Below are 57,287 nucleotides of genomic sequence, written 5' to 3'. Positions count from 1 at the left end.
GGTCGGCCACCAGCTCCACGCCCCATAGCAGCCCCATGCCGCGCACGTCTCCCACCCAGGGGAAGCGAGCTTGGAGTGCCTTGAGGCCAGCCTCCAGCTCCCGGCCGCGTGCGGCAACGTTGCTGAGCACGCCTTCGCGTTGCATGGCCTCCACCACCGCCAGACCGGTAGCGCAGGCCAGCGGGTTGCCGGCATAGGTGTGGCCGTGCTGGAAGCCGCCCGAGGCCATCACCGTCTCTACGATGTCGGCGCGGGCGAGAAGCGCTCCCACCGGATAGTAGCCGGCGCCGAGCCCTTTGGCGGTGGCCAGCAGATCGGGTGTGACGCCGTAGTGCTGGTAGGCGAACCAGGCGCCGGTGCGCCCGATACCGGTAAGCACTTCATCGAGGATCAGCAGGCAGCCGTACTCATCGCACAGCGCCCGGATACCCTCGAGGTAGGCTCGGTCGAGCATGCGCGCACCGGTGCTGGCACCGCCCACCGGCTCCAGCACGAAGGCGGCGATGGTGTCGGGGCCGGCGGCCTCGATGGCGGTACGGGTGTCGGCAAGCACCCGAGCCACGTGTCGCGTGTCGTCAGCGTCGGTATGGCGATAGAAATCGGGGCCGGCGACCTTGAGGGAGCCGATGGTGATATCGGTGAAGGGGGCTTCCAGAGGGTGATAGCCGGTAACGCCCAAGGCGCCCAGGGTGCTGCCGTGATAGGAAGGGCGCAGCGAAACGAAGCGCCGCCGCTGTGGCTCGCCCCTGGCAACGAAGTACTGGCGGGCCAGCTTCAGCGCCGATTCCACCGCCTCTGAGCCGCTGGAGACGAAGAAGACTTTCTCCAGTTGTCCGTGAGTGAGGCCGACCAGGGCCTTGGCCAAGGCCACCGCGGGGGCGTTTTCGAACTGGGTGCGATAGGTGAAGGCCACGCGGTCGAGCTGGGCAAGCATGGCATCGCGGATGTCGTCACGGCCGTGGCCGAGGTTGCAGGAAATGGCACCGGAGCAGCCGTCGAGGTACTGCCTGCCAGTGTCGTCCCAGAGATAGACGCCTTGAGCGTGGCTGATTTCGGGCAGGGCGGGGCCCGCCTGATAGAAGAGGGGTGATGGGTCCATTGAGACGCTCGATTATCGTTACTTGTTTGTGAACGGTTGTCAGCAGTCTATGTAGCGAACGGCAAGTATTTCAATATATGATCTTTTTATCGAATTCTATGAGTTAAAGTCATGGCTGATGTCAATATCCACTCCCTCAAGGCGCTGGCGATCTTCAAGACGCTGTTCGAAGCGGGTACCGCCTCCCAGGCGGCACGCACCCTGGGTATCACCCAGTCGGGAGTGAGCCGCTCCCTGGCGCAGCTGGAGGAGAACTTGGGTATCCAGCTGTTCCTGAGGGAGAAGAACCGGCTGTTGGCCACGCCTGAGGCACGTGAGCTCTACGAGGAAATCCTGCGCCTGATGGGCAATATCGAGGAGTTGCGCCACAGCGTGCTGGCGCTCAAGGAGTTCGGCACCTCGCGACTGCGCATTGCCGCGGTACCGGGGCTGTCATTCGGCTTCGTGCCACGGCTGGTGGCGGCACTATTGGAGGAGAATCGGCAATTCAGCGTCAGCCTCGACATGATGTCGAGCCATGAGGTCCAGCTTGCGGTGGAGTCGAGTCATGCCGACATCGGCTTCGTCACCCTGCCCATCACATCGCGGGTGCTGCGGGTAGATCCATGGTTCACTACCGAGGCCGTCTGCCTGGTACCGGCGAGACATTCGCTGGCGGTGCAGGAGCGCATCGACGTGCAGGACCTGAGTGGCCAGCATCTGGTGATCAGCAATCAGCCGAGCATCAGTACCAACCCGCTGCTGGAGTTGACCAGTCAGCACCGGGTGCAGATCGCCGGCAAGACCGAGGCCAATATCGGCACCATCACCGCTCTGGTAGCCAACCATGTCGGTATCACGGTGATAAATCCGATTACCGCCCAGGATCAGCTCACTCACCGCGACGGTGTGGTGATGCGGCCGTTCTCGCCGTCCATGGCATTCAGTTTCGGGTTGGTCTATCGGGAAAACTGGAAGCAGGCCAGGGTGCTCGATTTCCTGCGCGAACGGGGCAGGGCGCTGCTGGGAGGCTATCCTGCCGTGACGCTTGACGAGCCTCTGAGCGAGAGATGAGCTACAGCCGTCTCGTCAGCAGGTCGCCCAGCTCGGCGTCGGTGAGTTCCAGCGGGTTGGTCTTCATGCTGCCGCCCCGGGCACCGGCGACCACCCGTTCGATATCGCTGTGGCCAATGCCGTAGGCGCCCAGTCTCGGCATCTCCAGCCGTTGAGTCCATTCGCGCAGCGTCGCGACCAGTGCATCGCAGGCGTCGCTGTCGCTCAGTTCGGGCGCACCGCTGACCAGGCGGCCAACCTCGCCGAACTTGGTTAGCGCCACACCGCCAGCGTTTCGCTGACGCAGCGCCGCAACGTTGATCGACGTGGCCTCGGCGACCAGGGTGCCGCATACCGTGCCGTGGGGAATCGGGAAGAAGGCGCCCAGCGGAGAAGCCAGGCCGTGTACCGAACCCAGGCCCGCCTGGGCCAGGGTAATCCCGGACATCAACGAGGCGTAGGCCAGCTGGCCGTAGCCGCGGTCAGCCGCGGCGTGATCCGCCTCCCAGGCCGCCCAGAAACCACAGCAGAACGCCCGCATGCCGGACCAAGCCAAGGCGTCGGTGGCGGGGCTGGCATTCAGCGAGACATAGGATTCCAGCAGCTGTGTGAAGGCGTCCATACCGTTGGCGGCGATCTGCGCCTTGGGGCAGCGTGTCAGCAGTTCGGGATCGACCAGCGCCACGGCGGCGACCAGCCGCTCGTCGCGAAACGACTTCTTGAAACCGTCTGCCCCCTGCACGCTGAGTACGGCGTTCTTGGTCGCCTCGCTGCCGGTGCCGGCGGTTGTCGGCACGGCGATCAGCGGCACCGCCGGGCCGCGGTAGGGCAGGCCGTGACCTGCGCCTTCGAGGTGGTCCATCACCGAGTTGCCGGGGCGCAGCAGCCCTGCCACCGCCTTGGCGGCATCCAGCACGCTGCCGCCGCCGATGGCGACCACCACATCGATGTCCCGGTCGCTATGCTCACTGACAATGGCGTCCACTCGCTGCGGCGAGGGCTCACCCTCGATGGTGACGTGATGCCAGGTCGCACCCTGCGCCTCGAGGGCCGCCACCAACTCGCTCCAGTGCTGCGATTCGACGAAGGAGCGCTTGCCGGTGACCACCATCACGCGTTTGCCGTGGTCGGCGATCAGCGTCGGCAGGAGATGGATGCTGCCGTCACCGAAGCGGATATCGGGCAGGCGGGCGATGCGAAAGGCATCGATGCGGTCAAGGGCGGTAGATGCCATGGTGGGGCTCTCGCAGTTCTCGGTATCGGGGCGAAGCCCCACTATAGGCATCGGAGTCGCGAATTGGCCAACCTGGCGTAGCGAGAGGGCCCACCGTCGGCACTTCTACCATGGCCTGGCGCCAGCGCTTTGCGCCCCAGGCCTCAGCCGGTAGAATGGTGGTTTGCTTTCGTGGTCGGCACGTCCGGGGCGGTACTCGCGACGGAGCAGGCACTTCCAGACCGGCTGTCAGCCAGCCCAGCTGCAAGGATTCCGCGCTGCATGAGCTATCAGGTTCTGGCCCGCAAGTGGCGGCCTCGCACGTTCCATGAATTGGTTGGACAGGAGCATGTCCAGCGAGCGCTGGTCAATGCGCTCGATCAGGGGCGCCTGCACCACGCCTATCTTTTCACCGGCACCCGCGGGGTCGGCAAGACGACGCTGGCAAGGATACTTGCCAAGTGTCTCAATTGTACGGCAAAGGGTCATGGTGACGAGGGCGTGACCTCCACGCCCTGTGGCGAGTGCGACAGCTGCCGGGCCATCGACGAGGGACGCTTCGTCGACCTGATCGAGGTCGATGCCGCCTCGCGCACCAAGGTGGAGGATACCCGCGAACTGCTCGACAATGTGCAGTACGCGCCAACACAGGGGCGTTACAAGGTGTATCTCATCGACGAGGTGCACATGCTCTCCACCAGCAGCTTCAACGCCCTGCTCAAGACCCTTGAAGAGCCGCCTCCCCACGTCAAGTTCCTGCTCGCCACCACCGACCCGCAGAAGCTGCCGCCGACGGTACTGTCGCGCTGCCTCCAGTTCACGCTCAAGAACATGCCGCCTGAGCGCATCGTCGAGCACCTGGGCAAGGTGCTCGAGGCGGAGCAGGTCGGCTTCGAGGAGAGCGCCCTGTGGCTGCTGGGCAAGGCGGCCGATGGCTCCATGCGCGATGCCATGAGCCTGACCGACCAGGCCATTGCCTTTGGCCAGGGACAGATTTGCCACGTCGATGTGGCCGCCATGCTTGGCACCCTGGACCACCGCCATGTGGTGGCGCTGGTCGAGGCGCTGGCGGAGGTCGATGCGGCGCGTGTATTGAATGAGGTGTCCCAGCTGGCGGAACAGGGGCCGGATTTCGCTGCGGTGCTCGACGATGTCACCGGTGTCCTGCACCGCCTGGCGGTTGCCCAGATGGTGCCCGGGGCGCTGGACAACAGCCATGGCGACCGCGACCTGCTGCTGGGGTTGGCTGCACGCTTCACGCCCGAGGACATACAGCTCTACTATCAGATCGGCATCCAGGGGCGCGGCGACATGGCTCATGCTCCCGACCTGCGTACCGCCCTGGAGATGACGCTGCTGCGCATGCTGGCCTTCCGTCCCCAGGGTGTGCCTCAGCCGGCGAAGACACCACTGCCCCTGCGGGGGGAGCCCGGCCCAGCCACGCCATCGGTTTCCGGAGACGGCGTGCCAGGCGGCTCTCATCCTGCCGGGGATACGCCCGTCGCCGCAGGGCCGGACACCGCTTCGCCTGGCATCGCTTCGCCTGACACCGCTTCGTCTCACACCTATGGCCTGCCGGAATCGGAACCGATGGGTGAGCCGCCCAGGGCACAGGGCCGGGCCGAAGCACCGCCTCCCTGGGAGGCGGTGCCGGACACGTCACCGAACGCACCGTCGGCACCGCCGCCGGTGGCTGAAACCGAGAACTTTGGCCTAGGGGAGGAGGCGAACGAGGTGGCCGTTGCCCCCCCTCCGGCGCCGCATGCCGGGGAAACTGTGGTTGCTGCCCATCAATCGGCGGCTCCCAGACCGGCTAATGTCCTTGAAACGGCTCCCGAGACAACTCCCGAGCCGACTGCGGTCGTGGAAGCGGCTGTTGTGGAAGCGGCTGTTGTAGAAGCGAATGTGGCAGCGGAGACGCCATATTCCGTCCCCGCCGAGACACCGACAAGTGGGGAGGTATCCGACGACGACTCTGCACTTTTCGACCATTCGGCCTGGTTGGAACGTTTCGATTCCCTGGGCTTGGGAGGCTTGACACGCAACCTGGCAGCACATTGTGTGGTCGAATCCGACAATGGTACCCGTCTGCTGTTGCGCTTGGACCCGAGCCAGGACGCCATGAATGCCGAGATCCATGTCCGGCGAGTGCAGGACGCCCTGGCTGGCATCGGCGTGACGCGTCAGGTGATCATCGAGGCGGGGCCATTGCCGGAGGCGGTGGAGACCCCTCGACAGCGTGCCGATCGCATTGCCGCGGAGCGACATGCCGTGGCGGTCGAGGCCCTCGAGAAAGATCCGCACGTGCGCCAGTTGCAGGAGGCGTTCGGCGCACGCTTGATCACCTCCAGCGTCAAGCCGGCCGAGGCATCGCCGCGGGCCTGACACCGACCAGTCGCTTTTAGCCAAACGAGAGGAACGACCATGATGAAAGGTGGAATGGGCAACCTGATGAAGCAGGCCCAGGAGATGCAGGAAAAGATGCAGCGCGTCCAGGAGGAGGTCGCCAAGGCCGAAGTGACCGGCGAAGCCGGGGCCGGCATGATCAAGGTGACCATGAACGGTCGTCATGATGTGAGCAAGGTCGATATCGACCAGAGTGTCATGGAGGAGGACAAGGAGCTGCTCGAAGATCTGCTGGCCGCCGCGGTGAACGATGCCGTACGCAAGGTGGAAGCCAGCTCCCGTGAGAAGATGGAGGAGGCGACGGCGGGGCTTAACCTGCCGCCGGGCTTCAAGATGCCCTTCTAAGCGATGAGCTTTTCTCCCCTTGTCGAGAGACTGATGGAGTCGCTGCGCGTCTTGCCCGGCGTCGGCCCCAAGACCGCGCAGCGCATGGCCATGCATCTGCTCGAGCGTGACCGCGACGGCGGCCGTCGCCTGGCCGCGGTGCTGGAACAGGCACTGGAAGAGGTTGGCTATTGCCGTCGCTGCCGTACGCTGACTGAAGAAGATATCTGCACTATCTGTTCCAGCGGGCGACGTGATGATGCGCTGCTCTGTGTGGTGGAGTCGCCGGCCGACCAGTTGGCCATCGAAGAGGCCGGCGGCTACAAGGGGCGCTATTTCGTGCTCCATGGGCATCTGTCGCCACTCGATGGCATCGGCCCGGAAGATATCGGCCTGGAACAGCTCGAAGCGCGCGTGGCCGAAGGCGGGGTGACGGAGGTCATCCTGGCGACCAACCCCACCGTGGAGGGCGAGGCGACGGCCCACTATATTGCCGCTCAACTGGCCGAGCGATATGGGGTATCGCTGTCACGGCTCGCCTATGGTGTGCCCATGGGTGGCGAGCTGGAATATGTCGACGGTGGCACGCTCAGCCGCGCGTTCAATGGTCGCCTGCCGTTTCGCGGCGACTGATTCACTTTTCCTATTGCCGGATGACCGCATGTCCCTGACCCCCGAGATTCGCTGGATCGATACGCCCGATGCCCTAGACGCTGCCTGTGCCGAAGTGGCGGATGCCTCGGTCATCGCCCTGGACACCGAATTCTTTCGCGAGAAGACTTTCCATCCGGTGCCGGCGCTCATCCAGTTCTCCGCCGGCGGGCCGGCCTGGCTGATCGATCCCCTGGCCGTGGACTGCACCGATGCCTTCCGACGCTTGCTGGGAGAAGGGCCGCTCAAGCTGTTGCATGCCAGCAGCGAGGATCTGGAGGTGCTCGCTCACTGGGCGGGCGGGGCGGTGGCGCCACTGGTCGATACCCAGATCGCCCAGTCCCTGCTGGGGGAGGATGCGGCCATGGGCTATCAGCGCCTGGTCGAGCACTGGACCGGCGAAGTGCTGCCCAAGGACGAGACGCGCTCCGATTGGCTGGTGCGCCCGCTGAGCGAATCCCAGTGCCTCTATGCGGCCCTGGACGTTGTCTTTCTGCTCAAGGTCTGGGAGCACCAGCGCGAGTCCCTGGAGAAGTTGGGTCGCATGAGCTGGTTGGAAGCGGATTGCAGCGAGCTGGTGGCCCAGGCTCTACGCAGTGAGGGAGCGGACGGGCAGTGGTATCTGCGTCACCGCCAGCTGTGGCGGCTCTCCCCGCGTCAGATGGAAGCCTACCGGCTGTTGACGATATGGCGGGAAGGCGAGGCGCGGCGACGCAACCTGCCACGGGGGTGGCTGGTGAATGATCGGGTCCTCTATGGCATCGCCGAACGCATGCCGGAGAATCGGTATCAGCTTGCCGAGGTCGACGACATCAAGCCGGGGCTCATCAAGCGCGACGGCGACACGCTGCTGGCACTGGTGAAGGAGGCCAGGGGCGCCGAGGACGAGGCCTTGCCCCCTGCGCTACCTTCCCCCATGGACCCGGCTTTCAAGCGACGTCTCAAGGCACTCAAGCGAGTGGTCAACGGAGAGGCCGAGCGACTGGGCCTGGCACCGGAGGTGTTGCTGCGCCGCCGTGAGCTCGAGTCCATGGTAACCGCCGACCTGAAGGGCGAGGAGCTGCCCCTGCCGGGTGGATGGCGGGGCGAGTGCCTTGCCGAGGCTCTCGATAGCGCGCTTACCGAGGTGAATGAATCATGACTGACGACCGCATGAAAGGCGACAAGCTGCTGTGCGAGATCTTCAAGAGTTCGCGCAAGGAAGAGATGTACCTCTACGTGGATAAGCGCCAGGGCTTGAAGGACGTGCCCGAAGCATTGCTCGAACGCTTCGGCAAGCCGGTCTCGACCATGACGCTAATCCTGACGGCGGACAAGCCGATGGCACGCGCCAAGGCGAGCGATGTCATGGCGGGAATTCGAGACAAGGGATACTACTTTCAGATGCCCCCCGCCAAGGAGGAGTATCTGATGGATCTCTACCGGACCCCCACCGAGGCGCGCTACTGAGCATGCTGCCGCCAACCGGGAGGCTCGGTGATGCGTGAACGATTCTGGGAGCAGTACCCGCTCGAGGAGCTCACCGCGCAAGAGTGGGAGGCCCTGTGCGACGGCTGCGGCCAGTGCTGCTTGCTCAAGTTCCAGGACGACGACACCGGTGACCTGGCCGTCCTGGGCGTGGCCTGTGAGCTGCTCGATATCCATAGTTGCCGCTGCAGCGACTACGCCAACCGTCAAGCCCGGGTGCCGGATTGTACGCGGCTGACGCCCGAGCGCATCGACGAATTTCGCTGGTTGCCCAGATCCTGCGCCTATCGTCGTGTGGCCGAGGGGCGCAAGCTCGCGGCCTGGCATCCGCTCATCTCGGGGGACCCGGAGCGCGTCCACCGCAAGGGGGTCAGCGTGCGCAGCTTTGCCGTCTCTCATCGGGATGTGCCGGATGAGCAACTGGAAGACTATATCATTGCGATACTGCCGATTGATGGCTGATCGCCTGTCGTGTCATCTCAGAGAGCCAGCGGGCCCGGCGTCAAGCCGGGCCTGCCGTGTTTCACCCCGCTGTGCCGCTGGACGCGAGCCCCAGCGCCCACAGGGTAAAGGCGTCCTGGCGGGCGTTATCGTGCCAGGCCTTGAACCTGCCCGAAGCGCCGCCATGGCCGGCATCCATGTCGGTGCGCATCAGGACTGGCCCGCGGGCCGAGCCGAGTTCAGTGACGCGGGCGTATAGCTTGGCAGGCTCCCAGTAGGGCACCCGGGAGTCGTGCCAGCTGCCCTGAAGGAAGAGAGCCGGATAGGGCAGGGCCGAGAGGTTGTCGAGGGGGGAGTAGCTGCGAATGTGCCGGCGCATGTCCGGGGTATCGGGGTTGCCCCACTCCGTATACTCGGCCGTGGTCAGTGGCAGGTCAGGGTTCTCCATGGTGCGCAGGACATCGACGAAAGGGACGTCGAGGACGGCCGCGCAGAATGCCTCAGGGGCCAGGTTGAGGCTGGCGCCGACCAGCAGGCCGCCTGCGCTGGCGCCGTAGGCTGCAATGCGCTCACCATCGCTGAAGCCCTGATCGACCAGGGCGTTGCGTGCCGCCAGGAAGTCCCGGAAGCTGTTCTCCTTGTACTCCATCTTGCCGGCGAGATACCAGGGCTCGCCGCGGTCGCCACCACCGCGAACATGGGCAACGGCGAAGGCCATGCCGCGACTGAGCAACTCGAGACGGGCCACCGAGAACCAGGGATCGAGCACCTCTCCGTAGGCGCCGTAGCCATAGAGCAGGGTGGGAAGGGGATGACCGACAAGGTCGGCACGCATCACCACCGAGACGGGAATGCGCTCGCCATCGTGGGCCGTGGCCCAGATCCGCTGGCAGGAGAGAGCGTCGGGCTGCAGGTCGCCATGGATCGTCTGGGTCTTCACTACCTGGCGTTCGCCGCTATCCAGGTCGTGCTCCAGCCAGCGCACCGGCATGACGAAGGACTCCTCACGCAAGCGCAGGCGTCGGCTGGCGAAGTGCGGCATGTCTCCCAGCATCAGGCTACACGGCGATTCGGGCAGAGGCAGGCGGACATCGAGGGTGACCGTATGGTGGGGGTCAAGTTCGATGACGCGCACGTGAACCTGCGCTTCGTGATGGTCACGCTCGGTCAATACCAGGCCCCAGGCGAAGGCATCGACACCCTCCAGCGTTGCCTCCTCGCGATGTTCAACCAGCGGCTGCCAGACGCCATCGGGCTGAGCTTCGTCCACCCTGTCCAGGCGGAAGTGCGGCGCCTCGCGATTATGCAGGACGTAGAAGTGGCCGGGGCGATGCTCAACGCCGTACTCCACCCCTTTTTCCCGGGGGCGGAAGCAGCGAGGGACGGTAGCGGGCTCCCGGGCGGGGACCAGAAAGCATTCACTGGTGTCCTTGGAGGCGCTATCCAGTACCAGCCATTCGCGTGAGCGTGTCTTGCCCAGGCCGACCCAGAACTCGGGGTCCGACTCCTGCAGCATGCATATTGGCTCTTCCGCCCGGGGAGTGGCGCCGGCTTCCAGGCTGAGAGGTAGCCGCCAGATGCTGTCCGGACGCTGGGTCGCGTCGAACCGGGTGAAAAGCAGCGTGCGATTATCCTCGGCCCAGCTCAGCTCCGAGGCGATATCATCGAGCAATGCAATCGGTTCGCCGTAGGGCAGGTGCTTGATATAGAGTGTGTAGCGCTCATCGCCGCTGATATCCTCGGTCCAGGCAAGCCAGTGCTCGTCCGGTGACAATGCCATGTCGCCGAGCTCGAGGAATCGCTGCCGTTCGGCCCTGGCATGCAAGTCGAGAAAGGCGGTGGCTTCCTGCTCGCGGCCATTGGGATGTCGCCACCAGACCGGATAGTCGGCATCGGCCGCCGTCTCGCTCCAGTAGGTGTGGTGGTCCAGTGCCGTTTTCAGGCCATGAACCGCAAGCTCCCGGCGTGCCAGATGGCCGTGGTAAAGCCGTTCCACCAGGCCGTCGAGGGGCATCATCCAGGCGCGGGATTCCTGGTTGGCCGCCTCGAGAAAGGCGCTGACGTCCGGGTCGTCACGATTCTCGAGCCAGTGCCACTCGGGCTCTTCGGCGCGGCGAAAGCGGGTGACGGGGGAAAAGGGGGGCTCGTCGGTTGACGTCGTTTCGCTGGTGTTACGGGGTGGCTGTGCTTTCATTGGGTCGCGTGTACCATACTCAATAACGAATTCCATCCTGTGCGGTCCGACTCTCGGCCGACCGTAGCGCTGATAAAGAGGTATCGATGCTGACGACCGATTCGATGTCCCTACTATGGCTGACCTATCTGGGTTTGTCGCTGGTGATACTCGTCACCGGCTATCTGGGACTGGCTTTCCTGCCGCGCCTGTTGCGGTTACCTCTTACCTGGGCGGTGGCGGGGATACTCTGGGTGCCCACGCGTTTCCGCTTGCCACTGGTGGAGGAAGACGAATTCTATACCGGGATGGCACCGGCCGTGGTAGTGGCAACCGTGGCCTTTCTCGAGCGCAATGCGACTGCGATGATGTCTTCCGCTCTGCTGGTGGTGGCCGGCGCCGGGCTGGGAATCGCCGTTGGGCTGCTGCAATGGTGGATGCTGCGACCGACCGATGACGAAATGCACATCGACGATGACGATAACAATGGGCGTGATGGCCGCGACGGTGGACAATCCCGTGAGCCGCGCGAGCGCCGTGAGCCGATGATCGGCTAGGGAGCCCCGATGGGGAGGGTGTTGCATAAGAGTTGGCTTTGGCTGGCAGTGCTGCTGGTTCCAGCGTTGCTGTCGGGTAGCCTTCCTGCGGCCCCTCTGGAGGAGCGGCCGGACGTCAGGGTGATCATCGACGTTTCCGGCAGCATGCGCCATAACGATCCGGAGCAGCTGGCCGCGGAGGCGCTGGAGCTGCTGGTGGCCTTGCTGCCCAGCGGGGCGAGAGCCGGCGTCTGGACCTTCGGTGAGCGCGTCGAGAATCCGCTGCCCCAGGGGCCGGTGACTTCCGCCTGGCGAGAACAGGCGATGTCGCTGGCGCCCCGGCTGGTGGAGTATCAGCAGTTCACCGACATCGAGTCCGCCATTCGTGACGCGGCGGCTCCCGAAACCGATGGCCATCGCCATCTGGTGCTGCTGACCGATGGAGTGATCGACCTGTCCCCGAGGCTCGGTGCCAAGCCGGGCGTCGACGATGTCTCCCGCCGGACATTGCTGGAGTCACTCGGCCCCCGCCTGGCCGCCGGGGACGTCGCGATTCATGCCATTGCGTTCTCTGACGAGGCCGACCTGGACCTGGTGGAGCGCCTGTCCCAGCAGACCGGCGGCCTGTCGGCCCCGGTCGAGAGCCCGGACGCCCTGCTGGGCGCGTTCCTCAATATCTTCGATCGCATCTTCCCCAGCGATCGCCTGCCTCTGACCGACGATCAATTTCTCGTCGAGCCTGGCCTCGATGGCTTCACTGCCCTGCTGTTTCACGACGGGAAGGATGAGTCTGACGATCGCGAAGGGTCGCCTCCGGTTCTGATCGGTCCGGATGGCAGTCGATTCACGGCGGAATCTCCACCCGCGGGCGCCACCTGGCGAAGCGAGTCGCGCTATGATCTGGTGCAGGTCCCGAACCCCATGCCTGGGCAGTGGCGGCTCGAAGGGGGAGTGGACAAGGATAGCCGGATCACCATCGCCTCACCGCTGAGCCTGCAGACCAGTGGCATTCCCGGCTCGCTCTACCTGGGTTTCGACGTGCCACTCGAAGCCTGGCTGACCCATGAAGGGGAGACTGTCAACCAGGATGCGCTGCCAGCGCATCTGGAGATGACCGTCTCATTGCATGACGACACGGGTTCGACCCAGTCGGCGGTGGTGCTCGAGCAGGCGGAGGAGCGCTTCACCGGTACCTTGCCGGCACCTGCGCTGACGGGAACGGCCCAACTGGTGATTCGAGCCGAGGGACAGGGCTTCCGGCGCCAGCGGATTCAAGCGGTCAACGTCCTGCCGGCCATCGCGGCGCGTCACGAGGAGGAGGCCGAACGCGTCGTGTTGACGGCCGAACATCCGTTGCTGGATCACGACAATACGCGTCTGCATGGGCAGCTGCAGGGGGCTCGATTGGACGCCGAGCCGCTGGTGTCACGGCGCTGGATGATCGAGCTGCCGGCGCTGGATCCCGGGCTAAGTCAGCCATTGCTGTTGCGAGCAGAGGTCACGCTCGACGGTGAAACACGTGAGCTGCGCCTGCCCAGGCTGTTGCTTTTCCCCCAGGGCGAGACCGCGATCGACCAGGCTGAAGGCCCTGCAGTGCTGGGTATCGAGCGCTTCCATGAAGAGCTGGATCCAGTGCGTGAAGCGCGCGCTCCCGTCTCGCAACCCGGCAGCATGGATCGGCTCCTCACCCTCGTGGAGCGACTCCCGCGTCTGGCCCAGAGCCAATGGGACGACTGGCGGCCCATGCTGGACCGACAGCTCGAGGCCGGCAGGCAGGATCCACGTATCTGGGGGCTGGTATTGCTGGTCGCTGTGGTGCTGTTGTTGCTGGGTCTGATCTGGCGGCGCCAGCAGCGGCGCGGGCGTCGACGCTTCACGACGACGCAACGGGAGGAGCCGCATGTGTGAGTTGTTGGGTATGAGTGCCAACGTGCCCACGGATATCTGTTTCAGCTTTACCGGCTTTCTGCACCGTGGCGGCGGCACTGGACCGCATCGGGATGGCTGGGGTATCGCGTTCTACGAAGCGGGAGGTTATCGCGACTTTCGCGATCCGCACCCCTCGATTCGCTCGCCGATCGCTCGGCTGATCACCGATTACCCGATCAAGTCTCACATCGCCATCAGCCATATTCGCCAGGCAAACGTGGGAGAAGTGCGCCTGGCCAATACCCACCCCTTCACGCGGGAAATGTGGGGACGTACCTGGTGCTATGCTCATAACGGTCAGCTCGAGGGCTGGCAGGCTCTGCCGCTCAGTTTCTACCGTCCGGTGGGCGATACCGACAGTGAGCATGCCTTCTGCTGGCTGTTGGCTGAACTGCGCCACCGTTTCCCCGACGCCCCGCCGCATGGCGAGTCTATAGCGCTCTGGCAATGGCTGCATGCGCTCTGTGAGCGGCTGCGCAGCCTGGGCGTGTTCAACTTGCTGTTGGCAGACGGTGAGTATCTTTACACCTACTGCTCCACCAAGCTTGCCCATATCACTCGGCGTGCACCCTTCGGCAAGGCCGAGCTTTCCGATGCCGAACTGACGGTGAACTTTGCCGAACACACCACCATTGCAGACGTCGTATCGGTGGTGGCCACCGAGCCACTGACCTGTAATGAGGAGTGGGTGCGAATGCAGCCGGGTGAGCTTCTGGTCTGGCGTCATGGCAAGATCGAGGCCCGCTTCGGCCCCTGGTGAGGTGGTCGACTGACGGCAGGGTCGGGGGCTAGCGTGGAAGCCCCTATTTGCCTTTTTGGCGGTTTTTGCCCAGCTTTGGAGACAGCAGCTTGCCAAAGGGACGGATGGCCTGGACTTGAACGTCTGTTTCAATCGACTGTTTTACAGTGGTGTGGCGCCTGGTATATCTTAGCCGCCTGGCCACAATAAAAACGGTCGATGCTCGATGGTGAGCGACCGACGTCGACGATGCTGCGGAGATAATGTTGATGAGTGAGCACGCCAATGCCCAGATTCTGACTGGACCCGAGCTGAAGGGGATGGAAAATTACCGGTCGCTCATGGATGTCTTCCATGAGGCGGTGAAACGCTTCGCCGATAACCCCGCCTTCACCTGCATGGGGCAGACCCTCACCTTCGCCGAACTGGACAAGCTCTCCGGACACTTTGCCGCCTGGCTACAGCATGAAACCGGGCTGCAGCCGGGAGACCGCATCGCCATCCAGCTGCCTAATGTGCTGCAATTCCCGGTGGCGGTATTCGGCGCCATGCGTGCCGGTCTGGTGGTGGTCAATACCAACCCGCTCTATACCGAGCGCGAGATGGCCCACCAGTTCAAGGATTCCGGTGCCAAGGCAATCCTCATTCTCGCCAACATGGCGGACAAGCTCGAGAAGGTGCTCGACCGCACCGATATCGAGCATGTGCTGGTCACCGAGCTTGGCGACCTGCACGGTTTCCCCAAGCGCTTCCTGATCAATGCCGTGGTCAAGTATGTCAAGAAGATGGTGCCGTCCTACTCATTGCCCATGGCGGTGCCGTTCCGCAAGGCGCTGAAGGACGGTGCTTCGCGCAATCATCGCGAAGTCGAGCGCGAACTGGACGATATCGCGGCGCTGCAATACACCGGCGGTACCACCGGCATGCCCAAGGGCACCATGCTGACCCACTGCAACCTGGTGGCCAACATGCTGCAGGCGGAAGCGGCCATAGGCCCAGGCCTGGACGAGGGCAAGGAGGTGGTGATCGCGCCGCTGCCGGTCTACCACATCTATACCTTTACCGTGAATTGCCTGTTCCTGATGAAAACCGGCAACCACTCGATCCTGATCACCAATCCTCGCGATCTGGACAACTTCGTCAAGGAACTGAAGAGCATCAAGTTCACGGCCTTCATTGGGCTGAACACGCTGTTCAATGCCCTGTGCAACCGTGATGACTTTCGCAGTCTCGACTTCTCGCGCCTGCACCTGACCATTTCCGGTGGCATGGCGCTGACCAAGGCTTCGGCTCAGCGCTGGAAGGAGGTCACGGGTTGCGATATCGCCGAAGGGTACGGGCTCACAGAGACCTCTCCGGTTGTCAGCTTCAACCCGGTCGACGACATTCAGCTCGGCACCATCGGCAAGCCGGTGGCCGGTACCTCGGTCAAGGTCGTGGATGTCGACGGCAACGACCTGCCGCTCGGAGAACCGGGTGAACTGTGCGTCAAGGGTCCGCAGGTGATGAAGGGGTATTGGAACCTCGACGAGGAGACCGCCAAGGTGCTGAGCGACGATGGCTGGTTTTCCACCGGTGACATCGCCGTGTTGCAGGAAGATGGCTTCATCAAGATCGTCGACCGCAAGAAGGACATGATCCTGGTGTCGGGTTTCAACGTCTATCCCAACGAGATCGAGGATGTTGTGGCGACACACCCCGGCATCGTCGAGTCGGCAGCCGTCGGCGTGCCTGACGAGAGCAGCGGCGAGGCGGTCAAGCTGTTCGTGGTCGCCAGGGACGAGAGCCTCGACGAGCAGAGCCTGCGCGACTGGTGCAAGAAGGAGCTGGCGGCTTACAAGGTGCCCAGGTTCGTGGAATTCCGCGATGAGCTGCCGAAGACCAACGTCGGCAAGGTGCTGCGTCGCCAGCTGCGCGACGAAGAGCAGGGAGAACAGAAGGCCTGACCCACCCGGGTCGCCGCCAGGTGCCATTAGGCGCGACCCGCCGCTGAGCGTTACAATGACCTGCCCGTTCCGGCCTCTCCGGAGCGGGCAGGTTTTTTCCATTTGCGCGAGGATGCCGTGACCACCGCAACCCGTCCAGGTTCTGCCGCCACTGCCCCGGAACACAACGAACTCGACCGCCTCTATCGGGCGCTCGATGCTGTCATGCTGCGTGACCGTGCCGGGCTCGGACGTCGGCTCGACGGGCTGGGTCGGCGCCTGAAAGAGGGCAAGCCGGCCGACCGGGGGGTCGCCGAGGCCGGTCGAGCCGTCGAGCGTTCGTCCGCGCTGGTTGCACAGCGTGCGGCAATGCCGGTGACGCTGGCCTATCCCGAATCCCTGCCGGTGGTCGAGCGTCGCGACGACATTCTTGCCGCCTTGCGCGAACACCAGGTGGTGGTGGTGGCAGGGGAGACGGGGTCCGGCAAGACCACCCAGCTGCCCAAACTCTGCCTGGAGCTGGGCCTGGGGCGTCGCGGCCTGGTCGGCCATACCCAGCCGCGTCGGCTGGCGGCACGCTCCGTGGCGACGCGGCTCGCCGAGGAAATGGCCGTGCCCCTGGGCGGACAGGTGGGGTACCAGGTGCGCTTCACCGACGAAACCAGCGACGACACCCTGATCAAGCTGATGACCGACGGTATCCTGCTGGCCGAAACGCGCCATGACCCGGATCTCACCCGCTACGAAGCGATCATCATCGACGAGGCTCACGAGCGCAGCCTCAATATCGACTTCCTGCTCGGCTATCTGAAACGGCTGCTGTCACGTCGTCGCGATCTCAAGGTGATCATCACCTCGGCGACCATCGATGTGGAGCGTTTCGCCGCGCATTTCTCCCTGCCCGGTGAGGATGGCGAGCCAAGGCCGGCACCGGTGGTGGAGGTTTCGGGCCGCACCTATCCGGTGGAGGTGCGCTATCGGCCCCTGGTGCGTGACGCCGAAGACGAGGCCGACCGAACGCTGCAGGAGGGCATCCTCCATGCGGTGGAAGAGATCGAGTCGGTCGAACGCGAGAAGCGCTGGTTCCATGGTCCCCGGGATATCCTGATCTTCCTGCCCGGGGAGCGTGAAATCCGTGAGGCGGCGGATACCCTGCGGCGCGCCGACTTCAAGGGCACCGAGATACTGCCGCTCTATGCGCGGCTCTCCAACGCCGAGCAGAACCGGGTCTTCGCGCCTCATGCCGGACGTCGCATCGTGCTCGCCACCAATGTTGCCGAGACCTCGCTCACGGTGCCGGGCATACGCTATGTCATCGATCCCGGGCTGGTGCGTATCAGCCGCTACAGCTACAAGTCCAAGATTCAGCGCCTGCCGGTGGAGCCGATCAGCCAGGCCAGTGCCGATCAGCGCAAGGGGCGCTGTGGCCGGGTGGCGGAAGGTGTCTGTATTCGCCTCTATGACGAGGAGGACTTCCTCTCTCGCCCGGGCTTCACCGACCCCGAGATCCGGCGCACCAACCTGGCCTCGGTGATCCTGTCCATGCTGTCGCTGAAGCTGGGTGACATCGAGGATTTCCCCTTCGTCGACCCGCCGGATGCCCGTTTCATCAAGGATGGCTTCCGCCTCCTGTTCGAGCTGGGCGCCGTGGACCAGGCCAACCGGCTGACGCCGCTGGGCCGCAAGCTGAGCCGGCTGCCGATCGACCCCCGCCTGGCCCGAATGGTGCTGGCCGGCGCGGAGCAGGGTGGGCTGCGCGAGGTGCTGGTCGTGGTCTCGGCACTGGCGGTGCAGGATCCTCGCGACCGGCCGGCGGACAAGCGCGAGGCCGCCGATCAGGCCCATCGACGCTGGCAGGATCCGGACTCCGATTTCGTCGCGCTGCTCAACCTCTGGCATGGCTTCGAGGCGGCGCGTGACGAGTTTTCCGGCAACCGGCTGCGGCGCTGGTGCAAGGAGCACTACCTGAATTACCTGCGCCTTCGCGAATGGCATGACACCTTTCGCCAGCTGCGCCAGCTGCTGCGCGAGATGGAGATCGAGGTGCCTCCTCCCACGCGGACGACGCATGAGGTCGAGGACGAGCAGGCCAGGGAACGGGCACATCGCGAGAGCGCCGTGCAGCTTCACAAGGCGCTGCTTCCCGGGCTGCTGTCCCACCTGGGCCTGCTCACCGAGAACCGCGAATACCTGGGGGCGCGCAACCGTAAGTTCTTCATCCACCCCGGGTCGGGGCTGGCCAGGAAGTCACCCAAGTGGTTGATGGCCTTCGAGCTGGTGGAGACGTCGAAGCTGTTCGCCCGCACGGTCGCCAGGATCGAGCCGCAGTGGATAGAGCCTCTGGCCGACCACCTGGTGAAGCGCACCCATAGCGACCCCCACTGGGAAATGAAGCGTGCCCAGGTGGTGGCCAATGAGCAGGTGACCCTGTTCGGGCTGCCCATCGTCTCGGGTCGCAAGGTTCACTATGGCCCCATTGCCCCCGGTGAGGCGCGTGAGCTGTTCCTGCGTCGCGCCCTGGTGGAAGGCGAATTCCGCACTCGGGGAGACTTCTTCGACCACAACCGCGCATTGGTCGAAGAGGTCGAGGGGCTAGAGGATCGGGTGCGAAAGCGTGATATTCTGGTCGATGAAGAAACGCTGTTCGCTTTCTACGACGCCCGAATTCCCGCCGACATTCACAACGGCAAGGGATTTGAGCATTGGCGGCGCCAAGCCGAGCGCGACGACCCCGACATTCTCAAGTTCGACCGTGAGGCACTGCTCGCTCGTGAAGCCGAAGAGATCACCCAGGAACAATACCCGGATGAACTGATGCTGAATGGAGTACGCTACCCATTGAGCTATCGTTTCGAGCCTGGTGCGCCCGACGACGGCGTGACCCTGACAGTGCCGGCTGCCATGTTGCCCCAGCTGCCACTGGCACGCCTGGAGTGGCTGGTGCCGGGCCTGTTGCGTGACAAGTGCATCGCACTGCTGAAGTCGCTGCCCAAGTCGCTGCGACGCCAGGTGGTGCCGATTCCGGACTGGGTGGATGCTGCCCTCGAGGCGATGGTGCCCGACGACATCCCCCTGACCGAGGCCTTGGGCGAGTTCCTGCGCCGCAAGACCGGTGCGCGGGTTCATCCAGACGATTGGCGCACGGAGCAGGTCGAGCCGCACCTGATCATGAACCTGAAGGTGGTCGATCACGAGGGGAAGACGCTGGGCGAGGGGCGCGATGCCCGGGCCCTGGAGCGCCGTTTTGAGGCCGCCGCCGGCGAAGGCGCCAGGGCCCTGGCCGCGGAAGCCAGTGCCGCTGAGGCGGTCACGGACCTGCCCGTAGAGGCGCTGCCGCCGTCCCGAGTGACCACGCAGGCCGGCATACGGGTCGAAGCCTTTCCGGCGCTCGTGCCCGATGGCGAGATCTTTCGGGTCGAACTCTTCGATCATCCTGGCAAGGCCGAGCAGGCGCATCGCACCGGTGTGGCGAGGCTGGCCATGGCGAGGCTGCCGGAGCAGGTCAAGGCCATCGAGCGGCTCTCCGGCCTCCATACCTGTGCACTGCTGTTTGCCAAGGTCGGCAGCAAACGGCAGCTCAATGAGGACGTGGTAGAAGCCGTGTTCACCCAGGTGCTGGCAACGTCACCCCTGCCGCGTTCCCGGGAGGAGCTGGAGACCCGCCTCAGCCGTTGTGCCGCAGGGCTTCTGCCGCATGCCGAAACCCTGGTCGCTACACTGCAGGCCTCACTCGAAGGGCACCTGGCAGTGACCAAGGCGTTGAAGGGCAATCTCAGCCTGGCACTGGCGCTGGTTTACAGTGACATCAAGGCCCAGATGCAGCGTCTGGTACACCCTGGCTTCGTGGGGGAGGCCGGTGAATGGCTCTTCGAATACCCACGCTACATGGAAGCCGCGCTGCTTCGTCTGGAGAAGGCACCGCGGGAGCGCATGCGCGACCAGATGCACATGCAGATGGTGCAGGACCTGGAGGCACGTCTGGCGGCCCGGCGCGAGAGCCAGCGGCGTGGTGGGCACGAGGACCCGGAACTAGTCGAGTTCGGTTGGTGGATCGAGGAACTGCGTGTGTCGCTGTTCGCTCAGCAGCTCGGCACCCGAATGCCGGTATCCACCAAGCGCCTGGAGCGACGCTGGGCCGAATTGACAGGGGCAAGGCCGGCCGGCGGTTAACGACAGCAGCAGGTGGGGGCAGGCGGGACGTGGCCCAGGATATTGGGACATCGGAGAGGCCGGTGTCCGGTACAGAACAGGCGGCCAGGTGGCCGCACGAGCAGGAGAACACCATGACAGACGTCGTGATCACCGGCACGGGGCTCTTTACGCCGGCGCACGCCATCGATAACGATGCCCTGGTGGCGTCGTTCAACCGCTGGGTCGATGCGGAAAACAGCCGCAATGCGGCTGCCATCGAGTCCGGTGAGGCAGTACCGCTGGCCCATTCCAGCAGTGAGTTCATCGTCAAGGCATCGGGTATCCACAGCCGATACGTGATGGATGCCGAGGGGATTCTCGATATCGAACGCATGCGTCCGCACCTGCCCCAGCGCGCCAACGACGAACCATCGATCCAATGTGAGATGGGCCTGTCGGCGGCCCGGCAGGCACTGGCGGCCGCGGGTGTCGAGGCCGGTGACATCGGGTTGGTCATCGTCGCCTGTTCCAACCTGGAGCGTCCCTACCCGGCGGTGGCGGTGGAACTCCAGGCGGCACTGGGCGCTACCGGCTGTGCCTTCGACATGAACGTGGCCTGCTCGTCGGCCACCTTCGCCATTGAAATGGCTACCAGTGCCATTCGCTCAGGTAACGTCAAGCGCGCATTGGTGGTCAGCCCGGAGATCTGTTCGGCGCACCTCAATTTCCGTGACCGTGACAGCCATTTCATCTTCGGTGATGCCTGTACCGCCGTGGTGCTGGAAGATGCGGAGCTGGCTACCGCCGAGGTGCGCTTCGAGGTCCTCGGCACACGCCTGGTGACGCGCTTCTCGAATGCCATCCGTAACAACGCCGGCTTCCTCAACCGAGTCACCGACAGCGATCCGCAGGCGGTCGACAAGCTTTTCGTGCAGGAAGGTCGGCGCGTATTCAAGGAGGTCTGCCCCATGGTGGCGGCCTTGATCAGCGATCACCTGGCCAGCCTCGAGCTCTCCGGCGATGACCTTTCCCGCCTGTGGCTGCATCAGGCCAACCGCCACATGAACGACATGATCGCGCGGCGGGTACTGGGTCACGATCCCGATGCCATCCAGGCGCCGATCATCCTCGACCGCTATGCCAATACCAGCTCAGCAGGTTCCATCATTGCCTTCCATTTGCACCATGCCGACCTGTCGCCGGGTGCGCTGGGGGTGGTCTGCTCCTTTGGGGCCGGTTACAGTGCCGGCTGCGTTGTGGTGCGTCGCCAATGAAGCTGCCACTCCGGTTATCCATGAAGGGAGACACTCACGATGGCCAATAAGCGGATCGGCTCCGTCACACGGCCCCTGGTCGCCCTGATGACGATGGTCATGCTGGCCGGCTGTGCCAGCAGCGTACCGATCGAGGATCGCCATCCGGATGATCCCTGGGAGGGATTCAATCGTCAGGTGTTCGTCTTCAATGACGCGTTGGATCGTGCGGTTCTCAAGCCGGTTTCACGCGGCTACCGCACTGTCACGCCCCAGCCGGTGCAGACCGGGGTGGGGAATTTCTTCTCCAACCTCGGGGAGATCCGCACGGCGCTGAACAGCCTGCTCCAGGGCAAGCCCGGCAATGCCGGCATCGCCACCTCGCGCTTCCTGATCAATACCACCGTAGGGATCGGCGGCCTCTGGGATTTTGCGACCCATATGGAGATCACAGGGCGCGACGAGGATTTCGGCCAGACGCTTGGGGTCTGGGGTGTCGGCGAAGGTCCCTATGTGATGCTGCCTATCCTGGGGCCGAGCACCGTGCGGGACACTGCCGGACTGCCACTTGACTCCTATACTTATCCTCTCACTTATGTAGAAGATGACAAGGTGCGCTACGGTCTGACCGCTCTGCGGGTCGTAGACATGCGCGCAGGGCTTCTCGATCAGGAAGAGTTGATGCGCGGCGACCGCTACGTCTTCATACGAGATGCCTACCTGCAGCGACGGCGTTTCGAAGTCAGCGACGGGGAATTGGGAGACGATCCCTTTGCCAGCGATGACTATGATTTCGAATTTGACGATGCGGACTTTGATGATACGGACTTCGACGATTCTGATTTCGCCGATTGAGGCCTGATCCATGGATGCACCCAAGCCGTTGATTGGCGTACTCGACGAACCGGGCGATTACCGTGATGCTCTGGCCGACACCATTGCCCGCGATGGCTTGGCGGTACTTGCCGCCGAGAGGCTTGAGGATCTCCCTGCCGAGACGTCGCTGGTCGTCGCCCACGCACGGGCGGTACCGAGTCTTGCGTGGGCGAGCCTGACCGAGCGCCTGCCGACGGTGGTGGTGAGCGATTCCCGGCTGGATGCCGATCTGCTGACGGCAGTGGACGTGGGGTTGGTGGACTATGTCGTCGAGCCCATGCGTCATGGTCAACTCCTGCGACGCATGATTCGCAAGGCCATCGAATTGCACCACCTCGAGGACGAGCAACGTCGCGATCGAACACGCTTGGCTCAACTGAACGAGCACCTGGAAGAGCTCAACGAGAGCCTCGAGACCCATCTGGCTCTGCTGCGCCTGGACCAGCAGGCGGGTGGGCAGATTCAGCGCAAGCTGTTGCCACCGCACCCGCAGACCCTGGGAGGGGTCACCTGCGATTACTGGCTGGTGCCGTCGCTCTACCTGTCGGGCGATTTCCTCGATTTCCAGCGCTTCGATGATCGCTACACACTGTTCTATTTCGCCGATGTGTCGGGGCATGGCGCCTCCTCGGCATTCGTTACGGTCCTGCTCAAGTATCTGTGCAACCGCTGGCTGAATGAGTGGGACGGCAAGCAGCCGGATCACCTGCCTGCGCACTGGTTGACGGCCTTGAACCGGGAACTGCTCGATACCGGGATCGGCAAGCACGCGACCCTCTTCGTCGGCGTGATAGACCATGTCGATCATTGCCTCTACTACTCGCTGGGCGCCCAGCTCCCAAAGCCACTTCTGGTGGCCGATGGCAAGGTGATCGAATTGCCTGGCGAAGGCATGCCGGTGGGGCTGTTTCCCAACGTGGAGTATCCACGTTTGAGGTATAGGCTGCCGGCGAACTTCACGTTATGGTTGTGCTCAGATGGGATTCTGGAGTGCCTGCCGGGCGAGACGCTCGACACGAGGCTCAGGGAGCTGGAGCAACGTGTTCTAACCTGTACTACGTTGGAACGACTTCGAGACAGCCTGGCCCTGAACGCTTCCGGTGACATTGATGCCGAAGGGAGACACAGTGGCGAAGAGCTGCCCGATGACCTGACGATCATGATGTTGAGCGGATTTGGCGATGATCACTAATGAGGGCCGCATAAAGGCGGCGTTCGACTCTGGCGTCTTCGTTCTCAAGCTTTGCGGCGACGTGCGACTGACGCTTTGTGCCACGCTGGACAGCCAAGCTCACCAGCTTGCGGAGACGCCTGGCCTGCAGACGCTGATCATCGATCTGCGTGAGGCAACCAATGTGGATTCCACCGCCCTGGGATTCCTGGCCAAGGTGGCCATGGCGGTCAAGGACCGCATCTCCTACAAGCCCACCATCGTGGTAAACAACCCCGATGTGCGGCGCATGCTCGAGGTCATGGGTTTTTCGCAGTTCTTCACCATGGTGGAGACGCCCATCACCGAATCCTGCGCGCTGTGCGAACTTCCCGAGGTACCGTCCGACATGGAGGAAACCCGGCAGCGTATTCTCGAGGCACACCGTATCCTGATGCGCATGAACGAGCACAATCGCGAGGAATTCCAGCCGCTCGTCGAGATGCTGGAAGCCCAGGAAGTCGATTCGAAACAGCCCTGAGCGTAAAAACAGCCCAGGTCCTGCGATGTCTTACTCACCTCTCTTGCTCAACTATGTCTTTCTCAATTCTGCCAGCAGTGTCTCCAGCTTGCGCTGGTCGGCGGTGAACTTGCGAATGCCTTCGGCCAACTTCTCCGTGGCCATGGCGTCCTCATTGAGTGACCAGCGGAATTCGGCTTCATCCTGGGGTTCCGGGGCCGAGGTTTCGGCACCTATCGGTACCAGGCGACGCTCCAGGCGACCATCGGTCTCAGCCAGCTCCCCAAGCAGGGCAGGGGAAATGGTAAGGCGGTCGCAGCCTGCCAGCGCCTGAATCTCGCCCATGTTGCGAAAGCTCGCGCCCATGACGATGGTGCGGTAACCATGCCCCTTGTAGTGTTCGTAGATCCGCCTGACCGACTTGACGCCCGGGTCGTTGTCACCGCTGAAGTCGGCATCCGGCCACTCCGCCTTGTGCCAGTCCAGGATGCGGCCGACGAAAGGGGAGACCAGCGTGACACCGGCGTCGGCACAGGCGAGTGCCTGGGTGAAGCTGAAGAGCAGGGTCAGGTTGGTGCGAATGCCTTCCCGTTCCAGTTGGCGCGCGGCGCGGATGCCTTCCCAGGTTGCGGCAACCTTGATCAGGATGCGTTCGGCAGGGATGCCGTGGCGATCATAGCGTTCGATCAGGGAGCGGGCGCGTGTCAGGGTCGCGTCGGTATCGAAGGAGAGTCTGGCGCTGACCTCGGTCGAGACATAGCCGGGTACCAGGGCACTGATCTCACTGCCGATCTCGACGGCCACGGCATCCAGAGCGTCGTCGATATCGGTGCTGTGGCGGGCGATCTCCGCCAGGCGGGCACGCCGATTGTCCTGCTGTGCTGCCTGAAGGATCAGTGAAGGATTGGTCGTGGCATCCTGTGGGGTGAAACGGCGGATGGTGTCGATATCCCCGGTATCGGCAACCACTGTACTCATCTGTTTGAGTTGTGAAAGCAGGTCCTCTGCCATTGTCTGAAGCTCCTGGGGTGAGTATTCGACCACTTTAGCAAGCGGCCGGTAGCGGTAACAGGGGATCCGCGACAAGTCGAGCCGACCTGGTCTATCATTAGCAGCCTAGCAATATACCGGACATCAACCGACTCGGAACCGAATTGACTCTCAATCCTCGACGCGTGGCATTGCTGGTGGCGGCCAATACGGCGCTGGCACCTTTCGCCATAGATGCCTATCTGCCCGCCATGTCAGCGCTTGCTGACAGTATAGGGTCCAGCATTCATCATACGGAACTGTCGATCAGCGTCTTCCTGGGCGGCTTTGCCATCGGCCAGCTGCTCTTCGGGCCCCTTTCCGACAGGGTGGGGCGCAAGCCTGTCCTGCTGGGCGGGCTGGTGGTCTTCCTGATGGCCAGCCTGGCCATCACCACCATCGGTACGCTGCCTGAGCTGCTTGCATGGCGTTTCCTCCAGGCGCTGGGAGGCGGTGCCTGCGTGGTCAATTCGGCGGCGATCGTCCGTGACTGCTTCAGCGGCCGAGAGGCGGCGAGCGTGATGTCCACCATGGTGATGATCATGATGCTGGCGCCGCTGGTGGCGCCGGTAGTGGGGAGTGGGCTGCTCTATCTCGCCGACTGGTGGCTGATTTTCGTCTTCCTGGCCGTTTATGCCGCTTTCCTGCTGTGGCTCATGGGCACTCGGCTGCCCGAGACTCGCGATCCCGGCCAGCCCGTGGCATCGCTGCGCCAGGTGCTGTTCAACTACGCCAGTGTCCTGCGTCATCGCGAGGCAATGGGCTACATCTGCGCCGTGGCTGCCTCCTTCGGCGGCCTGTTTGCCTTCATCACGGCATCGCCCTATATCTACCTGGAGCATTTCGGCCTCTCGCCGGCCATGTACCCGGTGGTCTTCGGCGCCAATGTGCTGGTGATTGCCCTCTCCAATCGGGTGAACATCCATCTGCTGGCTAGCCGCACGCCGCAACAGAACCTGCATATCGGCCTCAGCATCCAACTGGTTGCCGCCGTTGCTCTGGCACTGGCGGCGGCCGTGGGCCTTGCGTCGCTTCCCGTGGTGGTCCTGCTGGTCATGGTCTATGCCGGCATGATCGGGCTGATCACACCCAATGCCATGTCGGCACTGCTCGATCACTTTGGTCATATGAGTGCGACGGCGACGGCAATGATGGGCGGGATCAAGTTCGGCTCCGCGGCTCTGGCGGGCGTCATGGTTGGTGCCTTCGAGATCGAGAGCCTGTGGCCCATGGTGCTGACCATGCTGTTGGCGTCGTTGGCCGGCAATGTAGCGCTGCGGCGTCTGACCGCATAGCGCGAAATCTCACTCACTGTCATGAAGATGTCATCTGCCTGCGGCAAGGTATGCCGTGCGCAGGACGATATCTCTTACTGACAGGAGTGACCCGCATGAATCGCATCCTCAAGAACCGTACATTGAAGGCCACGGCCATTGCCGCTGCAGTGATCGGCGTTGTCGGTGTCGCCCAGGCCCGGGACCAGGTCCGCATCGTCGGTTCCAGTACCGTGTACCCGTTCTCCAGTTATGTGGCCGAAGAGTTTGGTGCGACCACCGACTATCCAACGCCGGTCATCGAGTCCACCGGCTCCGGTGGTGGTCTGCGCCTGTTCTGCAACGGTGTGGGTGAGGGCACTCCGGACATCACCAACGCCTCACGCCGCATGAAGGTCTCCGAGTTCGAGCGCTGCGTCGAGAACGGCGTCACTGATATCACCGAGGCTTTCATCGGCTATGACGGCATCGCCTTCGCTCAGTCGATCGAAAACGACCCCATGCCGGTGACCCGCGAGCAGATATTCCTGGCGGTGGCTGCCATGGTGCCGCAGGACGGTGAGCTGGTGGAGAACCCCTATACCCACTGGAATCAGATCGACGACAGCCTGCCGGATCGCGAGATCGTGATCGTGGGCCCGCCCACCACCTCCGGCACCCGCGACGCCTTCGAGGAGCTGGTACTCGAGGCTGCCTCCGAGAGCTTCTCCGAGGCATACGGCGGTGAGGCGTATTCCGACGTGCGCACCGATGGCGGCTGGGTCGATGGGGGCGAGAACGACAATCTTATCGTGCAGCGTCTGACCCAGGACACCACTGCCTTCGGCGTCTTTGGCTACTCCTTCCTCGAGGAGAACAGCAACGTGCTGATTGGCTCCACCATCGATGGTGTCGAGGCCGGTCCGGAGGCCATCGCCAGCGGTGAGTATCCGGTGGCACGCTCCATGTTCTTCTACCTGAAGAACCAGCACGGCGACGACGTGCCGGCCATGTATGAGTACGCCGACATGTTCATGAGCGAGCAGATGATCGGTGACCTGGGCTATCTGAAGGGCATCGGCCTGATCCCTGCCGACGAACAGGCCCGCGCCGAGGCTCGCGAGCAGGTCGCCAACAAGGTCACGCTCGAGAAGTCCGATCTGGAGTGATGGCCCGCACAAGCTGACGACGAGGCCGGCAGCATACGCTGCCGGCCTGGTGTCATGATGGGTACCCGATAATCGGGTGTATTCCTCTCGAGAGATAGCTGATGCAGACCAACCAGATCTTCATGCTGTTCTGCGGCATCCTGCTGCTGATGGGGCTGGTGGCCTACTTCGCGGGACGCGCCAGGGCGACAGGGGTTCGCGCTAGCGGTACGGCGATGTACGCCCAGCCTGATCAGTACGCCTGGTTCGCGGTGCTGGCCACCGCCGGGCCGGCACTGCTTGTCAGTGCCCTGGGTGCCTTCATCATGCTGCTGCTGGGGGCGACGATTCCCGTGCCCTACTTGCTGGCAGCCAGCCTGGCCGTGGCCGCTGCAGGCCTGTTGGTGGGTATCGTCCAGGTGCGCCCGGACTTCCATGCCCGCCAGGCCATCGAACGGGCTATTCGCTGGGTCCTGGTCAGTGCGGCCATGATCTCGATCTTCACCACCTTCGGGATCCTCTTCTCGATCGTCTTCGAGGCGCTGCGCTTTTTCCAGATGCACAGCTTCTGGGAGTTTATCACCGGCACCGTCTGGGCCCCCGGCAACAGCTTCCTGGCCGCGGCCGGCCGAGCCGACGATGCCGCCAGCGCCGCCCGGTTCGGCTCGGTGCCGCTGTTCGCCGGTACCTTCTTGATTACCGCCATCGCCATGCTGGTGGCGATTCCGGTGGGCTTGCTCTCGGCCATCTACATGGCGGAGTTTGCCCCAAGGCGTGTGCGGACCCTGGCGAAGCCCACCCTCGAGGTGCTGGCCGGCATCCCTACCGTGGTCTATGGCTTCTTCGCTGCCATTACGGTGGCGCCGATCATCGTCAATGTTGCCGGCGCACTGGGCCTGGATGCCTCTTTCAATAACGCACTGGCGCCGGGGATCGTGATGGGCATCATGATCATCCCCTTCATCTCCTCGCTTTCCGACGATGTCATCAATGCGGTACCCGACAGCATGCGTCAGGGCTCGCTGGCGCTGGGCATGACCAAAGGGGAAACGATTCGCGATGTGGTCATTCCTGCGGCGCTACCGGGGATCATCTCCGCCTCGCTGCTGGCCGTCTCCCGGGCGCTGGGCGAAACCATGATCGTAGTGATGGCGGCCGGCATGCGCCCCAACCTGACGGCCAATCCGCTGGAGGAGATGACCACTGTAACGGTGCGCATCGTCGCTGCGTTGACCGGTGACCTGGAATTCGAGAGTGCCGAGACCCTCTCCGCCTTCGCCCTGGGCCTGGTGCTGTTTGCCGTCACCCTGAGCCTGAATCTGGTATCGGTGCTCATGATCCGTCGCTTCCGCGAGAAGTATCGCGTCAACAACCTGTAACGCCGAGGAACCGCCGAGATGAGTCAATCTTTCGACGACATCAGCGCCCAGCTGCGCAAGCGCCACCGCAAGTCGGCACGACTGAAGTGGTTCTCCATGGGTGCCCTGGGGCTGGCCGGTCTGTTCCTGGTGCTGTTCTTCACTGACATGCTCAACAAGGGCCTGCCGGCCTTCCAGCAGGCACAGATTCAGGTACAGGTCGACTACAGCGAGCAGGCGAGCCAGATTCCCCTGGCCGCCGTGGAGGAGGAAGTACGCGACCTGGTCAGCAGGGGCTTTCTCCGCACCATTCCCCTGCGGATGAAGAACGATCCCGAGCTGCTGGGAGTCCAGCGCAGCGAGTGGGTGCTGGCCGATGGCCAAGTCGATCAGTATTTGAAGGGGCATGCCAATAAACTGCGAGACGACGCCAGGGAGCGGGTCGACCGGTTGGCCGCCGAAGGGCGCGTGGCGCTCAAGTTCAACACTACCTTCTTTACCCGCGGCGACTCCAAGATGCCGGAGTTGGCCGGTATCATGTCCGCTGCCGTGGGCACCGTCATGACCATGCTGGTGACCCTGGCCATCGCCTTCCCCATCGGGGTGATGACGGCGCTCTACCTGGAGGAGTTTGCCCCCGACAACCGCCTGACCCAGATCATCGAGATCAACATCAACAATTTGGCGGCGATTCCCTCGATCCTGTTCGGCCTGTTGGGCCTGGCGATCTTCATCAACTTCTTCGGCGTTCCACGTTCAACACCGCTGGTGGGCGGCATGACCCTGGCGCTGATGACACTGCCAGTGATCATCATCTCCACCCGCACGGCGCTGCGCAGCGTGCCGGATTCGATTCGTCATGCCGCTTTCGGGGTGGGCTGCTCGCGCTGGCAGGTCGTGCGTGACCACGTGTTGCCACTGGCCATGCCCGGCATCATGACTGGCTCGATCATCGGCCTGGCCCAGGCCATGGGCGAGACAGCCCCGCTGATCATCGTCGGCATGGTGGCTTTCATTCCCGATGTGGGGGCGTCCTTCACTCAAGCGGCCACGGTGCTGCCGGCCCAGGTCTTCACCTGGTCCGGCGAGCCGGACCGGGCATTCATCGAGAAGACCGCAGGGGGTATCCTGGTACTGCTGACGATCCTGATCTTCCTGAATGCCACCGCCGTTATCCTGCGCAAGAAATTCGAGCGTCGCTGGTAGGCCCGGCACGCCACAGAGGAATCCGTCATGAATATTCAAGCCGCTAGCCGACATACTCCGCAGCCAGCGCCGGAGGTAGGACAGCCAGTCACGCGCAACGCCAATGCCCACCACGAGCTGAGTATTCGCGTGCGCGATCTCAGCCTCTGGTACGGTGAGACCCAGGCGCTGAACAAACTCAATATCGATATCTACCAGAAGAACGTCACCGCGCTGATCGGTCCTTCGGGATGCGGCAAGTCGACCTTCCTGCGCTGCCTGAACCGCATGAATGACCTGATCCCCGGTGTGTCGATCCGCGGGCTGGTGGAAATGGACGGCCGCGACGTCAACGCCGTTAAGATGGACGAGGTAGCTCTGCGCCGCCGGGTGGGCATGGTGTTTCAGAAGCCCAATCCTTTCCCCAAGTCGATCTACGAGAACGTTGCCTACGCGCCGCGCATGCACGACCTGGTCAGCCGCAAGTCCGAACAGGACGAGCTGGTGGAGCATGCCCTGCGTGAGGCCGGCCTCTGGAATGAGGTCAAGGACAAGCTGCACCAGCCGGGCACCTCGCTTTCCGGTGGTCAGCAGCAGCGCCTATGCATCGCGCGTGCGATCGCCGTGCAGCCCGATGTCATTCTGATGGATGAGCCTACCTCGGCCCTGGACCCTATCTCCACGGCCACCATCGAAGACCTGATGGACAAGCTCAAGAAGCAGTTCACCATTATTACGGTGACCCACAACATGCAGCAGGCGGCGCGGGTGGCCGACTACACTGCGTTTTTCCACCTGGGGGAGATCATCGAATACAACGATACTCAGATGATGTTCTCGAGCCCAGCGACCAAGAAGGCAGAGGACTACATCACAGGCCGCTACGGATAGTGACACCGTCACCGGCAGGTGTTAACGATGGGGAGGCTTCGGCCTCCCCATCGTCGTGACGCCGTCACGTGATTGACATCCTGTCGCGATATATATGAGTTTCCATATGTTGCCAGGAGCCAATTCCATGGCGAAACAGCGCGTGCTCTTTCTATGCAATGCCAACTCCGCCCGTTCGCTGATGGGCGAGGCCCTGCTGCGCCATTTGGCCGGCGAGCGCTTCGAGGCCTTCAGTGCGGGCAGTGAGCCTGATAAGCCCGCTGCGCTAGCCCTCGATGCATTGAAGAAGCAGGGAATTTCCACCGAGGGGCTTGCCAGCAAGTCGCTGGACGACTTCGCCGGCGAACACTTCACAGCGGTAATCGTGCTCTGTGACAAGGTCCAGCAGACCTGCCGTGACTGGCAGGGCACCAGCGATGAGCACGTCCAATGGGATATTCGCGACCCGCGCCTGATCGGTCGTGTCGATGCCTACGAACAGGCCCTGCAAGAGATCCGCCAGCGCCTCTCACTGTGGCTGCAGATCAAGGCGCGTGACGACAACTCGACGCGCGCCTGGGGCTCAACCGCACCATGAATGTCGGGCTTGGCTTGCAGGTCATCGATTTGGCCATGCTGATGGTGCCTGCCGCGGCACTTACTGTGCCTTGGGTGATGGCGGCCCAGGCGCTCTCGGGCATCGCCAAGGATCTCAACAAGATGAGCGCCAAGGTGACCGCGCCTTACCGGCCTGGTCAAGGATGGGGCGCGCGGCATCACGGTGCTCTGGGCCCTGGCATTGTCTGGCCTGCCGGCGCTGCTGCCGCTAGCTGAGGTGTGCCGGCCGCGGCCTTGGGGTAGAATGTTGTGTCATCAATGTCGACTAGGGTGGAGAATCTTTTGCTGTCACTGGATGCCGTTCGCGTCTTCAAGTGCCTGGGCGATGAAACACGCCTGCTGCTAATGCTGCTGATCCGGCACGAGAGGGAGCTGTGCGTATGCGAGATGACCCATACCCTGGACGATTCACAGCCCAAGGTCTCACGTCATCTTGCGCAGCTGCGCAATTGCGGGCTACTCAATGATCGGCGTGACGGCCAATGGGTCTACTATGGGCTCGCCCCGACGCTTCCTGAGTGGGTAATTGCCATCTTGGATGCCGCGACCGTGGCCGAGGCGGCGCGCCTTGCCGCCCTGCAAGAGCGCCTGACGGCCATGGGAAACAGGCCCGAGCGACAGCTCGAGATGTGTTGAGCGATCACGCGTAATCGCTGTGTCGCCGGGCGGCAGTTCGCCTGTCTTCGCTACTCGACTTCCAATATCCAGCGGATTGGCTGGTAGTCGAGCTCGCCTTGCATCGGCTTGTGCCCTGCTTTCACCTCCAGCACCTTGATGTGCCAAGTCACCGTCCTGCCCGCCAGCGGATGGTTGCCGTCCAGTATGGCGCCGCGTTCGGTAAGGCCCACTACCTTCAGCGAGAACTTGCCCCGTTGGCCGCCCGGCGCCAGCGTCATGTCGATGCGGATCTCCTGGCCTGGCGGTAGGTTCTCGCGAACCGCCTCGAAGACCAGTTCCGGCCGGTGGGGGCCGTAGGCCTGCTCCGGCGTCAGCGTCACGCTGAGTTCGTCGCCGGCTCGGCGGCCCTCCAGCGCGGCCTCCAGCGCCGGCAGCATCTGGCCTGTGCCGTGCACGTAGCGCAGCGGTGTCTCGGGCGTCGAGGCCGCCAGGCGTTCGCCATCCTCGTCGGTCAGCACGTACTCGGCGGTGATCTCGCACAGTGCGGCGATTCGCGTCATGGGAGACTCCTCTCGGGTGATCACTGCCACGCCTTCATGCCCGCGCCTGGTGGCCGCATGGCGGATGAGTCGTCGCGGCAGCACCGGCATACCGCCAGATGGTCGGCGCTGACACCGGCTGCGGTAAGGCGCTGGCGTATTTCCGCCAGCACCGGGTCGCTCTCGAAGGACTCGCCACAGGAGTGGCAGGTCAGCCTCTCTCGCGGGGCCTCGCTCGTCTCGAAGGTCGCCATGGCACCGGCGTTGGGCCGATCCGGGGGGCGGATCGCCTGGGGGGCGAGGGAGGGCAGTGCGGCCTCCAGGCGAGCCAGGTCGTGGGTCAGCTGTTCATGGATCAGTTCGACCAGCAGTCGCCAGGGCAGGGTGGTCTCGTCCTTTGCCGCCTGCGTCACCTTGCGGCGAACCCCCGCCAGGGCGGGCAGGGTGAAGTCGTGCAGCATGATCGCGGCGTCCGTCAGCGCGGGGGTGGTGTCTTTCTCGGCCTCGCGGGCCTCCATGGCCTCGCTGTAGACCCAGGCCAGCCACTGCAAGTGGAGCGACAGGTGGTCGGGCAGGTCGCGGAATGCCCGGTCACGCTCCAGGCCATGACGTCGATAGAGAGCTTCCATGGAGGGCACGCTGCGGGCCATCAGGCCACCGTCGAGATAGGCGCCCAGATTGAGCGGTGCAGGGGCCGGTGGCGTCAGAAACAGGCGGCTGTAGCCAAGGATCAGCTGCTGGGTATCGGTCAGGGCCACAAGCGCTTTGGAGAGGCCGTCGAGGCGCTCGGTCTCGAGCGACGGCAGCGACTCGACCAGGCTGCGCAGGTCGTCGAGCAGCGGGCCCTGAACCTCCGCCAGGGTTACGCCCGTCTGGGGGGCGAGGAAGGCTCGGGAGAGGCAGAGGCTGAGCTCGGCGGCCGGCAGCAGATCGGGGAATTTCGGATATTGTGTCATCTTGCTGACGGGGCGACCTGTCGACTGGGAGGCCGCCCCTTCTCCTTCAGGATGCGACTGGGAGGGTGGTTCAGGCGGTGTTCGCCCGGGCGCCGACCGGAGCCTCGGCCATATATCGCGGCATGTCTCCCAGGTTGAGGAACTTCTCGCCGAGCAGGTAGAGCACGAAGCATAGAGACACGCCGATCAGGGTCAGCGACCACTCGGTGGCGGAGGGGCTGTAGCTGATCAGGTTGGGCTGCCAGGTGCCCTTGAATAGCGGCACTACCTGCCCGCCGACCACGAAGTAGAAGCGCTCGGCGAACAGCCCCAGGAACACCAGGCAGGCAACTAGCACCTGCACGCCCACGCGGTTGCGCAGCGAGGCGCTGAGCATCACCACGAAGGGCAGAAGCAGGCCCAGTAGCATGGCGGCAATATAGAGCGGCGAGGCGAACAGGTAGTCGGTCCACACCAGATTGATCTCGGGGTTGTTGCTGTAGAGCCCGGTGATGGCGCGCACGGCGATGAACAGCAGGGTTCCGCCGATCAGTGCGGCGAACAGCTTGGGCAATGCCCCTGTGAGCAGTGCCTGTAGTGCGGGCGGCATGCGTTCGCGCTGGAAGCCATGGGCCAGGTAGGTAAAGAACACCAGTGCGGCCACGCCGCTGGTGACGCCGGTGAAGTAGAAATAGATCGGCATCAGGGCATCGAACCAGAACGGTCGCATGCTCATCATGCCGAAGATCAGTGCCAGGTTGCCGCTGGCCAGCAGCACGCCAATGAACGAGGCGATACCTACTTGCTTGGCGGTCTTGCTGTCCCATTCGCCGCCCTGCAGCTTGCTGAACTTCCACAGTAGGAACAGCAGGTCGAGTGCATAGAACACTCCCATCCAGAACATCGCCGACTGCACCTGCAGGTTCAGTGGGATGGCCCACAGCATGCGGAAGACGTTACCAAGCTCCAGGGCCAGCACGCACATCCCGGAGATCAGCACGATGAAGGCCAGGAAGATGCAGCGTTTTGCCACCGGATAGTACTGCTTGAAGCCGAACACCAGTGGCAACGAGGCGATCAGTCCCAATCCCGACGATGCCAGGGCGAAGTAGAGATAAGTGGCGATGGGTTGTCCCCAGGGCAGGGTCGAGCTGGTATTGAACGAGGTATGGCCATTGACCATGAGCTGGATAAGGGCGAAGGCCAGACTGGCCAGCAGCACGACGCCTGCAACCACCAGCAGCCCCCAGCCCAGCGGACCCTGCAGGACAGTTTCTTGAGTGGTTCTCATGTCTTTCATGGATATGTTCATGCGTCATGCTCCCTGTCGGCAGGAGTAAAGGCAGGCACGCCAGCGCCGGCGCCGAGGTAGTACACTTGGGGCCTGTTGCCGGTGTGATCCTTGAGGCGCACCCCGTGCTTGTCGCCGATCAGCTGGTTGACCTGGCTCTCCGGATTGTCCAGGTCGCCGAAGTAGCGGGCCTTGGGTGCACAGGTGCGCACGCAGGCCGGGACATACTCCTTGACCTCGGGATTGTCCTCATCGAGGTCGGCCACGCCCTCCGGTGCAAGGCGAACCTTGTGGTAGCAAAAGGTGCACTTGGAAACCACTCCGGGCGGCTGGATGCCGATGCCACGACGCCAGTCCTCCTCGGGGTTCTGGTAGGGCGGGCTCCAAAGCTGGCCGTTGTCACTGGGGAAGGTCTCGCGAATGTCGGGCTCGATCAGCGGCTTCTCGTCGGCATAGAAGCGCACGCCGTAGGGGCAGGCGATCATGCAGTACTTGCAGCCGATGCACTTGTTCCAGTCGACAAAGACGATGCCGCCGGCGTCCGGATCCTTGTAGGTAGCCCGGGTCGGGCAGACGTGCACGCAGGAGGGGTTCTCGCACTGCATGCAGGGGCGCGGCAGCCACTTCATCTGTGCGCTCGGGTACTCCCCTGCGTTGTAGAAGAGCACGTCCTGCCAGCTCTCCCCGGGCAGGGTGTTGTTTTCCATCGAGCAGGCGGTGGTGCAGGCCTGGCAGCCGGTGCACTTGTCCAGGTCGATGACCATTCCCCACTTAGCCATAGTCGTTGTCCTCAAAGCCTTGTTTGGTCAGGGATTCAGAATCAGGCGCGTTCCAGCCTGACCTTGCCGGTGTAGTAGCTGGCGAGCCCGGAGATCGGATCCGACACGTTGGCGGTGATCTCGCTGGAGTTGCCCGGACCACGGTCCTTTGCCCAGCGTCCCTGGGCCCAGTGGCCGTATTCGAAGGGCAGAACCAGGGTGTCGGCACGGTGCGAGGCTACGTAGCGGCACTCAGCCTCGATGCTGCCCAGATCAGAGGTGATGCGTACCCTGTCGCCGTTGCGTATGCCGCGCTCCTTGGCCGTCTGCGGATGGACCTCCAGGTAGACGGTATTGCGGCCGCCGACTATGGGTTGGTGGATGGCGATGTTGTGCGGGATATTCGCCCCGCGGCCCTCGGCGTGCAGCGGCGTCTTGGGGGTCACGAAGTGGAGGTCGCCGTCGCCGCCGGTGTGCACCGGTTCGACCCACTGCACCAACCCGGCCCGGGCACGGGGAATGCCCATCTCGCGCTCGATGTAGTCGGCGTGCTCCTCCAGGTAGCCGGAGCGGAACTCGAACTTGCCGGAGGGCGTCTTGAGCAGCTGCTGCTGGACCTCTTCCTCGCTCATCTGGCGAGCATAGCGCTGGCCATCCCACTCGTAGAATTCACCGCGGATCTGTCGCCACTGATAGGGTTTCTTGTACCAGACGCCCTTCTCCCTCCAGGTTTCGAAGTCGTTGACACCGTTATCGCCCGGGTCATCGGCGAATCCTGCTGCCAGGTGGCGCACCACGTTTTCGATGTTGTCCAGCTCCCGGTAGTAGTCGGCGGTGGGGCCCTCGATGCGCTTGCCGAGTTCGATGATCACGTCGCCGTACATCTTGGTGTCGTGGATAGGCTCGACGGCAGGGACGCGCAGCGCCGCCATGGGCCAGCCCTCGAAGGGGTAGGTGGGGATGTCCTGCAGGCGCTCAAGGTAGGTGCTGTCGGGCAGCACGATGTCGGCGTACATGGCCGTCTCGCCGGGGAAGGGCGAGGTGTCGATGACGAAGACGTCCTTGAGCGCCTCCTCCCAGACCTGGGGGTTGGGTGCTGACCAGATCGGGTTGGTATAGAAGAACATGGCGGTGTCGAGCTTGTAGGGGTCGCCGGCCAGGTGGTTGGGGGCACACTCCTGCATCATGTTGCCTACCATGGGCCACCGCTCGGTGCCCTTCATATCGATGCGGGGCTGCTCGCGCCAGGCGCCGTTGCGGGCGTAGTCGTCGAGATAGTCATCGGCGTCGGCTGGCAGGGAGCCGTAGGAGGGTCCCATCTGATAGCCCAGCCCACCTTCAGCGAACAGTGAACCCACGAGAGCGTTGAGGCTGTGGATTGCCATGCCGTTGTAGGTGCCGTTCGAGTGTCCGGTGGCGCCGCGTTCGAACAGCGCGACGGCAGGACGCGTGCTGCCGAATTCCACTGCGGTGCGGCGGATGTCGGCGGCCTTGATGCTGGTGACGGACTCCGCCCATTCCGGTGTGCGGTCCTTGACTTCCTCGTTCCACCAATCGGCCAGGCCATGGACCCACTTCTCATTGAAGACACTGGGCGAGACACGCCGCCCCGCCACGAACTGCAGGTTAGGGTTGGTGAAGTCGCCGACAAAGTCGCGGTCCCATAGCCCCTCGGTGAGAATCACGTGGGCAATTGCCAGGGCAAAGGCGCCGTCGGTGCCCGGCTTGATATAGAGCGCCCGGTCGGAGGCCGCCATGGTGGGATTCATGCGCACATCGACGGTGGTTACCCGTGTCTTGGGGCTCTTGCTGCGCATGTGCCCCCACATCTGCATCACGTTGTTGTAGGGGCGGAAGGCCTCGAGGAAGCTGGCACCGATGATCAGCAGGTAGTTGGTGTTGCGGTAGTCGTAGGAGTTGTAGGAGTTGTTGCCGTCGGTGGCGTGCTTGGCCTTCTTGGAGCCGTCGGCACACATCGACGAGTGGCCGATGGCGGCGTTGGGGGTGCCGTAGAGCTGGCCGAAGGTGCCCTGCATCCCGGCATCGGAGGCCCCCCAGCCGCGGCCGTAGAACATCGAGAAGCGGTGTGACTCACCGCGGCGGCGCAGGTCGTTCAAACGCTCGGCGACCGTGTCCAGCGCCTCGTCCCAGGAGATCGGCACGAAGCCGGGGTCTTCGTCGCGGCCCTTGTTGGGGTTGGTACGCTTCATCGGACCCTTGAAGCGATCCGGATCGTAGAGGAAATAGCTGCCGAGGTGCCCCTTGGGGCACAGCTTGCCGTTGGCGATGGGGTTTCCGGTGTCGCCGTAGATGGCGTGGACGCTCCCGTCGGTGGTATAGACGTCGATGCCGCAGCGCGCCGGGCACTGAGCGCAGACGTTCTTGGTCACCACCGTCTCGCCCCTCGGGGTCTGGGCGCGAGCCTGTTCGACGAGAGTAAGCCCGGTCAGGCCGGTAATGCCTGCCGTCACGGCACCGGCCGAAGCGCCGACAGCAGCCGACGATTGCAGGAATCGGCGGCGGTTGAGCAGTGTCTGGAACAGTTTCATCGGTTCTCCCTCGAGGTGCTCGTCTTGTCGTCTTGTGTCGAAGGGGGTCATGCTTCGACGGTTAACAGCCGGCCCATGGCGACGGATCGGGGTCAGCCGAAAAGATCATGAAAACTCTCCTGCAGCAGCGCTCTTTCGCGCCGACAGGCAGGGCAGGCGGGTGCTGCCTCTTCTGCACCACCGCTGACCTTTGACTTGAAGGGCCGCGCGCACTCGAAGCAGTCGAGTACCCTTGTTTCGCGCAGCGTGAGGGGGGTGGCCCCGTGAGATTCGGCACGCTGCAGAGCGCCTTCCGGGCAGATCGCCAGACAGTGGCCGCAATCAAGGCAATCCAGGGCGTTGAAAATCAGCTCGCCGTAGGGCGTTTCCTGCAGGGCCTCGGTGGGGCAGACCCGGGCGCAGACGCCGTGGACCCGGCAGGCGTCGGTGTTAAGGCTCAGCCCCGGCAGCGCGGGCGGCGCCTGCGTATCGGCCAGCGCCTCGACGGCGATCAGCTTGCGCTGCAGCCGCCGTGCCTTTGGAGCCGCGTCATTGGGGGCAATGGCCGGCAGTCGCGGGGCCGGGCGGCCCCGCAGCAGGTCGCGACGGCTCACCAAGCGTCGGGTAGCGTGGAAATCGTTGCGGGCTGGGGTGTCGGTGACCGTGGCAAACGCCTCGACGTCGCATTTCCAGGCGTCCCTGGCTCCCTCAGGCGCGGCTGGGCAGTTGCGGCAGCCGTCGGGCAGGTACAGCGTCATCGGCTCGGGAGCCGCCCGTGCCGACAGCCAGGCCAGCAGATCGGTGCCAAGGGCGCGCAGGCAATGCAGGCGACTCAGGTCGTCTTCATCCTTTACGCGATGGCAGCCCAGCCGTAGCGGCTCGCCCTCTGCCCGATCCGCCATCAGTGCGTCTATCTCGGCGCTGACCAGGGCCTCGCTGGGACAAGCCGGAACGCACTGGGCGCAGCCATGACAGGCGTCTCTCGCAAGGAGTGAAACACCGTCGCCATTCTCATGAAAGGCGAGGGCTTCGGCCGGGCAGGCGTCGATGCAACGCGTACAGGCCAGCGGATGGGGCGGCGCCTGTAGACAGCGGGATGGCAGCCAGCCGATGCCGGGAAGCGAGGGCCGAAGCGGTTTGGGCGTACTGTACGAGGTGCTGGGAGTCTGTGGCATAGTGGTCTTGCCAATCGCTTAGTTATAGTTATATGCGTATTAACATATGTATAGGTAGCAGCTTGGCAGAGGCTAGTATGTTTCGCCACGTCATTTAGCCCAAAGTGTTAGCCGGCAGAAGAGTAGGATTGTCTTGGATCAAGTTTCATTGAAGTATTACGGGAGAGGCGCGATGGCGGTACTGGTGGAGGCCACCACCGTGATTCTGCGGGCGGCGGCAGTCGATGAGCGAGTGGCTGGCGGTTGGGATTCCCTGCAGGCTTGCCTGCCCCAAACGGGGGTCTGCTCCGACGATGAGCTCGTCAGCATCAGCCTGGTTGATCCTGCCGAGGTCCGATGCCTTGTGGACCGTCTGGTGGCGCTGGGGCTGCATTTTGATTGGGAGGGTAGCTTCGAAGACATCGCCTTCGCCGACCAGAAGCGGGGGCTGATCACCCCCTGCGACTGGCTGACCTTCGAGACGGTGAGAATCGGTATCAGCGGCACGCCGCCCAGCGTGGCGATCTGCCGGCTTGCCGGCAATCAGTCACATGAACTCAGGCTCCCGGAAGGATGGCGCTACCAGGGCTCCCTGAGCGAAGCCTTCGGGGCGGAGGGTACCGGCCCGGTTCCTTGAACCCGACAGGCGCCGAGCCCGTCCTTGGCTTTACTTACTTAAGGCTTGAGCAGTTTCTCGAGCTCGTTAGCGCTGGCCACCTTGCCTTCGATGACCACCTCGCCGTCGACCCCGAGTGCCGGCGTGTGCATCACGCCGGCATCGATGATGGCGTTCATGTCGGTGACCTTCTCGATCTCCACCGCCAGGCCAAGCGCTTCGGCTGCCTGCTTCGCGTTCGCAGTGAGCTGTTCGCACTTCTTGCAGCCCTTGCCGTAGATGCTCAGTTTCATGAGGTTCTCCTTGTAAAGGGGGGCGATATCACGGCCACAGCTGGCCGTAGAAATAGCCGGTGAGGGTCGACATGACCACCACCAGCGTGCAGTAGACCAGGGTCTTCTGGGTACCCATGATCGTGCGGATCACCAGCATGTTGGGCAGCGACAGGGCCGGCCCCGCCAGCAGCAGGGCCAAGGCCGGGCCCTTGCCCATTCCGTTGCCGATCAGGCCCTGGACGATGGGCACCTCGGTAAGGGTCGAGAAGTACATGAAGCCCCCCAGCAGCGAAGCGAGGAAGGTGGAGCGGAAGCCGTTGTCGCCCACCGCCAGCACCACCCACTCGGAGGGAATCAGTCCCTCCTCCCCAGGGCGGCCCAGCAGCAGGCCGGCCACGAAGACCCCGACCAGCAGCAGCGGCAGGATCTGCCTGGTGAAGCCCCAGCTCTGCTCGGCCCATTCCCGGTCCTCGTCGCGCAGGGTGGCGATCAGCATCAGGCCGATGATGCCTACCGCGAAGGCCAGCTCCGGCACGCGGGGCACCAGCAGGGCGGCCAGCACCACGGCACCGGCTAGCACCGCCACCTGATGCAGCGGCCAGCCCCAGCGCCGGATCAGCAGCAGGGTGAAGAGGCCGGCGAGAGCCGTGGTGATCTGCCATTTCCAGGCGTGGATGGCCATCCAGGTGGGGCTGTCGGCGGCGGCCCAGTTGGCGAACACCAGGATGCCCACCATCAGCCCGAAGAAGAGGGCGATCTGGCCCAGGGGACGGGAGAGCTCGCCTTCGAAGCCCCGGGCGTTGGCCTTGGCCTTTGCCTGCTCTTCTCGATGGTAGATCAGGTGCATGATCACCCCGATCACCACGGCGAAGACGATGGCGCTGATGGCCCTCGCCAGCCCCAGCTCGAACCCCAGCACCTTGGCCGTCACCACGATGGCCATGATATTGATGGCCGGCCCGGAATAGAGGAAGGCCACCGCCGGCCCCAGGCCCGCGCCGCGCCGGTAGATACCGCCGAACAGCGGCAGCACGGTGCAGGAGCAGACCGCGAGCAGGGTGCCGGAGACCGACGCCATGCCGAAGGCCACTGGCTTGGGAGCACTTGGCCCCAGGTAGCGCATCACTGCGCCCTGGCTGAGGTAGGTGGCCATGGCGCCGGCGATCACGAAGGCTGGCAGCAGGCAGAGAATCACGTGTTCCTGGGCATACCAGTGGGTCAGACGGATGCCTTCCAGCACCGCATTATCGAAGCGCTCGCTGCCGGCGGGCAGGAAGTAGATCAGCAGGAAGATCCCCACCACGGCACCCAGCCAACGAACCTGTTCGGGGTTTTCCCTGGCGAGGTCGATCAGGCCGCCGGTGAAGGAGGAGGAAGCGGGTTTGGATTCCGACATGCAACGCCTCTTGGGATGCAGGAAAAATGCCTGGCACAGACATGTGGCAATGCATATATTTTATACGCCACAAGCTGGCGGAGGCTTGATATTCATCAATTCCCTTACATGAAGGTGTCGCCCTCAAGAACCACCGCCTCCCGGCCAGCCATCTCAAGAAAGTGCTATTGGCGAGCTGTTTTTTGCTGGCCCGCCGGTACGTAGAGCGTCCTCAATGCCCATAAACCGAGGATCGGCCCCGGCAGCAGCCACCAAAGCACCCATGTGCCCTGTAGCGCCCAAAGAGAGGTGGTGAGGAAAATGGCAGGAATGGTGAGGGCGAAGCCCACGGCGTTCATCACCGCCAGGGTCGAGCCGATGCGTTCGCGCGGTGCCGTCGCGGCGGCCAGCGCGGAGAACTGCGGTGAGTCGGCAATAACAGTCAGGCCCCATAAGGCCAGTAAAATCAACAGCAGCCCGGGCGGCGCCCAGGCGAGCAGAGGGTAGGCCAGGCAGATCGCACCGGAAGCCGTCAGCGACCAGCGGGCTACCCATAGGCTGCCCAGGTTTCGGCTCACCAGGCCGCCGCCGACACAGCCCGCCAGTCCCAGTGCAATGATGCCGAAGGAGAGCCAGGCCACCAGGTCGGTGGAGCCCGCCAGCCGTTCGACTTCCCGGTAGACCAGGAAAGGCGTCAACATCCAGAAGGCGTAAAGTTCCCAGCAGTGGCCGAAATAGCCGCCGGCCACGCCCCGGAATCGCTTTTCGCCCAGGGCGGCAAGCCCTTCGGTGAGCCGTGCCTTGCCGGAGGAAGGGGGCAGGTGAGGGCCATCTCCCAGTAACTGAACCATGGCCCCACCCACCAGGGCCAGCAGTGAGGCCCCCAACAGCGGCCACTCCCACGGCATGCCCAGGGTCCCCCCACGCAACAGGTGCGGCATGGCGGTGCCCAGGGTCAGCATGCCTACCAGCCAGGCCAGGGCCGCACCGGTGTGCTTGGGTGTCCAGCCGATAACCAGCTTCATGCCCAGTGGATAGATCCCGGCCAGGCATAGCCCGGTGGCGAAGCGCAATAGCACGGCCAGCGGAAAATGCGACGCTACCAGCACGAAACCGGCGTTAACCAGCGCGCCTGCCAGGCAGGAGGCGGCGAAAATGCGGCTGGCGCGGAAGCGGTCGGCAAGGCCGGTGGTGGCGATGAACAGGGTGCCGCAGATGAAGCCCGCCTGCACGGCTAGGGTGAGGTGGCCCAGGTCGACCTCGGAAAAGCCCAGATCACGAGAGAGCGAAAGGCCAACGCCATTGACGCTGAACCATAGCGAGGTGCCGCATAGCTGCGCGAGGACGATGATGGAAAGCGGATAACGCCGCCAAAGTGAATTGTTGTTCATTGCCGCATCGTCGCCCCGGCGGGAGTACAAAACAAGCAGGCGGTTCGTCTAGTCCCGACGGCGCGCGATGGGCGCACCGTCTACGAAGAGGTGCTTCAACCCCAGCAATCCTTCAACCTCAACGACGAGACCCTGGTCGATCAGGGCTGGTGCGATGAAAAGCTTGAGGCCATCGAGGTCCAGTTCTCGGTAGTGCTTTAAGTCACTGGGCGTGCGTGCTTCGGCCACGGCAATGTCTACGCCGCCACCACAGCAGCCATGGCGGGAAGAGAGGCGAACGGTCAGCACCCCCCCGTTGCGCTCAATCCATGAGCGGGCATTGTCGCTTATTGCGATGGCCACGGCTCAGCCCCTGGCCTCGCCGGCGGCAGGAAAGTGGTGACGTGTCTTGTTGGCGATGCGTACCAGCGCCAGCATCAGGGGCACCTCCACCAGCACCCCCACCACCGTGGCGAGCGCGGCCCCGGACTGCAGGCCGAACAGCGCGATGGCGGCGGCCACCGCCAGCTCGAAGAAGTTGCTGGCGCCGATCATGGCGCCGGGTGCGGCGACGTTGTGGGGTACCTTCCACGCCTTGGCCCAGCCATAGGCGATGAAGAAGATAAGTACGGTCTGGATGATCAGCGGGATGGCAATCAGCACGATATGCAGCGGATTGCCGATGATCACGTCGCCCTGAAAGGCGAACAGCAGCACCAGGGTGATGATCAGCCCGATCGGTGTGATCGGCCCCACCCGCTTCATGAACACGTTGTCATACCATTCGGCGCCGTTTCGGGCGATCAGGGTGCGCCGGGCCGTATAGCCAGCGGCCAACGGTATGACGATGTAGAGGAAGACCGACAGCGCCACGGTATCCCAGGGCACCTGGATATTCGAGATGCCAAGCAGAAACACCACGATGGGGGCGAAGGCGAACAGCATGATCAGGTCGTTGAGCGAGACCTGCACCAGGGTATAGGCGGCATCGCCACGGGTGAGGTAGCTCCAGACGAAGACCATGGCGGTGCAGGGGGCCGCCCCCAGCAGGATGGCGCCGGCCAGGTACTGCCGGGCCAGCTCCTCGGGAATGAACGGGCGGAACAGAATCATCAGGAAGAACCAGGCGATGGCAAACATGGTGAATGGCTTGATCAGCCAGTTCACCGACGTGGTGATAATCAATCCTTTCGGTTGGCGCCGCACGCCAAGGACGGCGGCAAAGTCGATCTGGGCCATCATCGGAAAGATCATTGCCCAGATGAGGATGGCTACCGGGATCGACACCTGGGCGACCTCGAAGCGCGACAGGGTCTCGGGAACGGCCGGGGCGAACTGGCCGAGCAGTACCCCGGCGACGATGGCCAGCGCCACCCAAACCGTGAGAAAGCGCTCGAAGAGGCCCATGCCTTCGCTGGTGGAGGGGGACTGCGAATCCTGAAGTGCGGTCATTCCTTGAGTCCTGATGTGATCATGGCGGGGTTTTGGCCAGAGGCATGCTTGTTTGTCTAGAATATATGGAATTCCATATATGGGCAATTCATCTCCCTTCCGGTCAGCCGATAGAAGGCTGGTATGATCAACAGGAAATTGCCAGTTCATCCGGCCAGGAGTGCATGTGCAGCCCACTTCGCTACGCCTCGAGAGGCTCACGGTAGGCGAGCTGGAAGCCGTCGACCTCAACGTGGGCCCAGGTGACATTGTCTGTCTTTCCGGGGCCAGTGGATCCGGCAAGAGCCGCCTGCTGCGTGCTGTGGCCGATCTCGAGCCCCACGGGGGTGAGGTATGGCTGGCTGACCAGGCCCAGTCGACGATACCGGCCCATCGCTGGCGGCGCCAGGTGATGCTGGTGCCGGCGGAAAGCCAGTGGTGGACCGATCACATAGGCGAGCACTTTTCCGATGGGGTCGAGGATGGCGATCTCGAAGCGCTCGGCTTCGAGCGCGAGGTGATGTCATGGCAGGTCGGCCGGCTCTCCACCGGCGAAAAGCAGCGCCTGTCGCTGCTGCGGGCCGTGAGCCGAGAGCCCAGGGTGCTGTTGCTGGATGAGCCTACTGCCAACCTGGATGACGCGACTCGAGACCGGGTGGAAAACTGGCTGGCGTCGCGGATTGAATCGCGTGGCTGGCCGACGCTGTGGGTGGCCCACGACAAGGGGCAGATCGTGCGGGTGGCAAATCGCCATCTGCGTATCGAGGGCAGTCGGCTGCTTGTGCAGGAGGCGGCATGGATGTGATCGAGCTTTCCTGGTGGCAGCTGGCCCTTGCGGCCTCGATGGTCGTCGTGCTGGCCGGCTGCACGGCCGTGATGCGGCTGGGCATGAGTCGCAGCCTGCTCATCGCCGCCTTGCGTACTGTCGTTCAACTGGCGCTGATCGGCCTGGTGCTGGAGGCGCTGTTCGCCGCCGAACGCTTGGTCTGGGTGGCCCTGATGGCGTTTGCCATGCTGCTGATTGCCGGGCGCGAGGTGATGGCACGTCAGAAACGCCGCTTGAAGGGCGGCTGGGCCTTCGGCATCGGTACCCTGTCGATGTTTCTGTCGTCATTCACCGTCACCGTGTTGACGCTGACGGTGATCATCGGCCCCGACCCCTGGTATCGGCCACAGTATGCCATTCCGCTGTTGGGCATGATGCTCGGCAACACCATGACCGGGGTCGCCCTGGCGCTGGACCGGCTCACCGATACCGCCTGGCAGCAGCGGGCCGTGATCGAGAACCGGCTGATGCTGGGCCAGCCCTGGCAGGAGGCCATCGGTGACATTCGTCGCGAAGCGATGCGCAGCGGCCTGATGCCGATGATCAACGCCATGGCCGCCGCCGGGGTGGTCAGCCTGCCGGGGATGATGACCGGCCAGATACTGGCGGGTAGCTCACCGGCCCTGGCGGTCAAGTATCAGATTCTGGTGATGTTTACCATTACCCTAGGCACCGGCTTCGGCACCCTGGCAGCGGTAGCGGCGGGTAGGCGCCGGCTGTTCGACTCCCGCGAGCGGCTGCGGCTAGATCGATTGGCGGTGCCTGGCTAGGCTTTGTGCGAAAACTGCCTGCGCTTGGCCATGCGGCGTTAAAAATCGGCTCAAAATGCTCATTTACACCCAGTAAACTCCGCTTTTCCGCCGATTTTTGCCTTGCCTGACCTTCGCTCGTCGACTTTTCGTACATAGCCTAGTATCCCGTTCTGCTCATCCCTGGAAGCCGATGATGGCGGCGATCAGTCGCTCCGGGCATTCGCGGTGCGGCACGTGCCCGCAGTCGGTGAGCAGGTATGGCTCGGAGGGGCCCGGTGTCAGGGCGGTGATGCGCGCCGGTTGCTCCCGTGACCCGTACTCGTCGAGCTCGCCGTGGATGGCCAGGGTAGGGCAGCGCACCTGAGCGAGGACGTTGTCCAGCCGCCACTCGCGGAAGGCCTCGGAGTGCCAGTTGTCCACCCAGCTGCGCAGCACCCACTCGGCCTTGTCACCGTGGTATTTCGCCAGCCTCGACAGGCCATTCGGCTGAAGGAAAGCCTGCTCCGCCACGCGAATGCCGGCCAGGGTGCCCGGCTCGGTGAAGGCCTGGGCGGCTACCGTGATCAGCATCTCACAGCTCTCGGCATGCCGGGCGGCGGCGTGGGCGGCCATGCTGCCGCCCACACTGTGGCCGAGCAGCACGAATCGCTCGAGCTCCAGCTGCTCGCGAACGGCGGCAAAGGCGGCCTCTGCCTCGTCGGCGATAAAACTGGTCGGCTGCGGCCCAGGGTAGGGCGCCGAGCGCCCGTAGCCGAGACGGTCGTAGGCGATGACTTCGCGCCCCGTTGCCTCGGCCAGTCGTGTCGGAAAGTCCCGCCACAGCGAGACACAGCCCAGTGAATCATGCAGCAGCACGATCGGGGGACGCCCATCGACCCGTTCGTATCCCCAGCGACTGGCGAAGAGCCGGCCCCGCGGGGTGTCTATCCAGAATTCCTTTACCACGGTGTCTCCCAGTCAGCCCGAACCCAGTCAGCCGAGACGAAGGGAAGCCAGCGTCGGCTGACGCTGACTTCCATGCGGTGGTGTGGCCGAGTGGCCGGTCGGTCAGTCGATCAGTTCGACCGCCACCGCGGTGGCCTCGCCGCCGCCGATGCAGAGGCTGGCAATGCCGCGCTTGCCGCCTTTGGTGCGCAGGGCGTGGATCAGGGTGGCGATGATGCGCGAGCCGGTGGAGCCGATGGGGTGACCCTGGGCGCAGGCGCCGCCGTAGACGTTGACCTTGTCGTGGGGAATGTCGAGCCCATCCATGGCCAGCAGGGTGACCACGGCGAAGGCTTCGTTGATCTCGAACAGATCGACGTCGGCCACGCTCCAGTCCAGTTTCTTCATCAGCTTGTCGATGGCGCCGACCGGGGCGATGGTGAACTCGCTGGGGTGCTGTGAGTGGGTGCTGTGCCCCAGCATACGAGCCAGCGGCTTGACGCCATGCCTGTCTGCCGCTGCCTGGCTGGCCAGTATCAGCGCCGAGGCGCCGTCGGAGATGGAGCTGGAGTTGGCGGCGGTGATGGTCCCGTCCTTGGCGAAGGCCGGACGCAGCTCGCGGATCTTGTCGAGCTTGGCCTGGAACGGCTGCTCGTCATGGTCTACCACGGTCTCGCCCTTGCGGCTGGTGACGGTGACCGGCGCCATCTCGGCGTCCAGGTGGCCGGCGTTGGTGGCCTCCATGGCCCGCTCGAGTGAGGCAATGGCGAAGTCGTCCAACCGCTCGCGGCTGTAGTCGCGCGAACTGGCAACGTCCTGGGCGAAGACCCCCATCAGCTTGCCGGTCTCGGCGTCCTCGAGGCCGTCGAGGAACATGTGGTCCTTGAGCTCGCCATGGCCGAGTCGATACCCCGTCCGGGCCTTGGTCAGCACATGGGGGGCATTGGACATGGACTCCATGCCGCCGGCCAGCAGGATCTCGCCGCTGCCGGCCCGGATCAGGTCGTGAGCCAGCATGGCCGCCTTCATGCCCGAGCCGCACAGCTTGTTGATGGTCGTGGCGCCGATGCCATCGGGAATCCCGGCCTGGCGCATGGCCTGGCGGGCGGGGCCCTGCTTGACGCCACCCGGCAGCACACAGCCCATGATCCCTTCGTCGATGGCTGATGCCTCGATGCCGGCACGTTCGATGGCGGCGCGAATGGCGGTGGCGGCGAGTTCGGGCGCCGTCATGCTGGAAAGGCTGCCCAGCATTCCGCCCATGGGGGTACGGGCGGCGGAAAGGAAGACGATATCGGTGGGGCTGCTCATGGCGTGTTCTCCCGGAGAGTGGTGAATGTTGTCAGTATAGGGATTCGATGCGAGCGCCGGGCATTCAGGCGGATTGACCTGTCGGCGGGGCTGTGTTTTTCTCAAGTTCAACCAAGCAAGCGCTAGTGTAAACCCGATGAATGTCGTTAACGAGTCCCCCCGCCGCAAGGAATTGACCCGTCTGGCCGCCCAATTGTTCGTACAGGAGGGCTTCGACCGGACGACGGTGCGTATGCTCGCCCAGGAGATGGGCATCAAGTCCGGCAGCCTGTTCCACCACTTTCGCGACAAGCAGGAGATCCTCGCCGCGGTGATCGAGGAGGGGACCCAGAACGCCCTCACGCTGGCGCGTCATGCGCTCGAGCAGTGCGGCGGCTCCGCCGAGGACCGATTGCACGCCATGGCGCGAGCGCATCTGGAAACCCTGCTGACCGACCGCAACGCCCATGTGGTGGCGCTCTACGAGTGGCGCCGCCTGGATAGCGAGGCCCGGGCGCATCTCAGCCACCTTCGTGACGCCTACGAGGCGCTTTGGGAAGCGGTGATCGATGAGGCCCTGGATGACGGCCTGATCCGTGGCGATCGCTTTCTGGTGTCGCGATTCGTCATGGGTGCGCTGAACTGGACGGTACGCTGGTATGACCCCGAGGGGCCCCGCAAGCCCGAGGACCTGGCCCATGAACTGATCGCCATGATCGCTCCTTCCACCCAGGCCGCCCAGGCAGTGTCGACCAAGGTATAGGCTCCCGGAGTCGTCGAGGGGGTTGCCCCGCGACCGCTTTGCTTCTAGCTTGTACCTAGCGCTTGCTAGGTTGACGCTTACGTCAACTGCATCTATCCAGAGGTATGCAAGTCACCCATTGCCACGACAACAAGCACAAGGAGCAGAGGGTTCACGTTTCGCGCCATCCGGCCACCTGAAGCCGGTCAGAGAGGCGTTGCGTCGAACCGGGCTCCGAGCACAAGAGGGCAGTAAATGAGCACCCATTCCCTTCCCGAATATTCCGCCTTTCTCGAGCGTTTTTCCATCGATGAGGTCATTGCCCGACTCGACGATCATCGGGACGGCAAGTTCAACGCCTTCGAATCCTGCTGTGGCCAGCACCTGCGCACGGGGCGCGGGGATGTGCTGGCATTGGTGCACGAGGATGCCAGCGGCAACGTCAACCGGATGACCTATGCCGAGCTTGAGGCAGAAAGTGCCAAGCTGGCCGGCTGGCTCGCCGAACGGGGCCTGGGGGTGGGTGACCGGATCGCCTGCATGCTGCCCCGCTCCCCGCAGCTGCTGGTGGCGGTACTGGCGACCTGGCGTATCGGGGCGGTCTACCAGCCGCTGTTTACGGCCTTTGGCCCGGATGCCGTGGATTACCGTCTCGGCCGTGCCGACACCAAGCTGGTGATTACCGATCATGACAACCGCTTCAAGTTCGATGGCCTGAGCCAGTGCCCGGCGGTGCTTGCCGTGGGTGGTCCCAGTACTGATCATGGCGATGATCTGGACTGGAGCAAGGCCCTCGCGCACTCGCCCATCGAAACCCGGCCGCCCCGCCTGGCGCCGGATGCCCCATTCCTGCAGATGTTCACCTCGGGCACCGTGGGCAAGCCCAAGGGCGTGGCGGTGCCGCTCTCCGGCATGCCGGCCTTCGCGCTCTACATGGAGCTGGCCATCGACCTGCGCGAGGACGACCGCTTCTGGAACATGGCCGACCCGGGCTGGGCCTATGGCCTCTATTACGCCATTGCCGGGCCGCTGCTGCTGGGCGTCACCACCCATTTCTGCGAAGCCGGGTTCAGCGCCGAGGGAGCCATGGCCTTCATGAAGCGCCATCGCATCACCAACTTCGCGGCCGCTCCCACCGCCTACCGACTGATGAAGGCATCGGGATTGTTCGACAGTGCCCACGAGACACTCGAGTTGCGGGTGGCCAGCTCGGCCGGCGAGCCGCTCAATACCGAAGTGGTGACCTGGGTCGAGCGTTCGCTGGGCTGCCCGGTGATGGACCACTACGGCCAGACCGAGACGGGCATGACCTGCTGCAACCACCACGCCCTGGCGCATCCCAAGCATGTGGGTGCCATGGGTGTGCCGATGCCGGGCTACCGGCTGGCGATTCTGGACGCCGAGTACAACGAACTGCCCCCGGGCGAGCCGGGCGTGCTGGCGGTGGATGTCGAGCGGTCTCCGGCTCACTTCTTCGCCGGCTATACCTGGCAGGAGAAGCATCCCTTCGCGAAGGGCTACTACCTGACCGGTGACGTGGTCATTCGCAACGAGGACGGCACCTTCCAGTTTGCCGGCCGCGACGACGACATCATCACCACCGCTGGCTACCGGGTCGGACCCACCGATGTCGAGAACACGGTCATGACCCATCCGGCGGTGGCGGAGTCCGCGGCCGTGGGGCAGCCGGACGAGATTCGTGGCGAGATCATCAAGTCCTATATCGTGCTGCGCGACGGCTACGAGGCAAGCGATGCACTGGCCGACGAGATCCGTCAGCAGGTGCGCGCGCGACTTTCCACCCACGCGTTCCCCCGTGTGATTGAATTCGTCGATACACTACCCAAGACGCCCAGTGGCAAGATACAGCGCTTCAAGCTGCGCGCCGATGCCGCTGAGAAGGCCGACACAGAAGCCGCCAAATGAACACTGTGGAGACACGCTAGATGCAACTGAAGGACAACACCTTTCTGATTACCGGTGCCGCCTCCGGGCTGGGGGCGGCCACCGCGGAGCGAATCGTTGCCGGCGGTGGCCGCGTGGTGCTGTGCGACCTCAGCGACAGCGTGGAGGCACACGCCGAACGCCTGGGCGCGGCCGCCCGGGCCTGCCGCGGCGATGTGACATCCGCTGCCGACATGCAGGCTGCGGTCGATGCCACCGTGGCGCTGGGAGGCGAGAAGGGCATGGCGGGCGTGGTGCACTGTGCCGGCGTCGTCAGCGTCGCCAAGCTGGTCGACCGTGAGGGCAACCCCGCCGATCTCGACGCCTACGCTCGCACCGTGCAGATCAACCTGGTGGGCACGTTCAATGTCATGCGCCTGGCGGCAGCCGCCATGGCCGGCAACGCGCCGGGGGAGGACGGGGAGCGCGGCGTGATCATCAATACCGCCTCCGTTGCCGCCTTCGACGGCCAGGTGGGGCAGTGCGCCTACAGCGCTTCCAAGGCAGGGGTGGTGGGCATGAGTCTGCCGGCGGCCCGTGAACTCTCGCGGCATGGCATTCGCGTCATGGCCATTGCGCCAGGGGTGTTCCAGACGCCGATGATGAGCGAGATCCCCGATGAAGCCGCCAAGGCACTGGCCGCCTCGGTGCCGTTTCCCAAGCGGCTGGGGAAGCCCGATGAATTTGCTCGCCTGGCCGAGCAGATCATCGGCAACCCGATGCTCAACGGCGAGGTGATTCGCCTGGATGGCGGGATTCGCATGCAGTAGTGCCGTTTGAAAAGCGCTGAGGAATGAGGGCTTGGCATGAATTGGTTGGCGCGCTAGATTATTGTGCTATCAATAATTCGGAGCGCCAGCCATGCCCCAGAATGATACCTGTTCCACATTACAGCTCGACGATCAGCTCTGCTTTGCCCTCTACTCCACCTCCCTGTTGATGACCAAGTTCTACAAGCCCCTGCTCCAGGCGTTGGGTCTCACCTATCCGCAGTACCTGGTCATGATGACGCTGTGGGAAGAGGACGGTCTCAGCGCGGGCACCATCAGCCGCCGGCTGATGACCGACACCGGTTCGCTGACCCCCCTGTTCAAGCGCCTTGAAGGCGATGGTCTGCTCAGGCGGGTGCGCAGCACCACCGATGAGCGGGTCGTCGAACTGTTCCTCACCGACGAGGGCAGGGCGCTGCGTGCACGCGCCGAGGAGATCCCCGACTGCGTGGTAATGGCTAGCGGCGAATCCTTCGACGAACTTAATGCCCTCAAGGTACGGCTGGAAACGCTGCGCGAGAAACTCCAGGTGGCGATGCCCTGACGTAGCCTCCCGCGATACGCAAGGGCAGAGGGGGAGTGCCACCCACTGCGACAGACGCCGTTAGCCCGTGGGCCAATACAGACTCAAACAAGCGCTTGACTCTCCGGCTGTAGCAGGCTAGTTTCAAACACATGTTTGAAAGCGGCTGCCGCTGCCTTCCTGTGCCTAATTTCAGGCGACTTTCTGTGGCTCGCGGCGACCCCTTGTGGCGCACTTTTTTGGAGAGTAAGAAATGCCCGACTATCAGGCCCCCCTGCGCGACCTGCGCTTCGTAATGGACGAGATGCTGGACTTCCCCGCTCACTACGCTCGCCTGCCGGGCGGTGAGGAAGCCTCTCCCGATGTGGTCGCCGCTATCCTCGAGGAGGGCGCACGCTTCGCCCGTGAGGTGTTGCTGCCGTTGAACCAGACGGGGGACCAGGAGGGTTGCATGCTGGAGGGCGGCGAGGTCAAGGCGCCCAAGGGCTTCAAGGCGGCCTACCAGCAGTATGTGGAAGGTGGGTGGCCGAGCCTGGCGGCGTCGCCGGAGCATGGCGGGCAGGGGCTGCCTCATTCGCTGGCCATGGTGCTCAACGAGATGGTCTGCTCGACCAACCTGGCCTGGGGCATGTACCCGGGACTTTCCCACGGTGCCGCCGATGCCCTGCGTCACCACGGCACCGAAGAGCAGCAGGCCACCTACCTGACCAAACTGGTGGAAGGCATCTGGACCGGTACGATGTGCCTGACCGAGCCCCACTGCGGCACCGACCTGGGCCTGATCAAGACCCGTGCCGTGCCCACCGCCGATGGCGGTTACGATATTACCGGTACCAAGATCTTCATTTCTGCCGGTGACCATGACATGGCGGAGAACATCGTCCATCTGGTGCTGGCCAAGCTGCCGGACGCTCCCGAGGGCTCCAAGGGCATCTCGCTATTTGTGGTGCCCAAATATCTGCCGACCGAGACGGGTGAGCCGGGCGAGCGCAACGGTGTTTCCTGCGGCTCCCTCGAGCACAAGATGGGCATCCACGGCAACGCCACCTGCGTGATGAACTTCGATGGCTCCCGCGGTTACCTGGTGGGGCCGCCCAACAAGGGACTGGCCTGCATGTTCACCATGATGAACGCGGCGCGCCTGGGCGTGGGCATCCAGGGACTGGGCCTGACCGAGGCGAGCTTCCAGAACGCCCTGGCCTATGCCCGTGACCGCCTGCAGATGCGTGCGCTCTCCGGCCCCCAGGCGCCCGAGAAGCCCGCCGATCCGATCATCGTCCATCCGGACGTGCGTCGCATGCTGCTGACCCAGAAGGCCTTCGCCGAAGGCGGCCGCATGCTGGTGCTCTATACCGCCCAGATGCTGGATATCGTCGAGCATGGCCAGGATGCCGCCGAGCGCGAGCAGGCGGAGGTCCTGCTGGGCCTGCTGACGCCCATCGTCAAGGCGTTCCTGACCGAGGTGGGCTTCGAAGCCACCAACGAAGGAGTACAGGTCTTCGGTGGCCACGGCTTCATCCAGGAGTGGGGCATGGAGCAGCTGGTGCGCGATGCGCGTATCACCCGGCTCTATGAGGGCACGACAGGCATTCAGGCCCTCGACCTGCTCGGCCGCAAGGTGTTGATGAGCCAGGGTGAGACGCTCAAGGTCTTCACCAAGGAGATCCACAAGTTCTGCCAGGCGGAGGCCGATAACGCCGAGCTGGCCGAATTCACCGGGCCGCTGGCCAAGCTCAACGCCGAGTGGGGCGAGCTGACCATGGGTATCGGCATGAAGGCCATGTCCGATCGCGAGGAAGTGGGCGCCGCCAGCGTCGATTACCTGATGTACTCGGGCTACGTGACCCTGGCCTACCTTTTCGCCCGGGCAGCGAAGCAGGCCAAAGCGGCACTCGCCGCCGGCAGCGACGATGCGGCCTTCTACGAAGCCAAGATCAAGACCGCGCGCTTCTACTTCGCTCGTCTGTTGCCGCGCACCCGCGCCCATGCCGCCATGGTGCAGGCCGGTGCGGAGCCGCTGATGGCGCTCTCCTCCGAGGACTTCGGTCGCGGCTTCGAAATCTGATTCAACCAGGCATCTCTCTCGGTCAGCGCTGTTCTGATCGTTTCGCGGCGGGCATTTGCCCGCCGCTTTTTTGTTCATCGCTTTTCTGGCTGTGGCTGCCACGGCCGGGAGCACGATTTTTTTCCATGTCTGGCCGTGAGCAGGACCGCTCGCGTCGACGAGAATCGACTACACTGATGTGGGCCCGCCTTTCGCTATCACGACTGCTTTTTTCGCTGGCATTACAGTTAGTTACATCGGTAATTAACTGTGCACGGGAGCCGGCTTCTCGGCTAAGGGGGCTGTAGGTATATGTGTGTGCCGTTCCCTGTTACATCGTTTCGCGAGGGTGCTCGATATGACTACATCCAAGCGTTCGTCACCCATGTCAGGACATGATGATGTCCCGGAAGCCGTGGCTCCTCGCGGGCGAATCAGCATGACCCCGGAAGCCGCACCGGAATCCTTCACCCCTGAACGATCCGTGCTGGCCTGCGTAGATACCTCGCATGATTCCACCTGGGTGTTGGTGCACGCCGATGCAATGGCGCGTGCTTTTCGAATACCACTGACTTTGCTGCGGGTGATCGATCCGGTTCCGGAAACCAGCGGCCTGCCGGACCCGGTGGACTGGGCGATTCGTCGGCATGAGGCGCTCTCTACCCTGGAGCGGCTCGCCGCCAGTACATGGCTGAAGACGGTTCCCAATCTGACCCTGCTCGAAGGCCTGCCAGGCGACGAGATCTGCCGTGCGGCCAGCTTGCAGAAGGCTGCCCTCGTGGTGATGGGTGTGCATTGTCTCTGCGGGCACACCAGCCTGAGTGCCAATGTGCGTAAGGTCCTGGAGCGCGGCGAGGGACGCGTGCTGCTCGTGCCTCTGCCCGAGGCGAGCAACGAAGCGCCGAAATACCAGCGCATTCTTGTTCCGCTCGATGGCTCCTGCTGGTCGGAAAGCGCACTGCCTACTGCTCAGCGTCTGGCCCATGCCACCGGCGCCGAACTGGTGCTGGTCCATATCACCACGCCACCAGATTTGACCTCAGGACTGCTGTTCGAACCGGAAGACATCGACCTGCGGCAGCGTTTCGTGAAACGCGACCAATGCATTGCGCGCAATTATCTGCAGCGGATGGGCGATGAACTAGTCGATCAGGGCTTGAAGGTGCGCACCTTGGCGCTGCTGGGCGTCGACCCCCGCAGCGGTATCGACGAAGTCATGCGCGACGACGCCTTCGATCTGGTAGTGCTTTCTGCCTGGGGGCATGGTCGTGCCCGCATCAGCGATCTACCTTATGGCAATGTCGTGGCCTACCTGGCGGGGCACAGTTCGGTTCCGGTTCTGGTAACTTGGCCCGGCCAGCTGAAACAGACCACAAGCGATGGTGGATCGGCTTCCTCCCGTGCCGCTGATTCTGCATTCGAGTAGCAGGTCATGCAGCTCGAGGGCACGCCGACAGACCTGTCCATTGATGCCTCGGCGCGCAAGATCGCTGACCTGCACCATTGTGGCTCGGGATCGCCCCGCGCCCTGGCCAGCCTGTCGGGGCTTCACGCGATACGTGATTGGATACCGATGGCACTAGCCGCGGCGCGCGAGAGCGGCCCCGACAACCTCGCGGCAGCGGAGTGGCTGCTCGATAATCATTACCATGCCCGCCGTGCCGTTCGGCAAGTAGCGCAGGACATGCCCGGCAGTTTCTATCGTAGGCTGCCGCCCCTTGCGCAGTCCTGGGCCGGCGTGGAAGCTGGCAAGCCACGCATCTACGCCCTGGTACATGGCTTGCTCCAGGCCTCTCGCCTGCAGCTGTCGCTGTCACTGTGCGTTGAGTTTCTCCAGGCTTACCAGGAAAGGTCGCCTCTCAACATCGCCGAACTTTGGGCCCTTCCGACGATGCTACGGCTGGTCTGCCTGGAGATACTGATCGGCGCCTGGGGTCGTCTGTTTCCCACGGTGACGTCACCACTCGGGATCTCCGTCGCGGTGCCTGCGCTTGAGGTTCTCGACGATACCGAGTGTATCGCGCGTGCACTGTCGGGCCTGATGGTGATTTCCACGTTGCAGTGGAAGGACGTGATTGATCGAACCAGCTTGATCGAGGCGACGCTGCGGCGTGATCCGGCGAATGTCTATCCACGCATGGATTTCGAGACCCGCGATGCCTATCGTCGGGCAATCGAGACGCTGGCGAGGCCTGGCGACATGTCCGAGTGGCGAGCTGCCGAGTTCTTGGTGATGAGATGTCGCGAGGTGCATGGCGATCCGTTGCGGTCCCATGTGGGCTATTGGCTGTTCGACGAGGGGCGGCGTGAGTTCGAGGCGCAGCTCGGGGTGCACCTTCCCCTCGGAGATGCCTGGCGTCGGCGGCTGAAGCGGAGTGCCGGTCCGCTTTATGCAGCCAGCCTGGGGGTTGGGTCAGCGGGTGCCCTGGGGATCATCGCGCTCTACCTCTGGTGGGGCGGAGCGGATGCACTGCAACTGGCTGCCGGTCTTGCGCTGGCGCTGCTTCCGGCCTCTCTGCTGGGCGTGGCTCTCGTCAACGCCCTGGTGACGCAATGGGTTCCTCCTCGAACCCTTCCCAAGCTCGATTTTCGCCATGGTATTGACGCCGATCACGCCACGGTGATCGCCATGCCGGTGCTGGTTGACCACGCCTCAGACGTGCCGCGACTCGCCCAGCAGCTGGAGCGCCATTGGCTGGCCAACCCGGACCCCATGCTGCAGTTCGCGTTGCTGAGTGACCTTGCCGACGCCGATGCCGAGGTGACCCCGGGGGATGCGGCCATAGAGGCGGCACTTGTGGCCGCGATCGATACCCTCAACGCTCGTCATGGTGGCGGTGATGGCCTGGACGCCTTCCACTTGCTGCACCGCCCGCGGCGCTACAACCCTTCCGAAGATTGCTGGATGGGATGGGAGCGCAAGCGCGGCAAGCTCGAGCAGTTCAATGCCCTTATCCTGCGCGGTGATCTTGGTTCCTACTCAATGACAGCCGGGGCTCCCGAAGCGCTGCGTGGCGTGCGTTTCGTGGTGACGGTCGATGCCGACACACGGCTGCCGCCGGGGTCGGTGAAGCGCCTCGTCGGTACGCTGGCACATCCCCTCAACACCGCCCGGTTCCATCCCGAAACTGCGCGGGTGGATGCCGGCTATACGATCCTTCAGCCGCGCGTGGAGATCTCTCCGCTGGAGGCTGCACGGTCGCGGTTCGCCCGGCTCTATGCAGGAGATGCCAGCGTCGACATCTATTCTCGGGCG

Annotated in this window: 50 protein-coding genes and 1 pseudogene (2 of these 51 cut by a window edge); 34 read left to right on the top strand and 17 right to left on the bottom strand. The window is 63.8% G+C overall.

What is annotated here, in order from left to right:
* Window positions 1-1,099, bottom strand: the 5' portion of a protein-coding gene (locus DU505_RS16085) for an aminotransferase family protein (protein ID WP_114480007.1). 254 nt of this gene lie to the left of the window's left edge; only the first 1,099 of its 1,353 coding nucleotides appear in the window; it begins with the start codon at window positions 1,097-1,099; its stop codon lies beyond the left edge, outside the window.
* Between the two features lie 111 nt (window positions 1,100-1,210).
* On the opposite strand from DU505_RS16085, the gene DU505_RS16080 reads away from it, so the two are divergent.
* The gene (locus DU505_RS16080) at window positions 1,211-2,152 is read left to right on the top strand and encodes a LysR family transcriptional regulator (RefSeq protein WP_114480006.1); all 942 of its coding nucleotides are present in this window, start codon (window positions 1,211-1,213) and stop codon (window positions 2,150-2,152) included.
* A 1-nt stretch (window position 2,153) separates the two neighbouring features.
* Here the strand turns inward: DU505_RS16080 and DU505_RS16075 are convergent, their stop codons facing one another.
* Window positions 2,154-3,365, bottom strand: coding sequence for an iron-containing alcohol dehydrogenase (locus DU505_RS16075; protein ID WP_114480005.1), 1,212 nt, complete (start codon window positions 3,363-3,365; stop codon window positions 2,154-2,156).
* Window positions 3,366-3,626: 261 nt separating this feature from the next.
* Between DU505_RS16075 and dnaX the strand changes: the two genes are divergently transcribed.
* Genes dnaX through DU505_RS16045 form a run of 6 tightly spaced genes read left to right on the top strand, consistent with a single transcriptional unit; the run spans window position 3,627 to window position 8,654 of the window.
* A complete protein-coding gene (dnaX, locus tag DU505_RS16070; RefSeq protein ID WP_114480004.1) occupies window positions 3,627-5,729 on the top strand; it encodes a DNA polymerase III subunit gamma/tau in 2,103 nt (700 codons plus the stop codon).
* A gap of 39 nt (window positions 5,730-5,768) precedes the next feature.
* Window positions 5,769-6,095 carry a YbaB/EbfC family nucleoid-associated protein gene (locus DU505_RS16065; protein ID WP_114480003.1) on the top strand — a complete coding sequence of 109 codons (327 nt, stop codon included), beginning with the start codon at window positions 5,769-5,771 and terminating at the stop codon, window positions 6,093-6,095.
* Between the two features lie 3 nt (window positions 6,096-6,098).
* Complete coding sequence (gene recR, locus DU505_RS16060; protein ID WP_114480002.1) at window positions 6,099-6,707, top strand: recombination mediator RecR; 609 nt, start codon at window positions 6,099-6,101, stop codon at window positions 6,705-6,707.
* 28 nt (window positions 6,708-6,735) lie between these two features.
* A complete protein-coding gene (gene rnd, locus DU505_RS16055; protein ID WP_114480001.1) occupies window positions 6,736-7,866 on the top strand; it encodes a ribonuclease D in 1,131 nt (376 codons plus the stop codon).
* The gene (locus DU505_RS16050; RefSeq protein WP_114480000.1) at window positions 7,863-8,174 is read left to right on the top strand and encodes a YcgL domain-containing protein; all 312 of its coding nucleotides are present in this window, start codon (window positions 7,863-7,865) and stop codon (window positions 8,172-8,174) included. Before rnd ends, DU505_RS16050 begins: the two co-directional genes overlap by 4 nt.
* 30 nt (window positions 8,175-8,204) lie before the next feature.
* Entirely contained in the window at window positions 8,205-8,654 is a 450-nt protein-coding gene (locus tag DU505_RS16045) for a YcgN family cysteine cluster protein (RefSeq protein WP_114479999.1), read from the top strand.
* Between the two features lie 61 nt (window positions 8,655-8,715).
* Here DU505_RS16045 and DU505_RS16040 read toward each other — a convergent pair whose 3' ends face one another.
* Window positions 8,716-10,827, bottom strand: a complete 2,112-nt coding sequence (locus DU505_RS16040) for a S9 family peptidase (RefSeq protein WP_114479998.1) — start codon at window positions 10,825-10,827, stop codon at window positions 8,716-8,718.
* 86 nt (window positions 10,828-10,913) lie between these two features.
* Here DU505_RS16040 and DU505_RS16035 point away from each other — a divergent pair, with 86 nt between their 5' ends.
* The 9 genes from DU505_RS16035 to DU505_RS15995 all read left to right on the top strand — a co-directional run bounded on the left by DU505_RS16035 (window position 10,914) and on the right by DU505_RS15995 (window position 23,886).
* Window positions 10,914-11,363, top strand: a complete 450-nt coding sequence (locus DU505_RS16035) for a hypothetical protein (RefSeq protein WP_114479997.1) — start codon at window positions 10,914-10,916, stop codon at window positions 11,361-11,363.
* Window positions 11,364-11,381: 18 nt separating this feature from the next.
* Complete coding sequence (locus tag DU505_RS16030) at window positions 11,382-13,250, top strand: VWA domain-containing protein (protein ID WP_422667052.1); 1,869 nt, start codon at window positions 11,382-11,384, stop codon at window positions 13,248-13,250.
* Window positions 13,243-14,031, top strand: a complete 789-nt coding sequence (locus DU505_RS16025; RefSeq protein WP_114479995.1) for a class II glutamine amidotransferase — start codon at window positions 13,243-13,245, stop codon at window positions 14,029-14,031. Before DU505_RS16030 ends, DU505_RS16025 begins: the two co-directional genes overlap by 8 nt.
* Before the next feature lie 248 nt (window positions 14,032-14,279).
* Window positions 14,280-15,956 (top strand): AMP-binding protein, encoded by a 1,677-nt coding sequence (locus DU505_RS16020; RefSeq protein ID WP_114479994.1) that lies wholly within the window; start codon window positions 14,280-14,282, stop codon window positions 15,954-15,956.
* Window positions 15,957-16,073: 117 nt separating this feature from the next.
* Entirely contained in the window at window positions 16,074-20,105 is a 4,032-nt protein-coding gene (hrpA, locus tag DU505_RS16015) for an ATP-dependent RNA helicase HrpA (RefSeq protein WP_114480023.1), read from the top strand.
* Window positions 20,106-20,218: 113 nt separating this feature from the next.
* Window positions 20,219-21,340: a beta-ketoacyl-ACP synthase III gene (locus tag DU505_RS16010; RefSeq protein WP_114479993.1), complete on the top strand. Its 1,122-nt coding sequence runs from the start codon at window positions 20,219-20,221 to the stop codon at window positions 21,338-21,340.
* 39 nt (window positions 21,341-21,379) lie between these two features.
* Window positions 21,380-22,174 carry an MlaA family lipoprotein gene (locus DU505_RS16005; RefSeq protein WP_114479992.1) on the top strand — a complete coding sequence of 265 codons (795 nt, stop codon included), beginning with the start codon at window positions 21,380-21,382 and terminating at the stop codon, window positions 22,172-22,174.
* A 10-nt stretch (window positions 22,175-22,184) separates the two neighbouring features.
* A complete protein-coding gene (locus DU505_RS16000; protein ID WP_114479991.1) occupies window positions 22,185-23,387 on the top strand; it encodes a PP2C family protein-serine/threonine phosphatase in 1,203 nt (400 codons plus the stop codon).
* A complete protein-coding gene (locus DU505_RS15995) occupies window positions 23,377-23,886 on the top strand; it encodes an STAS domain-containing protein (RefSeq protein WP_114479990.1) in 510 nt (169 codons plus the stop codon). Before DU505_RS16000 ends, DU505_RS15995 begins: the two co-directional genes overlap by 11 nt.
* A 51-nt stretch (window positions 23,887-23,937) precedes the next feature.
* Here DU505_RS15995 and tal read toward each other — a convergent pair whose 3' ends face one another.
* Window positions 23,938-24,876, bottom strand: a complete 939-nt coding sequence (gene tal / locus DU505_RS15990) for a transaldolase (RefSeq protein ID WP_114479989.1) — start codon at window positions 24,874-24,876, stop codon at window positions 23,938-23,940.
* A gap of 143 nt (window positions 24,877-25,019) precedes the next feature.
* Between tal and DU505_RS15985 the strand changes: the two genes are divergently transcribed.
* The 8 genes and pseudogenes from DU505_RS15985 to DU505_RS15950 all read left to right on the top strand — a co-directional run bounded on the left by DU505_RS15985 (window position 25,020) and on the right by DU505_RS15950 (window position 31,962).
* A complete protein-coding gene (locus tag DU505_RS15985; protein WP_114479988.1) occupies window positions 25,020-26,189 on the top strand; it encodes a multidrug effflux MFS transporter in 1,170 nt (389 codons plus the stop codon).
* Window positions 26,190-26,284: 95 nt separating this feature from the next.
* On the top strand, window positions 26,285-27,316 hold the full coding sequence (locus tag DU505_RS15980; protein ID WP_114479987.1) for a substrate-binding domain-containing protein: 1,032 nt from the start codon (window positions 26,285-26,287) through the stop codon (window positions 27,314-27,316).
* Window positions 27,317-27,417: 101 nt separating this feature from the next.
* A complete protein-coding gene (pstC, locus tag DU505_RS15975) occupies window positions 27,418-28,674 on the top strand; it encodes a phosphate ABC transporter permease subunit PstC (protein ID WP_114479986.1) in 1,257 nt (418 codons plus the stop codon).
* Between the two features lie 18 nt (window positions 28,675-28,692).
* A complete protein-coding gene (pstA, locus tag DU505_RS15970; protein ID WP_114479985.1) occupies window positions 28,693-29,859 on the top strand; it encodes a phosphate ABC transporter permease PstA in 1,167 nt (388 codons plus the stop codon).
* 27 nt (window positions 29,860-29,886) lie between these two features.
* Window positions 29,887-30,729: a phosphate ABC transporter ATP-binding protein PstB gene (pstB, locus tag DU505_RS15965; RefSeq protein WP_114479984.1), complete on the top strand. Its 843-nt coding sequence runs from the start codon at window positions 29,887-29,889 to the stop codon at window positions 30,727-30,729.
* A 127-nt stretch (window positions 30,730-30,856) separates the two neighbouring features.
* Complete coding sequence (locus tag DU505_RS15960) at window positions 30,857-31,306, top strand: arsenate reductase ArsC (RefSeq protein WP_114479983.1); 450 nt, start codon at window positions 30,857-30,859, stop codon at window positions 31,304-31,306.
* Window positions 31,273-31,440, top strand: a pseudogene (locus tag DU505_RS15955) (organoarsenical effux MFS transporter ArsJ); the annotation flags it as partial. The gene DU505_RS15960 and the pseudogene DU505_RS15955, both read left to right, overlap by 34 nt.
* A 144-nt stretch (window positions 31,441-31,584) precedes the next feature.
* Window positions 31,585-31,962, top strand: coding sequence for a metalloregulator ArsR/SmtB family transcription factor (locus tag DU505_RS15950; protein WP_114479982.1), 378 nt, complete (start codon window positions 31,585-31,587; stop codon window positions 31,960-31,962).
* Between the two features lie 50 nt (window positions 31,963-32,012).
* Here the strand turns inward: DU505_RS15950 and DU505_RS15945 are convergent, their stop codons facing one another.
* From DU505_RS15945 to DU505_RS15920, 6 genes are all read right to left on the bottom strand, one after another.
* Window positions 32,013-32,504, bottom strand: coding sequence for an FKBP-type peptidyl-prolyl cis-trans isomerase (locus DU505_RS15945; RefSeq protein ID WP_181872850.1), 492 nt, complete (start codon window positions 32,502-32,504; stop codon window positions 32,013-32,015).
* A 20-nt stretch (window positions 32,505-32,524) separates the two neighbouring features.
* Window positions 32,525-33,439: a molecular chaperone TorD family protein gene (locus DU505_RS15940; protein ID WP_114479981.1), complete on the bottom strand. Its 915-nt coding sequence runs from the start codon at window positions 33,437-33,439 to the stop codon at window positions 32,525-32,527.
* A 70-nt stretch (window positions 33,440-33,509) separates the two neighbouring features.
* Window positions 33,510-34,718 (bottom strand): NrfD/PsrC family molybdoenzyme membrane anchor subunit, encoded by a 1,209-nt coding sequence (gene nrfD, locus DU505_RS15935; RefSeq protein WP_220250842.1) that lies wholly within the window; start codon window positions 34,716-34,718, stop codon window positions 33,510-33,512.
* A gap of 8 nt (window positions 34,719-34,726) precedes the next feature.
* Window positions 34,727-35,488 carry a 4Fe-4S dicluster domain-containing protein gene (locus tag DU505_RS15930; protein ID WP_220250840.1) on the bottom strand — a complete coding sequence of 254 codons (762 nt, stop codon included), beginning with the start codon at window positions 35,486-35,488 and terminating at the stop codon, window positions 34,727-34,729.
* A gap of 41 nt (window positions 35,489-35,529) precedes the next feature.
* The gene (locus DU505_RS15925; RefSeq protein WP_114479979.1) at window positions 35,530-38,016 is read right to left on the bottom strand and encodes a molybdopterin-dependent oxidoreductase; all 2,487 of its coding nucleotides are present in this window, start codon (window positions 38,014-38,016) and stop codon (window positions 35,530-35,532) included.
* Between the two features lie 92 nt (window positions 38,017-38,108).
* Window positions 38,109-39,170: a 4Fe-4S dicluster domain-containing protein gene (locus DU505_RS15920; RefSeq protein WP_114479978.1), complete on the bottom strand. Its 1,062-nt coding sequence runs from the start codon at window positions 39,168-39,170 to the stop codon at window positions 38,109-38,111.
* 172 nt (window positions 39,171-39,342) lie between these two features.
* On the opposite strand from DU505_RS15920, the gene DU505_RS15915 reads away from it, so the two are divergent.
* Window positions 39,343-39,786 (top strand): hypothetical protein, encoded by a 444-nt coding sequence (locus tag DU505_RS15915; RefSeq protein WP_114479977.1) that lies wholly within the window; start codon window positions 39,343-39,345, stop codon window positions 39,784-39,786.
* Window positions 39,787-39,824: 38 nt separating this feature from the next.
* Here the strand turns inward: DU505_RS15915 and DU505_RS15910 are convergent, their stop codons facing one another.
* The 5 genes from DU505_RS15910 to arsB form a co-directional block, all read right to left on the bottom strand.
* Complete coding sequence (locus DU505_RS15910) at window positions 39,825-40,058, bottom strand: thioredoxin family protein (protein WP_114479976.1); 234 nt, start codon at window positions 40,056-40,058, stop codon at window positions 39,825-39,827.
* Window positions 40,059-40,086: 28 nt separating this feature from the next.
* Window positions 40,087-41,436 (bottom strand): permease, encoded by a 1,350-nt coding sequence (locus tag DU505_RS15905; RefSeq protein ID WP_114479975.1) that lies wholly within the window; start codon window positions 41,434-41,436, stop codon window positions 40,087-40,089.
* A gap of 164 nt (window positions 41,437-41,600) precedes the next feature.
* Window positions 41,601-42,806, bottom strand: a complete 1,206-nt coding sequence (locus DU505_RS15900; protein ID WP_114479974.1) for an MFS transporter — start codon at window positions 42,804-42,806, stop codon at window positions 41,601-41,603.
* A 48-nt stretch (window positions 42,807-42,854) separates the two neighbouring features.
* Window positions 42,855-43,148, bottom strand: coding sequence for a CC/Se motif family (seleno)protein (locus DU505_RS15895; RefSeq protein ID WP_114479973.1), 294 nt, complete (start codon window positions 43,146-43,148; stop codon window positions 42,855-42,857).
* A gap of 3 nt (window positions 43,149-43,151) precedes the next feature.
* On the bottom strand, window positions 43,152-44,237 hold the full coding sequence (gene arsB / locus DU505_RS15890; protein ID WP_114479972.1) for an ACR3 family arsenite efflux transporter: 1,086 nt from the start codon (window positions 44,235-44,237) through the stop codon (window positions 43,152-43,154).
* A gap of 166 nt (window positions 44,238-44,403) precedes the next feature.
* Between arsB and DU505_RS15885 the strand changes: the two genes are divergently transcribed.
* Both DU505_RS15885 and DU505_RS15880 read left to right on the top strand, forming a co-directional pair.
* On the top strand, window positions 44,404-45,021 hold the full coding sequence (locus tag DU505_RS15885) for an ABC transporter ATP-binding protein (RefSeq protein WP_114479971.1): 618 nt from the start codon (window positions 44,404-44,406) through the stop codon (window positions 45,019-45,021).
* The gene (locus tag DU505_RS15880; RefSeq protein ID WP_114479970.1) at window positions 45,012-45,812 is read left to right on the top strand and encodes an ABC transporter permease; all 801 of its coding nucleotides are present in this window, start codon (window positions 45,012-45,014) and stop codon (window positions 45,810-45,812) included. Before DU505_RS15885 ends, DU505_RS15880 begins: the two co-directional genes overlap by 10 nt.
* Window positions 45,813-45,968: 156 nt before the next feature.
* On the opposite strand, the gene DU505_RS15875 is transcribed toward DU505_RS15880, so the two are convergent.
* Together DU505_RS15875 and DU505_RS15870 are read right to left on the bottom strand one after the other, a co-directional pair.
* Window positions 45,969-46,739, bottom strand: a complete 771-nt coding sequence (locus DU505_RS15875; RefSeq protein ID WP_245948001.1) for an alpha/beta fold hydrolase — start codon at window positions 46,737-46,739, stop codon at window positions 45,969-45,971.
* Between the two features lie 102 nt (window positions 46,740-46,841).
* The gene (locus DU505_RS15870) at window positions 46,842-48,029 is read right to left on the bottom strand and encodes an acetyl-CoA C-acyltransferase (protein WP_114479968.1); all 1,188 of its coding nucleotides are present in this window, start codon (window positions 48,027-48,029) and stop codon (window positions 46,842-46,844) included.
* Between the two features lie 136 nt (window positions 48,030-48,165).
* Here DU505_RS15870 and DU505_RS15865 point away from each other — a divergent pair, with 136 nt between their 5' ends.
* The 7 genes from DU505_RS15865 to DU505_RS15835 all read left to right on the top strand — a co-directional run.
* Window positions 48,166-48,771: a TetR/AcrR family transcriptional regulator gene (locus DU505_RS15865; protein ID WP_114479967.1), complete on the top strand. Its 606-nt coding sequence runs from the start codon at window positions 48,166-48,168 to the stop codon at window positions 48,769-48,771.
* Window positions 48,772-49,005: 234 nt separating this feature from the next.
* Entirely contained in the window at window positions 49,006-50,676 is a 1,671-nt protein-coding gene (locus DU505_RS15860) for an AMP-binding protein (RefSeq protein WP_114479966.1), read from the top strand.
* Between the two features lie 20 nt (window positions 50,677-50,696).
* Complete coding sequence (locus tag DU505_RS15855) at window positions 50,697-51,464, top strand: SDR family NAD(P)-dependent oxidoreductase (RefSeq protein ID WP_114479965.1); 768 nt, start codon at window positions 50,697-50,699, stop codon at window positions 51,462-51,464.
* 91 nt (window positions 51,465-51,555) lie between these two features.
* Complete coding sequence (locus tag DU505_RS15850) at window positions 51,556-52,008, top strand: MarR family winged helix-turn-helix transcriptional regulator (RefSeq protein ID WP_114479964.1); 453 nt, start codon at window positions 51,556-51,558, stop codon at window positions 52,006-52,008.
* Between the two features lie 232 nt (window positions 52,009-52,240).
* Window positions 52,241-54,052 carry an acyl-CoA dehydrogenase C-terminal domain-containing protein gene (locus DU505_RS15845; protein ID WP_114479963.1) on the top strand — a complete coding sequence of 604 codons (1,812 nt, stop codon included), beginning with the start codon at window positions 52,241-52,243 and terminating at the stop codon, window positions 54,050-54,052.
* Window positions 54,053-54,470: 418 nt separating this feature from the next.
* Window positions 54,471-55,457: a universal stress protein gene (locus DU505_RS15840; RefSeq protein ID WP_181872849.1), complete on the top strand. Its 987-nt coding sequence runs from the start codon at window positions 54,471-54,473 to the stop codon at window positions 55,455-55,457.
* 6 nt (window positions 55,458-55,463) lie between these two features.
* On the top strand, window positions 55,464-57,287 hold the start of the coding sequence (locus DU505_RS15835; RefSeq protein WP_114479961.1) for a GH36-type glycosyl hydrolase domain-containing protein. It continues 6,660 nt past the right edge of the window; only the first 1,824 of its 8,484 coding nucleotides appear in the window; it begins with the start codon at window positions 55,464-55,466; its stop codon lies off the right edge, out of view.

The organism is Billgrantia montanilacus (assembly GCF_003336675.1).
Lineage (GTDB): Bacteria > Pseudomonadota > Gammaproteobacteria > Pseudomonadales > Halomonadaceae > Halomonas > Halomonas montanilacus.
The sequence above is the reverse complement of the archived record's forward strand: the minus strand, read 5'-3'. Positions and strand labels throughout refer to the sequence as shown.

Bases quoted from the DNA above. Each gene is read 5' to 3' on its own strand.
- DU505_RS15840 (WP_181872849.1), top strand. From the start codon at position 54,471: ATGACCCCGGAAGCCGCACCGGAATCCTTCACCCCTGAACGATCCGTG.
- DU505_RS15870 (WP_114479968.1), bottom strand. From the start codon at position 48,029: ATGAGCAGCCCCACCGATATCGTCTTCCTTTCCGCCGCCCGTACCCCC.
- DU505_RS15865 (WP_114479967.1), top strand. From the start codon at position 48,166: ATGAATGTCGTTAACGAGTCCCCCCGCCGCAAGGAATTGACCCGTCTG.
- pstA (WP_114479985.1), top strand. From the start codon at position 28,693: ATGAGTCAATCTTTCGACGACATCAGCGCCCAGCTGCGCAAGCGCCAC.
- DU505_RS15855 (WP_114479965.1), top strand. From the start codon at position 50,697: ATGCAACTGAAGGACAACACCTTTCTGATTACCGGTGCCGCCTCCGGG.
- arsB (WP_114479972.1), bottom strand. From the start codon at position 44,237: ATGACCGCACTTCAGGATTCGCAGTCCCCCTCCACCAGCGAAGGCATG.
- DU505_RS15940 (WP_114479981.1), bottom strand. From the start codon at position 33,439: ATGACACAATATCCGAAATTCCCCGATCTGCTGCCGGCCGCCGAGCTC.
- DU505_RS15850 (WP_114479964.1), top strand. From the start codon at position 51,556: ATGCCCCAGAATGATACCTGTTCCACATTACAGCTCGACGATCAGCTC.
- DU505_RS16065 (WP_114480003.1), top strand. From the start codon at position 5,769: ATGATGAAAGGTGGAATGGGCAACCTGATGAAGCAGGCCCAGGAGATG.
- DU505_RS15915 (WP_114479977.1), top strand. From the start codon at position 39,343: ATGGCGGTACTGGTGGAGGCCACCACCGTGATTCTGCGGGCGGCGGCA.
- DU505_RS15905 (WP_114479975.1), bottom strand. From the start codon at position 41,436: ATGTCGGAATCCAAACCCGCTTCCTCCTCCTTCACCGGCGGCCTGATC.
- DU505_RS16075 (WP_114480005.1), bottom strand. From the start codon at position 3,365: ATGGCATCTACCGCCCTTGACCGCATCGATGCCTTTCGCATCGCCCGC.
- DU505_RS16010 (WP_114479993.1), top strand. From the start codon at position 20,219: ATGACAGACGTCGTGATCACCGGCACGGGGCTCTTTACGCCGGCGCAC.
- DU505_RS16000 (WP_114479991.1), top strand. From the start codon at position 22,185: ATGGATGCACCCAAGCCGTTGATTGGCGTACTCGACGAACCGGGCGAT.
- DU505_RS15900 (WP_114479974.1), bottom strand. From the start codon at position 42,806: ATGAACAACAATTCACTTTGGCGGCGTTATCCGCTTTCCATCATCGTC.
- DU505_RS15995 (WP_114479990.1), top strand. From the start codon at position 23,377: ATGATCACTAATGAGGGCCGCATAAAGGCGGCGTTCGACTCTGGCGTC.
- DU505_RS15950 (WP_114479982.1), top strand. From the start codon at position 31,585: ATGTCGACTAGGGTGGAGAATCTTTTGCTGTCACTGGATGCCGTTCGC.
- DU505_RS15930 (WP_220250840.1), bottom strand. From the start codon at position 35,488: ATGGCTAAGTGGGGAATGGTCATCGACCTGGACAAGTGCACCGGCTGC.
- DU505_RS16025 (WP_114479995.1), top strand. From the start codon at position 13,243: ATGTGTGAGTTGTTGGGTATGAGTGCCAACGTGCCCACGGATATCTGT.
- DU505_RS15980 (WP_114479987.1), top strand. From the start codon at position 26,285: ATGAATCGCATCCTCAAGAACCGTACATTGAAGGCCACGGCCATTGCC.
- DU505_RS15880 (WP_114479970.1), top strand. From the start codon at position 45,012: ATGGATGTGATCGAGCTTTCCTGGTGGCAGCTGGCCCTTGCGGCCTCG.
- pstC (WP_114479986.1), top strand. From the start codon at position 27,418: ATGCAGACCAACCAGATCTTCATGCTGTTCTGCGGCATCCTGCTGCTG.
- DU505_RS15860 (WP_114479966.1), top strand. From the start codon at position 49,006: ATGAGCACCCATTCCCTTCCCGAATATTCCGCCTTTCTCGAGCGTTTT.
- nrfD (WP_220250842.1), bottom strand. From the start codon at position 34,718: ATGAAAGACATGAGAACCACTCAAGAAACTGTCCTGCAGGGTCCGCTG.
- DU505_RS16005 (WP_114479992.1), top strand. From the start codon at position 21,380: ATGGCCAATAAGCGGATCGGCTCCGTCACACGGCCCCTGGTCGCCCTG.
- DU505_RS15845 (WP_114479963.1), top strand. From the start codon at position 52,241: ATGCCCGACTATCAGGCCCCCCTGCGCGACCTGCGCTTCGTAATGGAC.
- DU505_RS16040 (WP_114479998.1), bottom strand. From the start codon at position 10,827: ATGAAAGCACAGCCACCCCGTAACACCAGCGAAACGACGTCAACCGAC.
- DU505_RS16020 (WP_114479994.1), top strand. From the start codon at position 14,280: ATGAGTGAGCACGCCAATGCCCAGATTCTGACTGGACCCGAGCTGAAG.
- DU505_RS15910 (WP_114479976.1), bottom strand. From the start codon at position 40,058: ATGAAACTGAGCATCTACGGCAAGGGCTGCAAGAAGTGCGAACAGCTC.
- DU505_RS15920 (WP_114479978.1), bottom strand. From the start codon at position 39,170: ATGCCACAGACTCCCAGCACCTCGTACAGTACGCCCAAACCGCTTCGG.
- DU505_RS16045 (WP_114479999.1), top strand. From the start codon at position 8,205: ATGCGTGAACGATTCTGGGAGCAGTACCCGCTCGAGGAGCTCACCGCG.
- DU505_RS15960 (WP_114479983.1), top strand. From the start codon at position 30,857: ATGGCGAAACAGCGCGTGCTCTTTCTATGCAATGCCAACTCCGCCCGT.
- DU505_RS15925 (WP_114479979.1), bottom strand. From the start codon at position 38,016: ATGAAACTGTTCCAGACACTGCTCAACCGCCGCCGATTCCTGCAATCG.
- pstB (WP_114479984.1), top strand. From the start codon at position 29,887: ATGAATATTCAAGCCGCTAGCCGACATACTCCGCAGCCAGCGCCGGAG.
- DU505_RS16035 (WP_114479997.1), top strand. From the start codon at position 10,914: ATGCTGACGACCGATTCGATGTCCCTACTATGGCTGACCTATCTGGGT.
- DU505_RS16050 (WP_114480000.1), top strand. From the start codon at position 7,863: ATGACTGACGACCGCATGAAAGGCGACAAGCTGCTGTGCGAGATCTTC.
- DU505_RS15945 (WP_181872850.1), bottom strand. From the start codon at position 32,504: ATGACGCGAATCGCCGCACTGTGCGAGATCACCGCCGAGTACGTGCTG.
- tal (WP_114479989.1), bottom strand. From the start codon at position 24,876: ATGGCAGAGGACCTGCTTTCACAACTCAAACAGATGAGTACAGTGGTT.
- dnaX (WP_114480004.1), top strand. From the start codon at position 3,627: ATGAGCTATCAGGTTCTGGCCCGCAAGTGGCGGCCTCGCACGTTCCAT.
- rnd (WP_114480001.1), top strand. From the start codon at position 6,736: ATGTCCCTGACCCCCGAGATTCGCTGGATCGATACGCCCGATGCCCTA.
- DU505_RS16080 (WP_114480006.1), top strand. From the start codon at position 1,211: ATGGCTGATGTCAATATCCACTCCCTCAAGGCGCTGGCGATCTTCAAG.
- recR (WP_114480002.1), top strand. From the start codon at position 6,099: ATGAGCTTTTCTCCCCTTGTCGAGAGACTGATGGAGTCGCTGCGCGTC.